At 37.7% G+C, this 49439-nt stretch carries 46 protein-coding genes, 1 tRNA gene, 2 rRNA genes and 4 pseudogenes (1 of these 53 only partly in view); 39 read left to right on the top strand and 14 right to left on the bottom strand.

Annotated elements, in window-relative coordinates; genetic code table 11:
- The 7 genes from AC1DVK_RS10655 to tsaD all read left to right on the top strand — a co-directional run.
- Positions 1-201, top strand: a 23S ribosomal RNA gene (locus AC1DVK_RS10655); the annotation flags it as partial.
- A gap of 117 nt (positions 202-318) precedes the next feature.
- Positions 319-434, top strand: a 5S ribosomal RNA gene (gene rrf / locus AC1DVK_RS10650).
- Between the two features lie 66 nt (positions 435-500).
- Positions 501-574: transfer RNA gene (locus AC1DVK_RS10645), tRNA-Met, on the top strand.
- Between the two features lie 180 nt (positions 575-754).
- A complete protein-coding gene (gene tsaE, locus AC1DVK_RS10640) occupies positions 755-1207 on the top strand; it encodes a tRNA (adenosine(37)-N6)-threonylcarbamoyltransferase complex ATPase subunit type 1 TsaE (protein WP_061461194.1) in 453 nt (150 codons plus the stop codon).
- Entirely contained in the window at positions 1207-1899 is a 693-nt protein-coding gene (gene tsaB / locus AC1DVK_RS10635; protein ID WP_061461195.1) for a tRNA (adenosine(37)-N6)-threonylcarbamoyltransferase complex dimerization subunit type 1 TsaB, read from the top strand. The genes tsaE and tsaB overlap by 1 nt, the downstream gene beginning before the upstream one ends.
- A gap of 21 nt (positions 1900-1920) precedes the next feature.
- On the top strand, positions 1921-2373 hold the full coding sequence (gene rimI / locus AC1DVK_RS10630; protein ID WP_061461196.1) for a ribosomal protein S18-alanine N-acetyltransferase: 453 nt from the start codon (positions 1921-1923) through the stop codon (positions 2371-2373).
- The gene (gene tsaD / locus AC1DVK_RS10625; protein WP_061461197.1) at positions 2370-3380 is read left to right on the top strand and encodes a tRNA (adenosine(37)-N6)-threonylcarbamoyltransferase complex transferase subunit TsaD; all 1011 of its coding nucleotides are present in this window, start codon (positions 2370-2372) and stop codon (positions 3378-3380) included. The genes rimI and tsaD overlap by 4 nt, the downstream gene beginning before the upstream one ends.
- 277 nt (positions 3381-3657) lie before the next feature.
- On the opposite strand, the gene AC1DVK_RS10620 is transcribed toward tsaD, so the two are convergent.
- A complete protein-coding gene (locus AC1DVK_RS10620) occupies positions 3658-5577 on the bottom strand; it encodes an ABC-F family ATP-binding cassette domain-containing protein (protein ID WP_410862880.1) in 1920 nt (639 codons plus the stop codon).
- Positions 5578-5708: 131 nt separating this feature from the next.
- On the opposite strand from AC1DVK_RS10620, the gene moaC reads away from it, so the two are divergent.
- Positions 5709-6215, top strand: a complete 507-nt coding sequence (moaC, locus tag AC1DVK_RS10615; RefSeq protein ID WP_061461199.1) for a cyclic pyranopterin monophosphate synthase MoaC — start codon at positions 5709-5711, stop codon at positions 6213-6215.
- Positions 6216-6245: 30 nt separating this feature from the next.
- Positions 6246-6908 (top strand): redox-sensing transcriptional repressor Rex, encoded by a 663-nt coding sequence (locus AC1DVK_RS10610; protein WP_057915804.1) that lies wholly within the window; start codon positions 6246-6248, stop codon positions 6906-6908.
- 30 nt (positions 6909-6938) lie between these two features.
- Here the strand turns inward: AC1DVK_RS10610 and AC1DVK_RS10605 are convergent, their stop codons facing one another.
- Positions 6939-7151: a YdiK family protein gene (locus AC1DVK_RS10605; protein ID WP_061461201.1), complete on the bottom strand. Its 213-nt coding sequence runs from the start codon at positions 7149-7151 to the stop codon at positions 6939-6941.
- Positions 7148-7873: a CPBP family intramembrane glutamic endopeptidase gene (locus tag AC1DVK_RS10600; protein WP_410862876.1), complete on the bottom strand. Its 726-nt coding sequence runs from the start codon at positions 7871-7873 to the stop codon at positions 7148-7150. Before AC1DVK_RS10600 ends, AC1DVK_RS10605 begins: the two co-directional genes overlap by 4 nt.
- A gap of 336 nt (positions 7874-8209) precedes the next feature.
- Here AC1DVK_RS10600 and groES point away from each other — a divergent pair, with 336 nt between their 5' ends.
- From groES to AC1DVK_RS10585, 3 genes and pseudogenes are all read left to right on the top strand, one after another.
- Positions 8210-8494 carry a co-chaperone GroES gene (gene groES, locus AC1DVK_RS10595; RefSeq protein WP_053348954.1) on the top strand — a complete coding sequence of 95 codons (285 nt, stop codon included), beginning with the start codon at positions 8210-8212 and terminating at the stop codon, positions 8492-8494.
- 59 nt (positions 8495-8553) lie between these two features.
- Positions 8554-10191, top strand: a complete 1638-nt coding sequence (gene groL / locus AC1DVK_RS10590) for a chaperonin GroEL (RefSeq protein ID WP_061461203.1) — start codon at positions 8554-8556, stop codon at positions 10189-10191.
- 221 nt (positions 10192-10412) lie between these two features.
- Positions 10413-10577, top strand: a pseudogene (locus AC1DVK_RS10585) (DUF927 domain-containing protein); the annotation flags it as partial.
- Positions 10578-10692: 115 nt separating this feature from the next.
- On the opposite strand, the gene AC1DVK_RS10580 reads toward AC1DVK_RS10585, so the two are convergent.
- The 3 genes and pseudogenes from AC1DVK_RS10580 to AC1DVK_RS10570 form a co-directional block, all read right to left on the bottom strand.
- Positions 10693-10839, bottom strand: coding sequence for a BH0509 family protein (locus tag AC1DVK_RS10580; RefSeq protein ID WP_127777491.1), 147 nt, complete (start codon positions 10837-10839; stop codon positions 10693-10695).
- Between the two features lie 445 nt (positions 10840-11284).
- A complete protein-coding gene (locus AC1DVK_RS10575) occupies positions 11285-11671 on the bottom strand; it encodes a hypothetical protein (protein WP_477626444.1) in 387 nt (128 codons plus the stop codon).
- 173 nt (positions 11672-11844) lie between these two features.
- Positions 11845-12077, bottom strand: a pseudogene (locus AC1DVK_RS10570) (tyrosine-type recombinase/integrase); the annotation flags it as partial.
- A 213-nt stretch (positions 12078-12290) separates the two neighbouring features.
- Here AC1DVK_RS10570 and AC1DVK_RS10565 point away from each other — a divergent pair.
- The 8 genes from AC1DVK_RS10565 (at position 12291) to AC1DVK_RS10530 (ending at position 22715) form a co-directional block, all read left to right on the top strand.
- A complete protein-coding gene (locus AC1DVK_RS10565) occupies positions 12291-12869 on the top strand; it encodes a hypothetical protein (protein WP_403088730.1) in 579 nt (192 codons plus the stop codon).
- Positions 12870-12887: 18 nt separating this feature from the next.
- The gene (locus AC1DVK_RS10560) at positions 12888-13262 is read left to right on the top strand and encodes a YhaI family protein (protein WP_262871071.1); all 375 of its coding nucleotides are present in this window, start codon (positions 12888-12890) and stop codon (positions 13260-13262) included.
- Positions 13263-13995: 733 nt separating this feature from the next.
- Positions 13996-16041: a CocE/NonD family hydrolase gene (locus AC1DVK_RS10555; protein WP_477626443.1), complete on the top strand. Its 2046-nt coding sequence runs from the start codon at positions 13996-13998 to the stop codon at positions 16039-16041.
- Between the two features lie 26 nt (positions 16042-16067).
- The gene (locus tag AC1DVK_RS10550) at positions 16068-17360 is read left to right on the top strand and encodes an MFS transporter (protein ID WP_477626442.1); all 1293 of its coding nucleotides are present in this window, start codon (positions 16068-16070) and stop codon (positions 17358-17360) included.
- A gap of 300 nt (positions 17361-17660) precedes the next feature.
- Positions 17661-18347, top strand: coding sequence for a TetR/AcrR family transcriptional regulator (locus AC1DVK_RS10545; protein ID WP_089364310.1), 687 nt, complete (start codon positions 17661-17663; stop codon positions 18345-18347).
- Between the two features lie 591 nt (positions 18348-18938).
- Complete coding sequence (locus tag AC1DVK_RS10540; protein WP_477626441.1) at positions 18939-20243, top strand: sensor histidine kinase; 1305 nt, start codon at positions 18939-18941, stop codon at positions 20241-20243.
- On the top strand, positions 20240-20875 hold the full coding sequence (locus AC1DVK_RS10535; RefSeq protein WP_410862864.1) for a response regulator: 636 nt from the start codon (positions 20240-20242) through the stop codon (positions 20873-20875). The genes AC1DVK_RS10540 and AC1DVK_RS10535 overlap by 4 nt, the downstream gene beginning before the upstream one ends.
- Positions 20876-21383: 508 nt before the next feature.
- A complete protein-coding gene (locus tag AC1DVK_RS10530) occupies positions 21384-22715 on the top strand; it encodes a peptide MFS transporter (RefSeq protein ID WP_061461206.1) in 1332 nt (443 codons plus the stop codon).
- Here AC1DVK_RS10530 and AC1DVK_RS10525 read toward each other — a convergent pair.
- On the bottom strand, positions 22619-22954 hold the full coding sequence (locus AC1DVK_RS10525) for a tyrosine-type recombinase/integrase (RefSeq protein ID WP_089364307.1): 336 nt from the start codon (positions 22952-22954) through the stop codon (positions 22619-22621). The genes AC1DVK_RS10530 and AC1DVK_RS10525 overlap by 97 nt on opposite strands.
- Positions 22955-23331: 377 nt before the next feature.
- Positions 23332-24567, bottom strand: a complete 1236-nt coding sequence (locus tag AC1DVK_RS10520; protein WP_477626440.1) for an IS110 family RNA-guided transposase — start codon at positions 24565-24567, stop codon at positions 23332-23334.
- Between the two features lie 358 nt (positions 24568-24925).
- Here AC1DVK_RS10520 and AC1DVK_RS10515 point away from each other — a divergent pair, with 358 nt between their 5' ends.
- The 4 genes and pseudogenes from AC1DVK_RS10515 (at position 24926) to AC1DVK_RS10500 (ending at position 28147) form a co-directional block, all read left to right on the top strand.
- Positions 24926-25363 carry a VOC family protein gene (locus AC1DVK_RS10515; protein ID WP_061461207.1) on the top strand — a complete coding sequence of 146 codons (438 nt, stop codon included), beginning with the start codon at positions 24926-24928 and terminating at the stop codon, positions 25361-25363.
- A 574-nt stretch (positions 25364-25937) separates the two neighbouring features.
- A complete protein-coding gene (locus AC1DVK_RS10510; RefSeq protein ID WP_089363944.1) occupies positions 25938-26825 on the top strand; it encodes a Vgb family protein in 888 nt (295 codons plus the stop codon).
- 29 nt (positions 26826-26854) lie between these two features.
- Positions 26855-27508 (top strand): Vat family streptogramin A O-acetyltransferase, encoded by a 654-nt coding sequence (locus tag AC1DVK_RS10505; protein ID WP_427089175.1) that lies wholly within the window; start codon positions 26855-26857, stop codon positions 27506-27508.
- Between the two features lie 94 nt (positions 27509-27602).
- Positions 27603-28147: pseudogene (locus AC1DVK_RS10500) on the top strand (DUF1697 domain-containing protein).
- 495 nt (positions 28148-28642) lie between these two features.
- On the opposite strand, the gene AC1DVK_RS10495 reads toward AC1DVK_RS10500, so the two are convergent.
- Both AC1DVK_RS10495 and AC1DVK_RS10490 read right to left on the bottom strand, forming a co-directional pair.
- Entirely contained in the window at positions 28643-29839 is a 1197-nt protein-coding gene (locus tag AC1DVK_RS10495; RefSeq protein ID WP_477626439.1) for an MFS transporter, read from the bottom strand.
- A 149-nt stretch (positions 29840-29988) separates the two neighbouring features.
- The gene (locus tag AC1DVK_RS10490) at positions 29989-30198 is read right to left on the bottom strand and encodes a hypothetical protein (RefSeq protein ID WP_477626438.1); all 210 of its coding nucleotides are present in this window, start codon (positions 30196-30198) and stop codon (positions 29989-29991) included.
- 399 nt (positions 30199-30597) lie between these two features.
- Here AC1DVK_RS10490 and AC1DVK_RS10485 point away from each other — a divergent pair, with 399 nt between their 5' ends.
- From AC1DVK_RS10485 to AC1DVK_RS10475, 3 genes are all read left to right on the top strand, one after another.
- Positions 30598-31485: a LysR family transcriptional regulator gene (locus tag AC1DVK_RS10485; RefSeq protein WP_477626437.1), complete on the top strand. Its 888-nt coding sequence runs from the start codon at positions 30598-30600 to the stop codon at positions 31483-31485.
- Between the two features lie 9 nt (positions 31486-31494).
- Entirely contained in the window at positions 31495-31710 is a 216-nt protein-coding gene (locus tag AC1DVK_RS10480; RefSeq protein ID WP_477626436.1) for a hypothetical protein, read from the top strand.
- Between the two features lie 519 nt (positions 31711-32229).
- Positions 32230-32358, top strand: coding sequence for a hypothetical protein (locus AC1DVK_RS10475; protein ID WP_477626435.1), 129 nt, complete (start codon positions 32230-32232; stop codon positions 32356-32358).
- A 47-nt stretch (positions 32359-32405) separates the two neighbouring features.
- On the opposite strand, the gene AC1DVK_RS10470 is transcribed toward AC1DVK_RS10475, so the two are convergent.
- Positions 32406-32537, bottom strand: a complete 132-nt coding sequence (locus AC1DVK_RS10470; RefSeq protein WP_286141071.1) for a hypothetical protein — start codon at positions 32535-32537, stop codon at positions 32406-32408.
- Between the two features lie 235 nt (positions 32538-32772).
- On the opposite strand from AC1DVK_RS10470, the pseudogene AC1DVK_RS10465 reads away from it, so the two are divergent.
- The 6 genes and pseudogenes from AC1DVK_RS10465 to AC1DVK_RS10440 all read left to right on the top strand — a co-directional run.
- Positions 32773-32938 (top strand): annotated as a pseudogene (locus tag AC1DVK_RS10465) (IS6 family transposase); the annotation flags it as partial.
- Between the two features lie 199 nt (positions 32939-33137).
- Positions 33138-33869: a GntR family transcriptional regulator gene (locus AC1DVK_RS10460; RefSeq protein WP_089364305.1), complete on the top strand. Its 732-nt coding sequence runs from the start codon at positions 33138-33140 to the stop codon at positions 33867-33869.
- Positions 33862-35406 carry a gluconokinase gene (gntK, locus tag AC1DVK_RS10455; RefSeq protein WP_089364304.1) on the top strand — a complete coding sequence of 515 codons (1545 nt, stop codon included), beginning with the start codon at positions 33862-33864 and terminating at the stop codon, positions 35404-35406. Before AC1DVK_RS10460 ends, gntK begins: the two co-directional genes overlap by 8 nt.
- Before the next feature lie 18 nt (positions 35407-35424).
- Complete coding sequence (locus tag AC1DVK_RS10450; protein ID WP_089364303.1) at positions 35425-36771, top strand: GntP family permease; 1347 nt, start codon at positions 35425-35427, stop codon at positions 36769-36771.
- Between the two features lie 79 nt (positions 36772-36850).
- Complete coding sequence (gene gnd / locus AC1DVK_RS10445) at positions 36851-38254, top strand: decarboxylating NADP(+)-dependent phosphogluconate dehydrogenase (RefSeq protein WP_410862860.1); 1404 nt, start codon at positions 36851-36853, stop codon at positions 38252-38254.
- Between the two features lie 129 nt (positions 38255-38383).
- Positions 38384-38629: a hypothetical protein gene (locus AC1DVK_RS10440; RefSeq protein ID WP_477626434.1), complete on the top strand. Its 246-nt coding sequence runs from the start codon at positions 38384-38386 to the stop codon at positions 38627-38629.
- Positions 38630-38826: 197 nt separating this feature from the next.
- On the opposite strand, the gene AC1DVK_RS10435 is transcribed toward AC1DVK_RS10440, so the two are convergent.
- Entirely contained in the window at positions 38827-39063 is a 237-nt protein-coding gene (locus AC1DVK_RS10435) for a hypothetical protein (protein ID WP_477626433.1), read from the bottom strand.
- Positions 39064-39319: 256 nt separating this feature from the next.
- Here AC1DVK_RS10435 and AC1DVK_RS10430 point away from each other — a divergent pair, with 256 nt between their 5' ends.
- Entirely contained in the window at positions 39320-39979 is a 660-nt protein-coding gene (locus AC1DVK_RS10430; RefSeq protein ID WP_477626432.1) for an SH3 domain-containing protein, read from the top strand.
- A 570-nt stretch (positions 39980-40549) separates the two neighbouring features.
- Positions 40550-40825, top strand: coding sequence for a hypothetical protein (locus AC1DVK_RS10425; RefSeq protein WP_477626431.1), 276 nt, complete (start codon positions 40550-40552; stop codon positions 40823-40825).
- A 1834-nt stretch (positions 40826-42659) separates the two neighbouring features.
- Here the strand turns inward: AC1DVK_RS10425 and AC1DVK_RS10420 are convergent.
- Positions 42660-43799 carry an FtsW/RodA/SpoVE family cell cycle protein gene (locus AC1DVK_RS10420; protein ID WP_089364298.1) on the bottom strand — a complete coding sequence of 380 codons (1140 nt, stop codon included), beginning with the start codon at positions 43797-43799 and terminating at the stop codon, positions 42660-42662.
- A gap of 714 nt (positions 43800-44513) precedes the next feature.
- Between AC1DVK_RS10420 and AC1DVK_RS10415 the strand changes: the two genes are divergently transcribed.
- The 4 genes from AC1DVK_RS10415 to AC1DVK_RS10400 all read left to right on the top strand — a co-directional run bounded on the left by AC1DVK_RS10415 (position 44514) and on the right by AC1DVK_RS10400 (position 48796).
- Positions 44514-44753: a hypothetical protein gene (locus AC1DVK_RS10415; protein WP_477626430.1), complete on the top strand. Its 240-nt coding sequence runs from the start codon at positions 44514-44516 to the stop codon at positions 44751-44753.
- 82 nt (positions 44754-44835) lie between these two features.
- A complete protein-coding gene (locus AC1DVK_RS10410; protein ID WP_477626429.1) occupies positions 44836-47067 on the top strand; it encodes a transglycosylase domain-containing protein in 2232 nt (743 codons plus the stop codon).
- A 424-nt stretch (positions 47068-47491) separates the two neighbouring features.
- The gene (catA, locus tag AC1DVK_RS10405) at positions 47492-48139 is read left to right on the top strand and encodes a type A chloramphenicol O-acetyltransferase (RefSeq protein ID WP_477626428.1); all 648 of its coding nucleotides are present in this window, start codon (positions 47492-47494) and stop codon (positions 48137-48139) included.
- Between the two features lie 156 nt (positions 48140-48295).
- The gene (locus AC1DVK_RS10400) at positions 48296-48796 is read left to right on the top strand and encodes an N-acetyltransferase family protein (RefSeq protein WP_477626427.1); all 501 of its coding nucleotides are present in this window, start codon (positions 48296-48298) and stop codon (positions 48794-48796) included.
- Positions 48797-48933: 137 nt separating this feature from the next.
- Here AC1DVK_RS10400 and AC1DVK_RS10395 read toward each other — a convergent pair.
- Positions 48934-49439 (bottom strand): IS3 family transposase gene (locus AC1DVK_RS10395; protein ID WP_477626426.1) (it continues 858 nt past the right edge of the window). Within the gene, positions 48934-49439 belong to an annotated coding region that runs on past the window's edge; the region does not span the whole gene.

The following is a 49439-nucleotide window of genomic DNA, read 5'->3' as shown; positions in this document are numbered from 1 at the left end:
CTTGCCAAAGGCATAGCTGGGTAGCTACGTGCGGACGGGATAAGTGCTGAAAGCATCTAAGCATGAAGCCCCCCTCAAGATGAGATTTCCCATGGCGCAAGCTAGTAAGATCCCTGAAAGATGATCAGGTTGATAGGTCAGAGGTGGAAGCGTGGCGACATGTGGAGCTGACTGATACTAATAGATCGAGGACTTAACCAACGCTTTTTAAAAAATGAAATACCTTCTTATTATCTAGTTTTGAAGGAATGAAAATTTCTTCTTGCATTTTAAACTCATACATGTTATGATTATAAATGTGTTAAAAAAGATTAAATGTTTGGTGGCGATAGCGAAGAGGTCACACCCGTTCCCATTCCGAACACGGCAGTTAAGCTCTTCAGCGCCAATGGTAGTTGGGGGTTTCCCCCTGTGAGAGTAGGACGCCGCCAAGCTATAATCTTTGTATCCTTTTTGAGAAAATGGGAATACTGAATTTATAAAAGTACCATTTATACCGTCGCGGGGTGGAGCAGTCCGGTAGCTCGTCGGGCTCATAACCCGAAGGTCGCAGGTTCAAATCCTGTCCCCGCAATCATAAAAAAAACGAAACTTAGGTTTCGTTTTTTTGTTTTATCCGAAATTCAAATAAATTGTCCCTAACTTATTTGTTTCTTCTTTTGAAACAAGGTAAACTACATATAGAATGGTTTTTGTTCCATAACGGACATGAAATATAGGACGTTTTCCTAATAATGATAAAGGTGATTGATATATGCAACATTTTGAATGGATTTCTCAGGATGAGGAAGAAACAGCGCAATTTGCGCATAAATTGGCACAAAAACTTTCGAGTGGAGATGTACTGGCTTTAGAAGGTGACCTAGGTGCAGGGAAAACGGCATTCACAAAAGGGCTAGCTAAAGGGTTAGGTGTTACTAGAGTAGTAAATAGCCCTACCTTTACGATAATAAAGGAATACATGGGGCGATTGCCTTTATATCATATGGATGTATATCGGGTAAGTGAATCAGAAGAAGATTTAGGCTTTGATGAATATTTTGATGGTGATGGTGTGACTGTCGTTGAATGGGCCCATTTAATAAAGGATCACCTTCCTGATGAAATCTTGACCATTTATATTTATCGTCTTAGTGATACAAGTCGGCGTTTTGTTTTAGCAGCCAAAGGCGAACGATATGTAACGTTATGTAAGGAGATTATTTGATGAAGGTTTTAGCTATAGATACTTCGAATTTCACATTAGGGATCGCGCTGATAAATGGGAGTCAAGTAATTGGTGAGTATACGACGAACCTAAAGAAAAACCATTCGGTGCGGGTAATGCCAGCAATTGAGACGCTGTTAAGGGATTGTGATACTAATCCGAAGGAATTGACTAAGATAGTGGTCGCTCAAGGTCCAGGCTCTTATACAGGCGTCAGGATTGGTGTGACGATTGCGAAAACCTTGGCCTGGACGCTTCAGATTCCGTTATCAGGTGTTTCCAGTTTAGAAGTTTTAGCAGCAAATGGACGTTATTTTAACGGGTTGATATCTCCCTTGTTCGATGCAAGAAGAGGGCAGATTTATACTGGATTATATGAAATGAAAAACGATCTGTTAAAAACAGTCATGGAAGATTGTAATATTCTATCCTCTGAGTGGGCGATGCGATTGAAGGAATTAAATCGTCCTGTTTTATTTGTTGGTCAAGATGTTGACATCCATCGGGATGCGATTACGGAAGCGTTAGGCAATTTAGCAGTATTTGCTCCGGTACAGTCGTTTAACTCAAGACCAAGCGAACTGGCCTTCATTGGTCTTCTCAAGACTGAAGTGGATGTTCACCAGTTTGTACCGAATTATATTCGCATGGCTGAAGCAGAAGCTAAGTGGCTTGAACAGCAGGGGAAATAAAAAGGAAAGCGACCGATTACTATGAGTAAAACATTGACGTTCCGAAAGATGAAAACGGAAGATATCGACCAAGTGCTTAACGTGGAAAAACAATCCTTTACTTTGCCTTGGAGCCGGGAAGCTTTTTTTAATGAATTGAATCATAATCAATATGCTGTATACATGGTGATAGAAGATGAGGGGAAAATAGCTGGTTATTGCGGCGCTTGGATTGTCATTGATGAATCGCACATTACCAATATTGCAATTTTACCTGAATACCGAGGGCAAAAGCTTGGAGAAGCTTTGCTCAGGAAGATGATTGAAATCTCCATTGCAATGGGTGTGGTGCGGATGACGCTTGAAGTCCGTGTCAGTAATGCAGTAGCCATTTCACTTTATGAAAAACTAGGTTTCCAAAAGGGCGGAATCCGAAAAAATTATTATACAGATAATCAAGAAGATGCTTATGTTATGTGGGTGAATTTTTCATGAAAACAAATCAACTTATATTAGGAATTGAAACGAGCTGCGATGAAACTGCGGCAGCTGTCATAAAAAACGGAACAGAGATACTAAGCAACGTCGTGGCGTCACAAATAGAAAGCCATAAACGTTTTGGCGGAGTCGTCCCCGAAATAGCTTCCCGTCACCATGTAGAGCAAATTACGATTGTTCTTGAAGAGGCGCTGCTTCAGGCGGGTGTGACATATCAAGATTTGGATGCCATTGCCGTTACAGAAGGCCCTGGACTTGTAGGGGCACTATTAATAGGCGTTAATGCGGCTAAGGCTGTAGCTTTTGCACATGGAATCCCGATTGTAGGTACGCATCATATAGCGGGCCATATCTATGCAAATAGACTTATTCAGGAGATCCAATATCCTGCCCTTTCTTTGGTCGTTTCGGGAGGTCATACTGAATTGGTTCTTTTGGAAGAACCGGGTTCTTTCAAGGTGATAGGTGAGACGCGGGATGATGCAGCAGGAGAGGCGTATGATAAAGTGGCTCGAACCTTGGGGCTCCCTTATCCTGGTGGCCCTCATATCGATAGACTTGCACAAGAAGGTTCACCTTCATTGAAACTGCCTCGGGCATGGTTGGATGGCAGCTATGACTTTTCTTTCAGCGGGTTGAAATCAGCTGTAATCAACACTTTGCATAATGCAGAACAGCGCGGGGAAAAAATTGAACCTAAAGATTTGGCGGCAAGTTTCCAAGCAAGCGTGATAGAAGTGCTTGTAATGAAAGCTGTTAAGGCTGCCAAGGAATATAATGTGAAACAGGTATTGCTCGCCGGAGGAGTTGCGGCAAATAAAGGCCTGAGGGAAGCATTAACGGAAGCTTTTAAGGATTTACCTATGGATATATCCATTCCGCCCCTCTACCTTTGTACGGACAATGCGGCCATGATCGGTGCTGCCGGCAGTGTCATGTTTGAAAAAGGTAAGCGCTCCGGATTGGATTTGAACGGAAATCCCGGATTGGATATAGAAGCATAATTGACGTGAAGACAGGACCTTAACTTCGGGATCCTGTCTTTTTATCGTGTTTAATAAAAAAAATAGAATATTCTGTGGATAAAGTTTATTTGTCAATCAAACTGCATGTGTATAAACAGGAGTTTTGTGGATAAGTGGATATGTTTCTGTGGATTATGTGTATAACTCGAATCAATGGCTAGTAAACGGCAAGTGGTTTGTTAATAATTTTGTGGATAACTTTTAAGGGCATTTTAACTGGAAAAGAAAAGACCGAGTCATTTGACTCGGTCAATTGTCATTCTCCCAGTTCAGCCCATTCTTCGAGAAGCAGGTCTAATTTTTCCTGTGCTACATCAAGCTTTGTTTGGACTTCCATTACTTTCTCGTGGTCCTGGAAAACATTTGGGTCACAAAGGTGTTCGTTGTATTCGTTTATTTCAGTTTCAAGAAGCTCCATGGCCGCCTCGATTTCCTCAATGCGCCTTTTTCGCTGGCGTTCAGCTTTTTTTGCTTCCTTATCAATTTTATAATTTGTTTTTTCTGCGGCTACATCTAAGGTTTTTGCGTGATTTTCCTGTTCAAGTTCTTTGATTTCAGCTTGCTCCTGTTTCTTCTCTACGTAGTAATCATAATCACCGAGGAATTCTTCGTTCCCGTCTTTGGAAAGCTCGATCACTTTCGTTGCTATCCGATTTATGAAATAGCGGTCATGTGAAACGAAAAGAATGGTTCCCGGATAATCGATCAATGCGTTTTCAAGCACCAATTTACTGTCGAGGTCTAAATGGTTTGTTGGCTCATCAAGAATTAAAAAATTCCCTTTTTCCATCATCATTTTGGCTAGAGCTAGCCTGGCCTTTTCGCCGCCGCTTAGTGTGGAAACGGTTTTCAAAACATCGTCCCCACTAAAAAGAAAATTACCGAGTACGGTTCGTATGTCTTTTTCCGGTTTAAGGGGATAATCATCCCATAATTCATTGAGTACCCGTTTATTGGAAATAAGGTTAGCCTGTTCCTGATCGTAGTAGCTGACTTCGACGTTCGTTCCAAAACGGAAATTCCCAGAAAGTGCAGGCAGCTTAGAGATGATCGTTTTCAATAACGTTGATTTTCCAACGCCATTTGGGCCAACAAGAGCTATACTCTCTCCTTTTGTCATCCGGGAATTTATATTTTTTGATACCGTTTCCCCTTCGTAACCGATAGCCAAATCCTGAAGGTGTAGCACTTCATTTCCGCTTTGCCGTTCAATCTGGAAAGAGAAATTAGCGGATTTTTCATCACCTTGCGGCTTGTCCAATACATCCATCTTTTCGAGCTGTTTGCGTCTGCTTTGTGCTCTTTTCGTGGTGGAAGCCCTTGTGATATTGCGTTGGACAAAGTCGCGAAGCTTTTCGATTTCCCCTTGTTGTTTCTCGAAAAGCTTCATGTCCCGCTCATAATCTTCCGCTTTTCCCTCTAGGTAAGAACTATAATTGCCATAGTACTTTTTCATGTTATTCCGGGAAATTTCATATACCTGGTTTACAACTTTATCTAGAAAATAGCGGTCATGGGAAACAATAAGAACAGCTCCTTGGTAGCCTTGTAAATATTGTTCAAGCCAAGAAAGGGTTTCGATATCCAAATGGTTCGTTGGCTCATCCAGAATCAATATATCCGGTTTCCTTAAAAGCAGCTTCCCTAAAGCAAGTCTTGTTTTTTGCCCACCGCTTAAAGTGGAAATTGGGGTAGAATAGTCAAAATCAGCAAACTGAAGTCCATGCAATACTGAACGAATATCCGCTTCATATTGATAACCGCCCTTCTCTTTGAAAGCTACCATCAAAGTGTCATATTCATTTAATACTTTTTGGTAAATTGCTTCATTTTCAAAGATGTCAGGTCTGGCCATATCAGCCTCAAGGCGACGCAGTTCTTTTTCTTGTTCTAAAAGGTCATTGAATACAGTCAGCATTTCATCCCAAATGGTCAGTTCTGATTCCAGTCCCGTGTCCTGTGCCATATATCCGATGGTGACACCTTTTGGTTTGATTATTTCACCGCCATCATGGGAAAGCTGCCCGGCTATGATTTTTAGCAGAGTAGATTTTCCAGCGCCATTTCGGCCGACAAGTGCAATTCTATCCTTATTTTGAACTTCGAGCTTCATATTTGATAAAATAAGTTCAGCTCCATAATATTTCGATAGTTGATTGATTTGTAATAAAATCATAGATTTCACCTCAATTGATTATTGTTAGTGTAACGTATTATAGTTATTATCGGCAACAGCTTGGTTCCAAGCAAAAACAAGCTATTACATAAAGTGGAATAATAGTGTATGATTTAGGAGGGGTTACTTAAATGGGAGACTTAACGCATTTTAATGAACAAGGCAGGGCTAAGATGGTTGATGTGACTGCTAAGCCTGAAACATCCCGGACGGCAATAGCTCAATCGAGCATTTTATTGAACGATGAAATATATGAGTTGGTCACGAACCAGAAAATGAAAAAAGGTGATGTACTGGCCGTTGCACAGGTTGCAGGAATCATGGCCAGCAAAAATACATCCAATATAATTCCAATGTGCCACCCTATTGCTCTGCAAGGGGTCAATATAGCCTTTGAATGGGAAAAAGAAGATGAAGGATATAGGCTTAGGATTGAAACGGAAGCTAAGACAAAAGGGAGTACAGGTGTGGAGATGGAAGCGTTAACAGCTGCATCCGTGACTGCCTTGACTATTTATGACATGTGTAAGGCCCTTGATAAGGGAATGGTAATCGGGCCTACATTCTTAGTGGAGAAAACAGGCGGAGTGTCTAGTAACGATTATAAAAGACAAGTAATTCAAACAGATAGAGATTAAGTTGAAAAGCATGTGTGAAGGCGGGGAAGAATGATGAACCATGACCCAAAGATACCGCAGGCAACAGCCAAAAGGTTGCCATTGTATTATCGATTTTTAAAGAACTTACATTCCTCAGGTAAACAAAGAGTTTCCTCGGCAGAGCTAAGCGAAGCTGTAAAGGTGGATTCTGCGACCATTCGCCGTGATTTTTCCTACTTTGGAGCGCTTGGAAAAAAAGGCTACGGCTACAATGTCAATTATTTATTATCCTTTTTTAGAAAAACACTAGATCAAGATGAACTGACAAAAGTCGCTTTAATCGGAGTGGGGAATTTAGGGACTGCTTTTTTAAATTACAATTTCATTAAAAATAATAATACGAAGATTGAAATGGCATTTGAAGTTTCTGAAGATAAGGTCGGCAAGCAAATAGCTGATGTGCCAATCTATCATATGGATCAAATCGATACACTATTGCAGGAAAATAATATTACTGCGGCTATTTTGACAGTCCCTGCTCAGGTAGCACAGACGATAACCGATCGTCTAGTCAAAGCTGATATAAAAGGAATATTGAATTTCACACCTGCACGGCTGACGGTACCCCCATCCATAAGGGTTCACCACATTGACCTGGCCGTGGAGCTTCAGTCACTCATCTACTTTCTGAAACATTATCCTGTAGTGGAAGAAGCTGCATTGGAGGAATGAAAAAAAACGCTGCATCTTCGCAGCGTTTTTTTATTTTTTCTTATTTTTTTGGGCGGCTTTAATCTTAAAGTGAAGCATGATCATGCGTAATCCCGATCCAAAGTCTAAAGTCGCAATTAGTACAAGTATGTAGGCAAAGATTCCCCATCCGGAAGAACTGACGGTTTGAATCGCGATAGCGGTAAAAAGAGCTCCTAAGCCTGCATAGATGATACCCATGAATAATGGTGATTGACGTTTCATAATAAACCTCCGATGAAGGCCTGTGCAGTATCTAGCATCTTCTCAATATCATCCCGATTTACAACTTGAAAGATGATAACAAGCGTATTCATCGCAATATGTGCGCTCATGGAAACGAGGATGCGGCCCGTTTTCGCATAAAGAAAAGCAAAGGTAAAACCCATTGCCGAATATAAAAGAAGATGTTCCAATTCACCATGCGCCAAGCCAAAAATAACTGAACTGAGTAAAGCAGAAATAAAGAAGTTAAAGCGTTTATGAAGTGATCCGAAAATGATTTTCCGAAAAATGATTTCTTCCAATATAGGTCCAATAACTGAAGTGACGAAAATGACTATGGGAACTTGGTAAATGAGTGAAATGAGCTGCTGTGTATTTTCAGATTCAGGCTCCACCCCAAGCATCTGTTCAATGTATCCAGCAATGCTTTGCGCAAAAAGAGCGAGGAACACTCCGGCAACTGCCCATAATATGGACGTGGGAATGGAAGCTGGAGTGCTTCTGTCCATTTTTTCCTTCATATCTTTTCTCATTAAAAACAGGATCAAGGATAGAGCAACGAAAAAGCTGAATACGATCCAGTATGCTGCAGACCTCACCTGGAGTTCATCAGCAGTCATTCCAGTTGAAGACCCGATCAGCATGAAAAGAGGTACCCCAACAATACTGGATAATTGCATGGAAATGTAGGTGATGATGACGAACCAATATTCTTTTTTCAAAAATGAAAACTCCTTTTATTTAGTCACCCATTCCGCTTAGAACGTTCCTGATATGGGGACAATCTATAAACGCATACTCCAAAATGGTATCAAATAATGAGACAGAACACCACTTAAAGGTACCCCTAACAAAACATTTTAGCACCTTTGTTAAAAGAATCATTATGCTAAAGTAGTATACCCGAAATTTATCAGAAATTAATAAAAAATTTTCGATAAGATACTTGCAAAAAAGGCTCGGTTTATTTAATATTATAAATGTGTTAGCACTCGATGGTGAAGAGTGCTAACAATCATGAAACAAATTATCAAGAGAATATGAGGAGGTTGTTTCACTTGTTAAAACCATTAGGTGATCGCGTTATTATTGAACTAGTTCAATCTGAAGAAAAGACTGCAAGCGGTATTGTTCTTCCTGATACTGCAAAAGAAAAGCCACAAGAAGGTAAGGTAGTAGCTGTTGGTACTGGCCGTGTCCTTGAAAATGGCGAACGTGTTGCTTTAGAGGTTGCCCAAGGCGATCTAATTATCTTCTCAAAATATGCAGGTACTGAAGTTAAATACGAAGATACAGAATACTTAATTTTACGTGAAAGCGACATTCTAGCTGTTATCGGCTAATTATACATCATACTTAACTGAACGAAAATTTTCTTAAAATTTTAGGGAGGTACTTATAAATGGCTAAAGAAATTAAATTTAGTGAAGAAGCTCGCCGCTCCATGCTTCGTGGTGTGGACGCACTTGCAGATGCAGTTAAAGTAACGCTTGGACCAAAAGGTCGTAACGTGGTTCTTGAGAAAAAATTCGGTTCACCGCTTATCACAAATGACGGTGTGACGATCGCTAAAGAAATTGAATTGGAAGATGCATTCGAAAACATGGGTGCGAAATTGGTTGCTGAAGTAGCGAGCAAAACAAACGACGTAGCTGGTGACGGTACAACTACTGCAACGGTTCTAGCGCAAGCGATGATTCGTGAAGGTCTTAAAAACGTAACAGCTGGTGCAAACCCAATGGGTATCCGTAAAGGAATCGAAAAAGCGGTTAATACTGCAATTGCAGAATTAAAAGCTATTTCTCAACCTGTTGAAAACAAAGAATCGATTGCACAAGTTGCTGCTATCTCTTCAGCTGATGAAGAAGTGGGCCAACTGATTGCTGAAGCTATGGAACGTGTTGGTAACGACGGCGTCATCACAATCGAAGAGTCTAAAGGTTTCACAACTGAATTGGACGTTGTAGAAGGTATGCAGTTCGACCGTGGATATGCTTCTCCTTATATGGTTACAGATTCAGATAAAATGGAAGCTGTTTTAGACAATCCATATATCTTAATCACGGATAAAAAAGTAACGAATATCCAAGAAATCCTTCCTGTACTTGAGCAAGTTGTTCAACAAGGGAAACCACTATTATTGATTGCTGAAGATGTAGAAGGCGAAGCGCTTGCAACTCTTGTTGTGAACAAACTTCGTGGAACATTCAATGCAGTTGCGGTTAAAGCTCCTGGATTCGGTGACCGTCGTAAAGCAATGCTTGAAGACATCGCAGCTCTTACAGGCGGCGAAGTAATCACTGAAGAAATCGGACTTGATCTTAAATCTGCAACAATCGAATCTTTAGGACGTGCTTCTAAAGTGGTTGTTACAAAAGAAAATACAACAATCGTTGAAGGTTCTGGAGATACAGCTCAAATTCAAGCTCGTGTAAACCAAATCCGTGTTCAATTAGAAGAAACAACTTCTGAATTCGACCGTGAAAAATTACAAGAGCGCCTTGCTAAATTAGCTGGCGGTGTAGCCGTGATCAAAGTCGGTGCAGCTACTGAAACGGAATTAAAAGAACGTAAACTTCGTATTGAAGATGCATTGAACTCCACTCGTGCCGCTGTTGAAGAAGGTATCGTAGCCGGTGGTGGTACAGCACTTCTTAACGTATACAATAAAATCGCTGAAATTCAAGCGGAAGGCGACGTAGCAACAGGCGTGAAAATCGTTCTTCGTGCTATCGAAGAGCCTGTTCGTCAAATCGCTCACAATGCTGGACTTGAAGGCTCTGTAATCGTAGAGCGCCTTAAAGGCGAAGCAGTTGGCACTGGCTTCAATGCAGCTACTGGACAATGGGTGAACATGATCGAATCCGGTATCGTCGATCCTACAAAAGTAACTCGTTCAGCGCTACAAAACGCTGGTTCTGTAGCAGCCATGTTCTTAACAACAGAAGCTGTTGTAGCTGACAAACCAGAACCTGCTGGTGCTGGCGGCATGGGCATGCCTGACATGGGCGGCATGGGCGGAATGGGCGGCATGATGTAATCATTCGCTAAATCCCTTAATAGAGGGGTTTAACGAGGATTCAGAATGAGCTCACCTAACATGTGAATATCAATTTTAAAGAAAAGGCCTCTCACAGTTTACTGTGGGAGGCCTTTTCTTCGATGTTGAAAGGGAAACTTCATACATCCAATTTCAACGAAAGACATACATATAGTTCTTGGCGATGGGGGAACAACAAATACTAGAGTCAGTCCTTTAGAGTAAAAGGAACTGTTGAAAGTTGGATTGAAAATGTTTTTAACTTAGTGAAGTATCATCCAAAGGCTGTTTTCCCTTTACTAGCATCTTTTGCTTCGGTTATTTTGCATGAGTATGATATGAAGCCCATAGTTGTTGATGTATCAGGAGAATCCAGTAGTGGCTAAAGTGGTTTACTTCTACTCTGTTCATCGGTATGGGGGAGTCCTAAAGAATAAAAGTAAAAGCGGGAAACCATGAATTATCAATGTTTTTCCCGCTTTTTATCATTTTATATTTGAGTTACATATAATCATAAACAGAGTCATCAAAATAGAGCCAGTGATAATATTCAATCTGTGAATCTGTCATCTTGGAAATGTCTTTCTCATTGAATTTTTGTTGCTCAATTAATTTCTGCACTTTGGACTTTCTTTCTACTTGGCTCATCTTAAATCCTCCTTATAGTATGAGAAGTAACGAAGTACTTAAATATTGAAAACGCTTTCTTTTTCTCTTGTTTTTATTATATATCTCAATGTGAGATTAAACAAATATCAAATATAGATGATTTTTAAGGAAATAATATAGAAATGTTATTTATCTATTTACTTTGAAGCAGTTAAAGAGGCAAGGTCGAATTCCCAAAGCCTGAGTTTTGTTAAAATATCAAGCCAAAGTTTCTAGAAAAGGGAGTTACTTCCTTTTGCAGGAAATAACTCCGATGATTTTTGGTTTTCACTTTTAAATAAGGAAAAGCTAAATTTCACTTGTAGTTTACACATCAAAAAACTATTTTTGTCTGTAAGTTATTGGTTCACTAGTGAACATGGCCATTCTTCTTTAGGATTAGCTTTCTTCTCATTTGCTATATAATCTCCCGCAGGACCTTATGTCAAAGAACCAAATCCAGGTAATGCAGCCAATACTGCCTGAAAACACATCTCGGGCTTACTATCTGAATATCATCTTCTGAGAGATCGATAAAATCTAGCTTCTTTTTTACTTCACCATCTTGATAAAAAGCAAGTGTTAACGAATTTTGTTTTAGGCCAAGTTTTGAAGTATCTTCTTTAGCATGATAAATATTTAAATCAATGTTTTTTGCTTTAGCTATACGTTCAATTTCCTTAGTAATGAAATCTTCTTCTTCTTTTCTACTCTCAAATGGTGACCTTACATATAAAAAGCCTGTTTCATACTTTTCAGCTTCCTCTAGACTCAATTCAGTTGTTTTACCATTTCCTTTTACACCATCACACCCACAAGCTGAAACATTCAATGTTACTATTAAATTATTAATTGAATGGGCGGGCATGATGCATCGCTTAAATCCCTTAATATAGGGGGTAACGGGAGATTCAGTCATGAATGCTCACACCAAACATGTGAATATTTTTAAAGTTGAAGGCCTCCCACAGTTTACTGTGGGAGGCCTTTTCTTTGATAGTTAAATTCGTTATGTCCTAATCGTTGTTGGATTTTTTAATTCCTACTACAGCTTCAATCAATAGGGAAGTGTAGGTATGCCTAAATAAGTGTGGAGTAATGTTCTTTTCCATTCCTGCTTTTTTCGGAAGCCGTTTTAAGCTGGGTGTCAAATATTCGGAGCTTCTATGACATGTTAATAGCATTTCATCTATCTTAATCGTACGTAAAGAACCCTTTGTTTTTGGTGTTAAAAGTTGCCCATTTTAAGGGAATTGATCACCGATTCTTAAACCGGTATAGGGAATACACGATTTCTACTAGGGAAGCATCGCTGGAAAATAAGGGAATTATGAAATGTGAATTATATCGTTTCATTTTTGGAACGAGGGGATTTACTAAATATATTAGTATAAAGATAGAAGTGCGGAAACACTTACCTAAACCCCATTGTTAAAAGGAGTTTGACCAATATGAAAATTATTAGAGTTAGAGAAATTGGTGTTAAGAGAATTATAGTTCCAGCTGTTGCAAGTGCTTTTCTATTTTCAGCTTTTGCTCCATTTTCAAAAGCTTCTGCTTCTGAACTAAATGAATCAACAATTCGAACAAATACTGAAATTGGTTCTATAATAGTAACCGAGCAAACCAAAATTAGCCTAGAAGAAATAGAAAGTGTCATTGCTGACCAATCGACTCCCTCAAGTTTGTTAATGCAACAGGCCAACCCCGTCAACCCTTATGATGGTACTCAAATGTCATCTGAAATTATTCAACAATTAGAAAATGAGTCCAAAAAAAGGGGATTTAAAAAGACAGTTGTAGTGTATGCACTAAAGTATGGTGGTACAGCAATGGGCAAAATTGTTGGTAGTTTATCACCTGCCAATGGTAAGCTTTTGAAAAAACATGCTTTTGAAATTGGTGATGCATTAGACAGAATGTCTAATAAAATTGAAGCAAGATTAGTTGATTTCATGATACATGAATTAGGCTTTGCACCAAGTGCTGCTAGATCTATTGCTTGGGCAATTGCACTTTGGGTATTATAATAGTAGGAGTTGAATTTAATGGATGAGTTAATAGATGAATTTAAAAAGATGAAATATCATCAAAAGTTATTACTTACAATTGCTTTGGATAAAAATCCTGAACAATATACTTTTTTTCATTTCATTTTGAATAATGACCTGAGTGAAAAGGATTCAAAGGTAATTTTTGATATACTTCATGCTTTAGAAGATAAAAAAGAAGGTACTTACCAAAAGGGTAAATATGAAGCAGCCATTGCATCATTATTAGGAGATAATCCTTTAGTGTCCATGGATACCTTTGAAAAGGCATTGTTACATGTAAATATTGATGTGAACCCTATTTATCTAATTAAATCCTTGAGAAATCAATATTTTCAAGTTGATTTATGTAATTACCTCTTGGAACAATAAAGTATAATCTCAAAAAGCATCAGTATATTTATATTATTTCGGCAAACTAACTAAATATGCAAAAGCGAGACACCCCTTTTTCTATAGTTGCACTGACCTGAAAAATGAGAAAAGTAAAAACACCTTTTCGTTGAAAAGTAGGTATTGAATATCAGCCAATCAATGTAGAGGTTTTTTTTCTATTTCATGATAATCTCTCCTTTTGAAATTAATAGGGGTTTGAATGATTTAAAAATTCACCATCTAGGGTTGCAAACTTTTCTGCTAACCCAATTTTTATTTTTCATTCCAACGTATAGAATCTCGATTCTTAAAATTCAGGTTACACCAAGAATTTTCCAGTCCATCTAAGAGTAAAAAACCACTTTTAGATGGGCGGGCATGATGTAATCATCGCTTAAATCCCTTAATATAGGGGTTTAACGACGATTTAGAATGAGTGACCACCTAACATGCGATTATTTTTAAAGTTGATGGCCTCCCACAGTTTACTGTGGGAGGCCTTTTCTTTTTATGTAAAGTAAAAATTGAATATAATAATTCTGAAAATTTTAAGTTGTTTAACATTTATTCGGGTGATATACTAATTTCACAAATATAATCATGATTATAAAATCACTTTGATTGTTTTGTAATTACGATTAATAATTTATAGAAAGCGTTAATAGTAAGTTAAAAATAATGATAATGACTACTTTACGGCGGATGAAAATGAGTAAGAGGAGGATGAAAAGTGTCAACAGAATATAAAGAAAAAGAAATTATCACTAATTTTCCTTATGCATTTCAAACCATTGAAAACACTTGGATTGTTTTAAAAGATGGAACTAGACTTTCAAGTCGTATCTGGTTGCCTGAGATTAGGGAAGGGCAAAAAGTACCTGCCATTTTAGAGTATATTCCTTACAGGAAAACAGACGGTACAAGGGCAAGAGATGAACCGATGCATGGTTATTTTGCCGGGCATGGATATGCAGTTGTCAGAGTGGATATGAGAGGCTCGGGAGAATCCGATGGTCTGCTAAGGGATGAATATTTAAAGCAAGAACAAGATGATGCTCTGGAAGTTATTGATTGGATCTCAAAGCAAAATTGGTGTGATGGAAATATCGGTATGATGGGTAAATCATGGGGGGGCTTTAATTCCCTTCAAGTTGCAGCCAGAAGACCCCAAAATTTAAAAGCAATTATTACACTCGGGTTTACCGATGACCGGTATAACAATGATATCCACTATAAAGGCGGCTGCCTCTTAAATGATAATTTCTGGTGGGGGGCCATTATGCTGGCCTATCAGGCGCGTCCGCTTGACCCTCATATAGTTGGGGATAGCTGGCGTGAAAAATGGCTGGAAAGATTAGAGGAAATGCCTTTATGGATGGCGCAATGGATGGAGCACCAAACGAGAGATGTTTATTGGAAGCATGGATCAGTTTGTGAAAATTACGATGACATTGAAGTCCCAGTTCTAGCAATCGATGGTTGGGAAGATTCTTATACGAATACCGTATTAAGTTTAATGAAAGGGCTTTCAGTTCCCAGAAAGGGGATTATTGGCCCTTGGGCACACGTATACCCTCATGATGGAGTTCCAGGACCAGCAATGGGCTTTTTGCAAGAAGCTGTTAAATGGTGGGACCATTGGCTAAAAGGAAAAGAGAACGATGCGATGGATGGACCAATGGTGAATGTATGGCTTGAGGAAAGTATGCCTCCTTCATCCATTAAACCAGTAAGTAAAGGAGAGTGGGTGGGACTCGATTCCTGGCCATCAAATGAAGTGCTAACGCAAACTTATCAATTGACTCATGGTAAATTGCTAGAAGAAAGAGATGAAACAGAAGAGCGAGCGTTATTAAAAACACCTTTAAATCACGGCCTTTTATCAGGTGAATGGATGGGTGCCGGAGTACCGGGGGAAAGTCCGTCAGACCAACGATTGGATGATGGTATGGCGATGGTATTTGAAGGGGATGTCTTAGAAGACCCATTAGAAATAGTTGGTTATCCAAGATTTGAAGTACAAATCACAAGTGACAGGCCAAAGGCAATGCTCTTTGCACAACTATCAGATGTGGCACCAGATGGAGCCGTTACCCGTGTTTCTTATGGAGTAATGAATTTAACCCATTTAAATGGACATGATCAAGTAGACTTGTTAACCCCTGGTGAAAAGGTAAATGCATTTGTTAATTTAGACTGTTGCGGGCATAAGTTTAAAGCCGGGCACCGGATACGTTTGTCTATTGCAACAACTTTTTGGCCAATGTTTTGGCCAATGCCTGAGGATGCAACACTTACTCTGAATCTTGAAACCGCAAAGTTTTCATTACCAATCTTTAAAGGAAGCCGGGTATCTGGACCGAATATGAGTCCTCAAAGCGCGCCATTAACTCCGACAACTATACTTTCAGAGGGAAAGGTTGATCGTTCCATTTCATACGATATTTTAACGGACACATGGACTTGCATAACCGATGGTGTAGGAGGGGTATTTGGTGAAGGGGTCTATCGCTTTGATGACATCGATGTTACGGTTGAACACAATTTGAGACGAGAGTTGACATTAAGCAATGCTAATCCTCTTTCGGCGAAATATACCATTTGTCAAAAAATGAGGATTGGACGTGAGGGTTGGTGGATTGAAGCTGACATTACCGTTACGCAAACTTCTGATGCAGAAAGCTTTATGATTGTTGGGGAAATGAATGTTAAAGAAAACGGCCGACCGGCATTCCATAAGAAGTGGGATCAAAAGATTAAGCGTTCAGGACTTTAAAAAGCCAGGGATTGGAGAGAAAAGAGATGAAAGGTAAACTAAGGAAAAATGTACCTACTCTAGTCATATTAATCATTGCAGGTGAAATGATTTATACATTGCCTTATTTTCGAAACTATTATTATGATGTATTCTTAAATGCCTTTCACTTAACCAATACACAAATGGGTACGCTTGGCAGTGCTTATGGAGTTTGCTGTTTGATTTCCTATATCTTTGGAGGGTATGTGGCAGATCGATGGAGAACGAAGCACTTGTTGTCCATATCTTTATTTGCGACAGGGATTCTAGGCTTTACTTTACTATTGTATCCCCCTTACCCTGTGTTGCTGCTAATCTATGCAGCTTGGGGAATAACATCCATCATGACCTTTTGGGTAGCGTTAATAAAAGCCGTCCGTTCGTTAGCATCTGAAAATGAACAAGGAAAGGCATTCGGCTTTTTTGAAGGCGGACGCGGAGCTGCCAAAGTTATCGAATCTGCTTTGGTATTAGGACTCTTCGCCATTTTAGCAAAGCAACTGAGTGACAAGCTGGCATTGTCTTCTGTGATTATTTTTTATTCCGTGATGTGTATTCTTTTAGGGTTTATGATTATGTTACTTTATAAGGAACCAGATGGTAACAACAGTAGTGATGAAATAAAAGAAAAGGAGGATAAAAAATTTGATTGGGCAATACTTTTGAGGATTCTTAAAATGCCAACAACCTGGTTGGCAGCCATTCTTATTTTAACGTCTTATGCGATGATTAATAGTTTCTATTATATTACGCCTTATGCAACGGCCGCCTTTGGTGCTTCAACAATAATTGCCGCTGCTTTGGGTTACTTTTCACAATATTGTCGCCCAATCGGAAGTTTCGGCTCTGGGATTATCGGGGATCGAATTGGTATTTCGAATATGGTCATAATTGGCTACTGTGTTCTGGCAATCGGTTTAGCTGCTCTCATCGTATTACCCGGAAAGCCTTCTTTCATCTTATTACTGTTAGTTTTTATAGCGATTATTTATATATCAATGTATGCATTACAGGCAACGCACTTCGCTATTTTGGTGGAAGGAGACTATCCTGTCGAAACAACAGGAACAGTTGCCATGCCCTTGATGATTATTGGGTATAGCGGAGAAATCTTTATGCCAATTGTTGCAGGTGCTTGTTTGGACCACTGGAGTGGTACAGACGGTTATAAGGTATTATTTACAATTTTATTAGGCTTGACGATTGTTGGGTTGATTACGGCTATAATTTGGCAAAGAGTAACGAAAGAAAAACGAAAAGAGATTTCGCTCCTTAAGAGAGAAATGAAAGCTAGTTAGCAAAAGGCAAGGGGGTACCCAAGTGATAGAATAATTGGGTTTTCTTAAAGATCCCCCAAAATGTAAAAAGGCTGGCGATAAACGTTTTGTTTTTTGCCAGCTTTCTATTTTTATACGTTTCCATGGTGGGCTAATGTTCTTTCGGCTTCCATGCCATAGTTTGGTATAATTTAACCTTAAGCACTTTATTGATTAGCACGCCCCAATAATATATAGATAAGAATACTGAAAGCTATGTTTTATAGGGTTCAGTGATTGAAATGGACCTATATCTTTTTTAAAAATGTGAGGGGAATAGATATGAAAAAAAAAGAAATACAAATGGGCCGCATGTGGAAATACTTTGTGGACGCAACTGCCGAAATTATCGAAGAGGAAGGTTTAGAGAATGTAACAATAAGGAAAGTTGCGGATAAAGCGGGCTATAATAGCGCTACCATTTATAACTACTTTTCTGAGGTCTCCCATTTGATTTTTTTCGCTTCAATGAAATTCTTGAAATGCTACACAGATGAGGTAGCTGTTTATATTGAAAAAGGAAAAGACCCAATTGAAAAGTACTTATTAGCATGGGAATGTTTTTGTAATCACTCTTTTCAGCAACCACAAATTTTCCATGCTGTTTTTATTATGGACCTAGCTGATCAACCTGAAAAGCTGCTCGAAGACTATTATAAAATCTATCCGTCTGATTTGATTAACATTCCTGAAGAATTAAAGACTATCCTATTCGAACGTAATGTGTCAAAAAGAGGGCGATCCTTTTTAGAAATTGCACTAAGAGAGGGCTACATTAAAGAGGAAAACGTTGATGCGATTAATGAATTGACCATTTTAGTATGGCAGGGAATGTTTACGAATGTTCTAAATAATCGCAAAAGCTACGATCTTCAAACGGCTGCAAAAATCACCATGAACTATATAACAGAGATTGTACACAACGCAAATCTCTTTCATTTTAAAAAAGATCATGCCAATCAGCAGTAGCATTCTCTACCATTTGACAAATAAAAATTACTTTATATTTGTTTTCCTAGCGACATCGAAAAAGCCTTAACCCTATTGATCGAGAAGGCTTGGGATAATATTTTATTATTTCTTGTTTACCTTCAATAATCTTCCTAATGCAAAGGCACTCGCCCTTAGAGCGCATTTCTTGCCCCAGAAACGTGCCCTTTCCTTGAATAACTTAGGTCGTTGAAACGGGGACATACCTATTGAATATTTGCCATCCGTGAATGAAATAAAACCTCAGTTAAAAATGACGTTAGAAAACAGTTCAAGACAAAATTACTATAACAAACATCAATAATCCAAATTTTTGTGTCCAATATCCTTTCTAAGGGTGTTTTTTATACAGCCAATCTGAAGCCCTTTTTATGTACAAAGATGTTCGAATCTTTGCGCCATAACCCATTTTTTGTAATTTTCATAAGTACGATGAATTGCGTATAATGGAAGGGTATATATGAACTTAAAATAAATTCGAAATGAAAGAATGGTCATCATTCTATTCTATAAGCAATTAAAGGTGAAATGATTATGATATCTAGTCTTATGAAGTCTTGGACAATATGGATGAAAATTGGTGTAATGTTATTCGGGGTATTCTTATTATCGTGGTTGGGCCCTGACGAAATTGGTCTTACTGATTTGCTTATTTCATTAAGAGAAGGTGAAGAAACGGGAAATAAGTTAATGCTTGCCGTTTTTTTGTTAGTGTCTTTAAATACAGTTTTAGCTTTGTTTCATTATATTGGTGCACTGCTGTTGGGAGACGAAATCGCTGCTCGTTTAAACCGTCCATGGTTAAAAATCATCATTCCTCTTATTGTTATTCCTCTCGACTATATCGTGATAAATGCTTATTATTCATTAACATACTCATTTAGCGCCTATGCGTTGTTATTGTTGTTCGCAATCTTATTATTGCAAGCCTTTGAAAAGGATAGGCTAAAGCCAATTATTAAATCAATTATTTGTTCTCAATTAATCTTTGGGATTGAATGGCTGAATGAGATTCCTTCTTTATCCCAATATGGATTTGGCCAAGGGTCGCTTTCAATGGAATTAAAAGATATTGCAGTTCAAGTTGGATTTGAGCAATCTTTAACATTGTACAGTTTAACTTTGTGTTTAATTTTTGTTATTAATGCTGTTATTTTAGCTGTGTATTTTTCATTAGCTGAACAAAAGTGGCGGATAAAGCAAGAACTTCATTATGCGCAATTAGAAGCGATGCAGTCAAGGTCAGGACGGGAAGCGCTCTATCTGGTCCATGATTTAAAAACGCCTCTCACAGCAATTGAGGGGCTAAATTCTTTAATTAGTTTGAAGGTGGACGATTCTAAAATTAAAGAGTATTGTCAAAAGATTTCAGCATCGATTCATTCCGTTAGCGACATGATTTCTGAGATTTTATATGATGATAAAAAACATTGGTGCCGTATAAAAGATTTAGTTGAATATGTCGAAGCAAGCAGACTGAGCGGGACAAATCTTAATCTGAAGGTAGACTTTCAAACAGATCCTGAAATTAAAATTTTCATTAATAAAATCCGAATGACAAGGGCATTAGTGAATTTAATTGACAATGCTTACGATGCAGTGAATGGAGTGGAAGATGGCAAGATTTTGCTTAATGTGAAAAACTATGAAAATGAACTTTGGTTGGGCGTATCAGATAATGGGATAGGGATTTTACCTAAAGAGCAGGAGAAAATATGGAAAGCTGGGTTCAGTACGAAATCGCATCCAGGGATGGGATTAGCTTTCGTACGACAAGTTGCTAAAGGGCATGGTGCATCTTTAGAAATTGACAGCAAGCTTGGACACGGGACAACAATTTGGATTAAACTAGCCGAGAGGAGTGTGTCAAGATGAACATTTTAGTCATTGATGATGATGCATCAATTCAATATATGCTAAGTGAAATTTGTGAATTTGCCGGCTGGAATGTAGATACGGCTAACAACGGAAAAGAAGGGTTAAATGTGTTTGCAGAAAAAGGAGCAGATGTTGTTTTAGTTGATTATCATATGCCGGAAATGGACGGAATAAAAACGGTGGGTGAGCTCCGTACCCTTAATGCTGATGTTCCGATTCTTGTATTGACAGTCGATGAACGACAGGAAATTGCTGATCGCTTTCTTGAAGCAGGCGCAACGGATTTTGCCTTAAAGCCCGTAAAAGCGCCTGATTTGATTTCAAGAATTCAACTGCATGCCCGCCTTGCAAAATTAACTCAATCAGCTACGCAGCAAAAATTCAGTGAAGAAAAGGATGTATTTGTTACAAAGGGAATTAGTAAGAGAACACTTCGTCACATTAGTGATTTTTTACATTCTAATCGTGAACCTTTTTCTGTTGATACAATTTCTAAAGAAGTTGGTTTGGCTTATCCGACCGTCTATCGCTATATTATGCATTTACTTGATGAAGGAAAAGTGGAAATTATTGTGAGTTATCAAAAAATAGGAAGACCGAAAAATTTATATCAATGGATTGTTGACTAAGAAACTGCCTTAATACAAGGCAGTTTTTTTATTATGATGGGGGCCTCTGTTGCTGCACAGACCGCTAATCCAGCAAGACTTTTTTTCTTTTTTTTCTGTATTTTTATATTTTCTGATAATATAAAATTATTTTACAACACTAAATATTCTTGAAAGTTTACATACTTTCATTGAACCTCCTTTTTCAAGCAATAAGAATTTTTTCATTTAGAGAGATTGATTACACAGAGGGGTGACATTGTTAGTGGACTAAGAACGTTGACTCGGTACTGGTGTAGCCTTAAATGTTATCAAAATAAACACGAAAATATAGTGTAAACACCGAACATTCTGGAAGTTTGCTATCTGATTCATTTTGCACCGGAGACAAGATCGGAAATGAAAACGCTTACTGAAGATGGGTTGGGTGACCTTCATCGTTAGATCTAATAAAAAAATACAATTATATTGTGAATGTAAACGATTGGTGGATGGTTTAATATTCAACCATATTGAGGAGGACTTTATTATGCAAGCACTATTAAAAGAAGAAGTTCAGCAGCCAAACCCGTCCAGGAAAAAGCATCCTCTTGGATTGTATATGCTGTTCGCGACTGAGGCATGGGAGCGCTTCAGTTATTACGGAATGAGGGCAATCCTTGTTCTTTACTTAACGGCAACTGTTGTAAACGGCGGGCTTGGAGTCGACAAATCTACGGCTATGGGCATATACGGATTCTTTACTGGTGCCGTTTATATTACGCCAATGATTGGCGGATACTTAACTGACCGTTTCATAGGCAGAAGATTGGCGATTACGATTGGTGGCATTTTAATGGCGCTTGGTAACTTTTCGCTATTCGCAAGTCAGAGTTTGACGGCGCTTTACATTGGTCTTGGTTTATTGATTATCGGTAATGGTTTCTTCAAGCCAAACATCTCGACAATTGTTGGTGATCTTTATGAAGACAACGATCCGCGTCGTGATGGAGCTTTCACCATCTTCTATATGGGTATTAACGTTGGGGCTTTCTTCGCACCATTAATAGTTGGACTTATGAGCTATAAATATGGGTTCCTGACAGCAGCAATTGGCATGATTGTAGGGCAGTTAGTTTTCAACTTATTAGGCAATCGTTATTTAGGCGATATCGGTAAAGAACCTACTGGTAAACCGGAAGTTACAGCTGGTCAAAAGTCAGCTGCACCGTTAACGAAAAGAGAACAAAAACGTACAGCGGCAATCGTGATTTTGGCAGTCTTCGTTATTGCGTTCTGGGCCGCTTTCGAGCAGGCAGGAAGTTCATTGACATTGTACGCTAATGACCAAATTGATCGGACTGTATTTGGTTTTGAGGTTCCGACTGCTTGGTTCCAATCATTGAACCCATTATTCATCGTGATTTTAGCGCCAATCATGTCTGCTTTATGGTACAAGCTTGGCAGCTCAAAACGCGGTGACTTAAAAACTCCAACGAAGATGGCTCTTGGTTTGGTCACTGTTGGTTTAGGTTTCTTAGTACTGCTTCCTGCTGTTATGTATACAGGAAACGATACAGCGCTGAAAGTAAATATCCTGTTCATGATTGTAACGTATTTCCTTCATACATTAGCCGAATTAATGATTTCACCAGTTGGCTTATCAATGGTAAGCAAAATTGCTCCAATCAAGCTTGCCTCTCTTCTAATGGGAGTATGGCTGGCAAGTTCCGCGGTAGCTAATATGGTAGCCGGCCAATTAGCTGCATATACGCAGTCTTTAGGTTACCTGGAAATCTTCAGTGTAATTGGTTTTGTAACAATTGGTTTAGGTATTGTACTATTGCTTCTTTCGAAGCCAGTAGCAAAGCTGATGAAATAATGAGAAAAGGAGCTGACCCAAAAGGCATATAATGTGCCTTTTGGGTCGAGCTTTTTTGTATATGGCCGTGCTTTGTGGAATATCATTGGTGTATTTATGTCTGAATGCCCTAATCTTTCTTGAATCTCATTTACGCCTGCCCCAGCTTCAATGAGAAGGGATGTGTGGGTATGTCTAAGCTGTGTGGAGTGATGTGCTTGTCTACATCCAAATGCTTCATTAAACGCTGTAAACGCAATACCACTTGCTTCATAACCCTTGGATGCCCGATGTTTTCAGCAAAAATGAAATCTTGATCCTCATATACTAACCGTTGTTTCATTTTCAATTCCATCTGCTCACGCTTGTGTCCTCTGCTTTAGAACATTATCTAAAAGTACACACTGTGATATAAATTGAAACGCCGTATACGCGAACCGTACGTACGGTGTTGTGAGAGGGGCGAAAATAAACTTATTTTCTCCCTACTCGATTATGCAACTAAACCAGCTAATAGTTTGTCAACATTTTTCAATGAACTTAAAATATTTCATGCTATACTAAATTTGCGCATGCCAAATAACCTTCCAATGAACTGTATTTGGAAAGTTTTGTACTATTTAGTTATACTTTTAAACTAGGCTAGATCTTGGAAAATCGAGTTGTTTTGTAATAGTGCACAAATCCAATGTAGAAGCTTATTGGCACATGCTATCACAGCTACTTTAAAGGGCTTTCCTTCTTCACGTTTCTTATCATAGAACCCTCGTAATCTCTTGTTCCGAGGGATGATTTCATCTGTCGTTTTCTTTTTGCGACAATCACGAATGGCACAACGAACGGCCATATATAAGGCATGTCGTAGTCTACCAGAACCTCTTTTGGTAATCCGATTTACTGTGCCTTTAAATTTACCTGATTCAAAGATTCTTGGATCGATTCCGGCAAATGCCACTAGTTTTTTAGGGTGATTAAACCGATCAATCTCTCCAATTTCAGAAATAATCGTTGCCGCGATTTTTTTACCGATTCCAGGGATGGATTGGATAATCTTATATTCTTCAATTTCTTTTGCCAAAGCATTTATCTCGTCTTCAAATTTTGATAGGTGCTTTTGGTATTCTAGAAGCATTTTTATATACATCTCTAGGCTTAAAATGTGACTCTGATATAAGGTTCTCTGAAAAGGATTTCGAGCTGAGGCAGCCATAAGTTTCTCTGCCTGTGTATTCGCCCACTTTCTAGAACGACTTGGACAAAGTTCATTAATCCTATTTGCTACAGTTTCTTCATCGACTGCTGTTATGTCTTCAGAAGTAGGGAATTCTAATAGAGTAAGCAAAGAAACAACCGAATACAAATCTCCAAAAACCCCTCTATATTCAGGAAATACTTGATCAAGAACAGCCTGGAACTGTAGTTTTGTTTGTACATAGATACTTGTTATATTTGCGTGTTGTCTTGAAAGATTACGAAGATTTAAGAGTTGTATCCCTCGTTTTTTATAAGGCTCTAAATCCTCTTTATAGTACAGCTCGCAGAGGTGACGTGCATCGATTATATCTGTCTTTACTTTTCGTAAACTAGAGCTCTTCGCACGATAAGAAATGAGTGGGTTAACGATAATTAATAAGTAACCTCTCTCCTCAAAATACTGTACAACGGGCGTATGATAATGCCCCGTAGATTCCAATACAATCGGAGGTTTGATCCCCGATATATTTTCTATTTCTCTCAGAAAGTGAAAGAGTGTTTCTAGTCCCTCAATGGTATGCGTAACTTTAAAACTGCCTTGATAAGGATTCTTCTTCTCCAAGAATGCTTGAACCTGACTTTCACCTTTCGCTACATCCAGACCAACAACTGGATTCATTTATTATCTCCTCCTAAAGAATATTGCCGGTACCCCTTAATCCTTCTAGTAGTATCATAGCTTCGCTTGTTATACGAGATCATAGTCCCAACCAGCCTAATCATGTTTCTACAAGTAGGGGGTGAACTGTTTAGTTGACGGGTTCCAAGCCCCAAGGGCAGGTACGTTCTACCCCGGCTACCGTTATCATATATCGATATAAAAATTGTTCAACCAGAAATAACTGGCTGACCTTTATAATACGAAGGGGCAGGTTTGTTGAAGAAGGATATTTTCTGTTTTAAGCGAATTAGAATTTCAAACAAACTTTACACGAATACAGGTATTGAAAATAACAGGAATATAGGAGGTATGAGATATGAAGATCAATAGAATAGATCATGTGAGTATAAACGTAAATGATCTTTCAGAGGCTAAAGCGTTTTTTCTTGATTTAGGACTTGAAGTACAAGCGGAATGGGAATTGGATGGAGAACAGTTGGACAGAATAGTTGGGCTTAATGATGTTAAAACGGCATGTGTAGGATTGGGGATGCCAGATGGTCAGGCATGGATAGAGCTAGTCAAATTTTATACGCCGTCAGATGAAAAAGATATTCAGCAACCTTTGGCAAATACGCTGGGTATCCGACATATTTGCTTTGCTGTTGAAGATATTGAAGCTATTGTTGCAAAATTGAAAAAGAAAGGCACGGAAATCTTTAGTGAGATACAGCAATATGAAGAAAGTTATAAGTTATGCTACGTTCGTGGTCCAGAGGGAATTATTTTAGAGTTGGCGGAGAAAATCAGATAAATATTGAATGGGACTTTAAATGATTTAGACCTCCAACTTTAAAGATTTCTTCTTAAACTATCGGGTGCTTTACTTGAAGAAGTCAAATAAAAAAGTCGGTTCCTTAACGTACAGGGAATTCGACTTTTTTATGTTTGAATTTGCTTAGCGTACAAAATTTCCGAAATGTTGGCGATACTCCTTTATACAACTAACGGGGCAGGATAGTTCCATAAGGAATACTGTTAAGTGACATTAAATTTAAAACATAATAAAGTTGTTTAAAAACGTCAGTCATGTTATCCCATTAAAGGGCCATTTTCTTGAATAAGAAGTTGCATAAAATCCCACTTTTTTATACGGCTACCAGGTGCGCGAGTGTGCACAAACGTTGATTTAACAATGATAAGATCCTGAAAAAATAATAGATTGTGACAGGTTCTTGGCGCCCAAGGGGGTTTGTGAGGGGAAACTTCTGTTAGATTAATTATGTTAACTTAATATGAATAGAGTATGCAAGACCTTTTTCGCAGGAATTCAATCATTTTATAACGAATTACTAGAAGAACTTTATACAAGAGGAAGGAGGATTATAGTGGGGATAAAAATTGACGAATACGAACTTCTTGATATAGATTCAGGCCCTTATGGAATAACTGCTGGAAAAGATGGTGCGCTATGGTTTACACAACATAAAGCAAATCAAATTGGTCGAATGACTGTTAACGGTGAAGTCACTCATTTCGTTGTTCCTACACCCAATGCAGGTGTGCTATCTATAATCTCCACAACTCAGGGTGATGTATGGTTTACGGAAAATAGGGCGAATAAAATTGGAAAACTGAAAGTAACAGGTGAAATCATCGAATATACTCTCCCGAGTCCAAATTCAGCACCTTTTGGAATAACTGAAGGACACAATGGAGACATTTGGTTTACCGAAATGAATGGAAATAGAATAGGGCGTATATTACCATCAGGTGAAATTATTCAGTATGATTTACTGAATGCTGGCTCCTATCCCTCTTTTATTGTTGCTGGACCTGACGGTGCCATCTGGTTTACTGAGAATCAGAGTAATCAAATTGGTCGGATTACGATGCTCGGAGAAGTGACTAATTACATTTTGCCAACAAAACATGCTGGTCCTGTAGGTATTACAAGTGGACCGGACGATGCACTTTGGTTTGTGGAAATTAACGAAAATAAAATCGGTAGAATTACTACCTCTGGAACAATAAGTGAATATACCATCCCTACTGCACATGCTCGTCCACACGCAATAGTAACAGGGCCTGACCGTGCTTTATGGTTCACTGAATGGGGAAGTAATCAAATTGGCCGAATTACAATGCAAGGTAAAATCACGGAGTATCTAATTCCTACACAAAATGCGGAGCCACATGGAATTGTATTAGGACCTGATGGTGCCATTTGGTTCGCTGAGGAGTGTAATAAAATAGGTCGGCTAAGTTTATTATAAAAATCCTGAAAGAAAGGCAGTGGATATCCATGGAATCAAATAAGCAACATGGACCGAATCCTACAGATAAATATCCGATTAAAGGAAATAATATTTTACAATTTATTAAAAATACAATTATTAGACCAAATATTATTGCAGGTGAATATTCTTATTACGATGCAAAAAATGGAGAATCCTTTGAAGATCAAGTCTTGTATCATTACGAATTTTTTGGTGATCGGCTTGTTATAGGGAAATTTTGTGCCATAGCACCCGGTGTGACGTTTATTATGAATGGAGCTAATCATAGGATGGATGGCTTCTCCACTTATCCGTTCAATATTTTTGGACAAGGTTGGGAGAAATACACACCAACGCTAGATCAATTGCCGTTTAAAGGGGATACGATAATTGGAAATGACGTCTGGATTGGGATGGATACGGTCATTATGCCTGGAATCAATATAGGTGATGGTGCTATTATAGCAGCCAAATCAGTTATTACTAAAGATGTGGAACCATATACAATTGTCGGAGGAAATCCTGCAAAGAAAATTAATACCCGTTTCTCAGAAGAAATCATTAGCAAATTGCTAGAAATAAAATGGTGGGATTTAGATATTGAAGTTATTTCCGATCATATTGGTTTGATAGTAAATGGAGATATAGACAATTTAGAAAACCTGAAAAATAAAATATGACAAAATAAAAACTGTCTATAAGGCCCAGTGACAGTGTTCTTGCTCTAATCCGTCAAATGTTTTATATAAAATGCAAACTAATAGGAGGATTATCATGGTCTATGTCGCACTGCTTAGGGGAATCAATGTTGGTGGGAAAAATAAAATTAACATGAAGTTGCTTAAACAAGCTTTTGAACGAGTGGGTATGAGCTCTGTAGCTACATATATCAATTCAGGTAATATTATTTTCACAGTGAATGGCCAATCAAAAACAACAATATCCCATATTTTAGAAGAGGCTATACATACAAACTTCGGATTACAAATCAAAGTTTTAGTCCGTAGTTTTGATGATTTTAAAAAAGTCATACACTCCCTTCCAGAGTCATGGACGAACGACCAACAGATGAGAAGCGATGTGCTGTTTTTATGGGACGAAATTGATGATGAGTCAGTGCTTAATAAGCTGGTCATCAAACCAGAAATTGATACGGTGAAATACGTTCATGGAGCCATTCTATGGTCGGTTGAAAAAAAAACATTACCAAATCCGGTATGACTAAACTCGTTGGTTCAAAGCCATACCAACAAATAACAATCAGAAATGTAAATACAACTCGCAAAATATACGAACTTATGCAAGCTGCAGAGGTGTGAATTACATGATACTAGCAAGAATTATTTTCTAGTAATTGGAAACTATCTGACGGATAACTATCAGAACCCTGTCACTGGGCCTATAACACTCGTTATGGTAACAAAAAAGGTTAGGTGCTTTTTTAGATATCCAACCTTTTTTTGCCGATAAGACACTTTATGAAAGTTCTGCAATAAACACCAGTTGAATTAAATTAATCGATCTTCAACAATAGGGCGCGATTCTTTAATAAGGTTCGCTTTTCTTAATGAACTAACGGGTGCTTTAGTTTAATAACTGAGGGATTGTGAAGCACCACAAGTAGAAATAATCAAACTTTTTTATAATAGTCTCATCCTTAGGAATATGGAAAACTCTATTTTGATAAATCTTTTTTCAAAATAGAGTTTTTTGCATTTGTTTTTAAATATGGATTGACTAGACTTTTTTAATTTAACTTTATTCCAAAACAATAGAACAAGAAAAACTGGGGAAATTTCAAGTTTTTCATACGTTTAAGCTACCTGGTTCTCTTCTTTCCGATCATTTGGTAAAAAGACAGCAATAAGGGAGCCGGCAAGCGGAAGAACCGAGAGTATCGTGTACACAGTTGTCACTCCAAAGATGTCCGATATTCCTCCCATAAAAACAGAACCAATCCCTCCAGCTCCCACGCCGAATCCAATCGAAAGTCCGGAGGCAAGAGCAATGTTCTTGGGAAGCATGAGCTGCATAAAAACCACGCTGATCGAGAAAGTAGAAAGAACACTAAATCCAAATAAGAGCAAAACAAGAACCGACAACACCCCATGTACATAAGGAAAAATAAGGGCAAACGGTGTTGCAATCAACATGGAGCTGACAAGTAAACGTTTCATTCCTAGTTTATCTGCAAGAACTCCGCCAAAGAATGTCCCGAGTGCACCTGCTCCGACAAAAACGAAACTGAGGATTTGAGACTGCTGGATCGATAAGTTGTGCAGGTAAAATGGCAAAAAGACCACAACCCCAACCTGGCACCATGAACGCAGGATGATGACACAGGAAAGCAGAGTTGCTCCTAGATAATTGTTGTTACCTGTTAATTGTTTATTATTATCAACTTTAACAAACTCTAATTTTTGACTTAACCAAGGCAAAATCTGTCCGGTTAATCCAAGGGATAAGAACGCTAAGGGAATGAACCATAATAGTCCGTGAATCCCTGAGTGAATTATATAGAGCGCAACTAATAAGGGTCCCAAGGCTTGTCCGGAATTACCGCCTACCTGAAAAATAGCTTGGGCAAGACCTTTTTTCGTACCAGACGCGAGGTGGACTGCCCGTGAGGCTTCCGGATGGAACACGCCGGAACCAAGACCGGAAATGGAAATAAACAGCAGCAACCAAGGAAGGGAAGGTGCCAGTGCTGTCAAAGCAATCCCCATAATGGAGCAAAACAATCCAACTGGGAACAGCCAGGCACGAGGCTTCCGATCTGCCAACATGCCCAAAAACGGTTGAGAAACGGATGACGTTAAATAGCACATCAACACTATTAAAGTGGATTGGGTAAAGTTAAGGTGAAACTCGTTTTTATAAAGTACAACTAATGCCGGGACCATCCCTGTGGTCACTAAATCATTTAAAAAATGAGCAGAACTGAAGGTAAATATTCCCCTTCTGTATAGGGGTTCTTTTCCTTTAACGATTACTTTCGAGACATTTTCCAAGACTTGCACTCCTCTCATTGCGATATCATTTAATTTGTCGATGCCTCACCCGCGTTTTTTCAATTGAGGTAGGGATAATCTTAGGGTATAAATGGATATTATTTTGCTCCATGAATGACACTTTTCAAATCTGGATACTTGTGTTTATTCTACATAGTGTGTACGATGTTTGGAAAATACACAGGTAATAAAACCATAATTGAATGTGTTTCACAAAATGTAGTAACAATAATAACTTCAAATTCCTGCCCTGCTTTTGTGACGATTATTGGATCGCTATATACCGTACGTAATTTTAGAGCATATTCTATTGCGTCTTGCCAAAACTGCACCTCTTTTGTATAACATTTACAATTCATCTTTTTTCCTCCTCGATTGAAAAGAGAATCATAATTATAGGATAGCTCCTTTGATTAACTTATTGAGAACAAAACAAACAAGAGTAATGTCATACATAAACAACTCTAATAAAATTAATAAAGAGAATGTTGACGTTGTAGACACGCCCGTTGCAAATTTATTCACTGCAACTGTCGCATAAATCGGTATACCAACTAATAACGAATCCTTCAGTTGCAAACATGACACCAATAATGGAAGCAAGAACGCCAATTCCAAATACTAAGAGACCATCGATTAATAGCTATTACAAAACAAGTTTTCCAATCCCCCTACACTTAAATTACTGCTATACTATTCATAAGACAAATACAAAATTTTTGTTTATTCATAAATTTAAATTATGAGTGGGTGAAGAAATGAATTTACATACGTTACGAATTTTTACAAATGTCGCTAAACTAGGGAGCATAACCGAAGCGGCGAATTTACTACATATTAGTCAGCCTGCTGTCACAGCTCAGGTTCGAAAACTAGAGCGGGAAATCGGGGTCAAATTAATCACTGGCAAGGGAAGAGGAATTCAGCTCACATCTGAAGGTGAGTTCCTTTTTGAGCAAGGATTACGTTTGTTTCATTTAGAAGAACAGATTGATGAAAAATTTAAAACATTTTTGGAAAAGAAGCAGAAAGTGCAAATTGCTTCCGCCATTATTGCAATGAATTATATTTTACCGCCTATAATTGCTGGTTATAAACTAGAAAATCCAGATGTCGATGTATATGTATCCTTAGGGAATGTACAATCTGTTGAGCGTCGACTCCTAAATTACGAAAACGATATTGGCTTTGTTGTGCAAAGTAACATCGGTCATGAAGATTTACACTTCGAGAAAATACTAGATGTCCCATTTTGGTTTGTTGTACATCCATCGCATCCTTTAGCGAATAAAGAGGTGACGATTTTTGATTTAAGTGAGCATGATTTTATTTATAGGGAACGAGGTAGTTCAACGCGTGATTTGTTAGAGGCGATTTTTTATAACCATAATTGCCCGTTACCGAAATTAGGCTTACAAATGCAAGGCTTACCCGAATCGATCAAAGTTGTGGAGGCAGGTTTCGGAATGTTACTCGCGCCAGCCTGCAGCGTAATTGAAGCATTAGCACAAGGAAGACTTGCCCGAGTATTTGTGGAGCAGGCGGAAGTCAATCAAAGTTTGTTTATTTGTACGAGGAAAATGGATGAGAACGAGCATCCATTCGTTCACTATTTAAAAAAGAATATAATCAAGTCAGTGACATAACGCTCTGACTTGATTTTTAGTAAAGGGCTTGTTGCACTAACGGTTGACGAGTCAGGTGCTAAAACCCTTTTAATGATTACTGCCTCTTATGTAGAAATGGTACATGGTGGAAACGGAGGCTTTACAAATGATAAATGTGTAGATGCACTAATAAAAATGTTCAATAGCATCCCTGAACCAGATGTATTATTAAGGCTGAAAAAGGAAAAGGAACATGAGAATTAAACAAAAGTTCTTATTCAGCTAACGGGTGCTTTACTTCAATAAGAGAGTTGCTTTGGCAGCTCTTTTTGTTATGGAACTATCGGGGCAGTTTAGTTGAAGAGTGCTGTCTGATCTTTATTCAACAATTGGGCCATATTCTGGAATAACGGGTAACCCCAAGACACCTGTAACTTTTACATTTAAACTTTAGCGGAAATAATAAAATTCTTTTTGGTTAAGCATTAGAGGACATTAGAATCTTTAATTCCTGGTGTTAATGTCCTCTATCCTTTATCCATCTCTACCATGCTTCCAGAACCACAAAATAAAAAATAGTCCTTGATAAGAGAAAGGCATCTTACAAAAAAGTCCCGCAGAATGAAGTCTTGCGGGACTTTTTGAATACCAGTGGTTAGCGGTTATTATCAGAATAACTAGGATTGAATTTCTTCTCCGATCGATACGAAAAGCCTTTCTCTTCATTCAAAAGCACAATTCCATCTAAAAGAACTAGCCACCATTGCTCAATGCGAACACTGGATGGCCTCGAATGATAAAAACAGGGAGTTTTTGGAAGGGGCATTAGGAGATGGTTGTTTACGGGAACTGCCTGATTTCGATATCGATGGTGAAGTAAAGAAAAACTTTGGCTATATTTCACCGCCTTAAAGGCGTTTCCAGTGTGTCTTGAGCCACTATATCTCTAAACTTGGATATTAAGAGTTAGATTTTTTATTACGCTTTTTTCTTTTTACCAAATAGACAATGAAAGAAATTAAAGCAACCATGAATATGAATATAGTAATTTGATATCCTACATCAAACCAATTCACATGTGTTTCATTCATGTTATTATGCCTCCTTTAGAAATTAACAGTGTATGTAACTGATTTACTATAACCCAGAGGTTGACGCCCAGTATGATGAAGGCGACATAGATATGTAATCATCGCTTAAATCCCTTAATATAGGGGTTTAACGAGGATTCAGAAATGAATGCTCACCTAACATGTGAATATCTTTAAAGTAGAAGGCCTCCCACAGTCTACTGACGGGAGGCCTTTTCTTATTTGTTGTCAGTGAAGACAAAATTCCATGTTGGGAATGAAATCGTTTCGAACAGCCACCTATATTTTGAGTGGTATCGAAGTAAGCGTATGGTTTAAAAAAATCAATCTCATCAACAGGCAAAGTCTGCACAAAATGAGGTTGATTTGGGATTCATAAGTTGTTCGGAGTAGGTGCTTAATCCTAAAGTTAACAGGATATTACCATTCTATGTTTCTATTTCATTATTTTTGCACTAGAACCTTCCAAACTCCCCAATAAACTTTGACTTTTATTAACGAGAATCTAGTTAAATTCAAAAAAAAGCGCTTGCATTATTAATTTTTTTGATTATAATACTTGTATACAAGTGTACTTGAACTCTATTAGAAGGTGAATTTATGGTCGAATCAAAGGAATTTCTTTATCCTGTAAAATGGCTTTCAAAAGCTTCAGCTGGTGATCGTGTAACATCCGAACTTAGAATGCGTATTATTTCGGGTATGATTGAAAGCGGTACCATCCTATCCGAAAATAAATTAGCTGCTGATTTCGGTGTTAGCCGCTCACCCATTCGTGAAGCGTTAAAAATACTGGCATCTGAAAATATCATCCGATTAGAAAGAATGGGTGCGGTTGTCATTGGTTTAACAGAAAAAGAATATGCAGAAATTTATGATGTGCGTTTACTGATCGAGACGTTTGTATTTGAACGGCTAGTAAGAATGGACACGAATGAATTAGTAATGGAACTTAGTAAAATATTAGAAATGATGAAAATTTCCATAAAATACCGAGATGCTGATGAGTTTTCCAATCAGGATGTCATATTCCATGAAACAATTATTCGGTCCATCAATCATTCCTACATCCTGATGATCTGGGATAATTTAAAATCTGTGATGGAAAGTTTGATTCTTCTATCCATGCGGAGTCGTTTTAAAGAAAAGTATGAAGACTTTACACGGATCATAAATAATCATCAACTTTATATTGATGCGATCAAAACAAAAGATCGAGACCTTATGATTAAGTCGTTACATAAAAATTTTGATGATGTTCAAGAGAAAGTTGAAGACTTATGGATGTCCCAACAGATGCTTTCAAAAGGGGTCGAACAAGAAAATGACTAGCTATATGTTAGGTGTAGATATCGGTACAACAAGTACAAAAGCTATTTTATTTACGAAAAAAGGCGATGTCATTCAGCAAGAGAATATTGGTTATCCTCTTTACACACCTGATATGACAACGGCGGAACAAGACCCTGAGGAGATTTTTCAGGCTGTTTTGAAAGCCTTTTCAAATATAACGAAACAGCATTCAGATAAAAAACTATCATTTATTTCATTTAGCAGTGCGATGCATAGTGTTATAGCTATGGATGAAAATGACCAGCCGCTAACCCCTTGTATCACTTGGGCAGATAATCGCAGTGAAGCTTGGGCCCATAAAATAAAAGATGAATTAGATGGGCATGAAGTTTACAAACGAACCGGAACACCTATACACCCGATGTCACCATTATCCAAGATCACCTGGATTGTAAATGAATGCCCAGAGATTGCAACAAATGTTAAAAAGTACATCGGGATTAAAGAATATATCTTTAAAAAGTTCTTTGATCAATATGTTGTCGATTATTCCCTTGCGTCATCCATGGGCATGCTGAATCTTAAAAATTTGGATTGGGATGAGGAAGCCCTAAGAATTGCTGGAATAACGCGTGATCAATTATCTGAGCTCGTACCAACAACAAAGATTTTTAACAACTGTGATCCGGATTTAGCCAAACAAATTGGGATTGACCCAGAAACCTCTTTCGTCATTGGGGCAAGTGATGGTGTTCTTTCAAATCTAGGTGTAAACGCTATCCGGAAAGGTGAAATCGCTGTCACGATTGGGACAAGCGGTGCGATTCGTACGATTATTGACGAGCCGAAAACAGACGAAAAAGGAAGAATCTTTTGCTATGCTTTAACGGAAAAGCATTGGGTGATTGGCGGGCCGGTAAATAATGGCGGGATGGTCCTCCGCTGGATTCGCGATGAATTTGCTTCATCCGAGGTAGAAACAGCTAAAAGACTCGGAATCGACGCTTATGAAGTTTTAACCAAGATTGCCGAACGTGTAAGACCAGGGGCTGATGGATTGTTATTCCATCCATATCTTGCAGGTGAACGTGCACCATTATGGAATCCGGACGTACGGGGTTCATTTTTCGGATTAACACTGTCGCATAAGAAAGAACATATGATTCGAGCGGCTCTAGAGGGAGTCATTTACAATTTATACACAGTATTTTTAGCCTTAACCGAATGCATGGACGGTCCCGTGACCCGAATTCAAGCGACGGGTGGCTTCGCTAGGTCGGCTGTTTGGCGGCAAATGATGTCCGATATCTTCGAATCGGAAGTCGTGGTTCCGGAAAGCTACGAAAGTTCCTGCCTGGGTGCTTGTATATTGGGGTTATATGCCACCGGGGAAATTGAGTCCTTCGAAGTAGTTTCAGAAATGATAGGCAATACCCACAAGCACACACCGATAGCTGATTCTGTAAAAGAATATAGGCAACTACTGCCGATTTTTATTAACCTATCAAGGGTATTGGAAAACGAATATACACAGGTTGCGAATTATCAAAGAAACTTAATAAATGCTGCAAAGTAAAGACATGGAGGAATTACGATGCCATTAGTTATTGTCGCTTTAGGAATTGTCGCTTTATTAATTTTAATAATGGGCTTAAAATTAAACACCTTTATTTCCTTAATCATTGTGTCGTTTGGAGTGGCTTTAGCACTTGGGATGCCACTTGATGGAATTGTCAAAACCATTGAAGCAGGATTAGGCGGAACACTTGGTCACTTAGCGTTAATCTTTGGACTTGGAGCGATGTTGGGTAAGTTAATCGCAGATTCAGGGGGCGCGCAGCGCATTGCCATGACCCTTGTTAAAAAATTCGGTGAAAAGAATATTCAATGGGCAGTCGTAGCAGCATCATTTATTATCGGTATCGCGTTATTTTTTGAAGTGGGATTAGTATTATTAATTCCAATCGTATTTGCGATTTCAAGAGAATTAAAAGTTTCGATATTATATCTTGGTATTCCAATGGTAGCGGCATTATCCGTGACTCACGGTTTCTTACCGCCGCACCCGGGGCCAACCGTTATCGCTGGTGAATATGGTGCAGACATTGGTCAGGTTTTATTGTACGGCTTCATCATTGCGGTACCAACCGTTATTTTAGCTGGACCAGTATTTACAAAGATAGCTAAAAGATTAGTACCTGACTCATTTACGAAAACAGGCAGCATTGCCTCTTTAGGAGAACAAAAATCTTTTAAACTTGAAGACACACCTGGATTTGGAATCAGTGTATTTACCGCTTTACTTCCGGTTATATTAATGTCAATTGCTACGATTATCACTTTGATGCAAAAAACAATGGGATTTGAGGATAATGGTTTACTGGCAGCTATCCGTTTTATTGGCGAAGCCGGTACTTCAATGTTGCTTTCCTTATTATTTGCGGTCTATTCAATGGGATTAGCAAGAAAGATTCCAATGAAAGATATTATGGATTCTTGTACCTCAGCAATCTTGCATATCGGAATGATGCTCTTAATCATAGGGGGCGGGGGAGCCTTCAAGCAAGTATTGATCGATGGCGGTGTAGGTGACTATGTAGCTGAATTATTCAAAGGAACATCATTATCACCAATCCTGCTTGCCTGGATCATCGCGGCAATCCTGCGTATTTCCTTAGGATCTGCTACCGTTGCTGCCTTAACGACAGCTGGTTTAGTAATTCCGATGTTAGGTCAGACTGACGTTAACCTTGCTCTAGTTGTACTTGCTACAGGAGCGGGAAGTTTAATCGCTTCACACGTTAACGATGCTGGCTTCTGGATGTTTAAAGAGTATTTTGGTTTAAGCATGAAAGAAACATTTGCAACATGGACCTTGCTTGAGACGATTATTTCAGTAGCCGGATTAGGGTTTATTCTATTACTAAGCTTATTTGTATAGGCCTTTCCCGGCAGTAAATCCCCACTTATAGTAGGGATTTACTGCCTATTATTCTTACATAGAAGGAGCAGAAAATTAAATGTACAATTCAATTGGTGTCATTGGTTTAGGGGTAATGGGCAGTAATATCGCTTTAAATATGGCTAGTAAGGGGGAAAAAGTAGCTGTCTATAACTACACAAGAGATTTAACGGATCAACTTGTTGCTGAATTGGACAGTCAGTCGCTCCATCCGTATTACGAAATCCAGGACTTTGTTCAGTCACTGGAAACGCCAAGAAAGATTTTTCTAATGGTGACTGCGGGCAAGCCGATCGACTCGGTGATCAATTCATTGCTTCCTCATCTTGAATCAGGCGATATTATCATGGACGGCGGCAACTCCCATTACGAAGATACTGAACGCAGATATGATGAATTGAAATCTAAAGGAATCAGTTATTTGGGAATTGGTATTTCTGGTGGAGAAGTCGGGGCGTTAAAAGGACCTTCAATCATGCCGGGTGGAGATAAAGACGCCTATGAAAAAGTAGCTCCAATTCTGACAAAAATCGCAGCACAAGTAAATGATGACCCTTGCTGTACCTATATCGGTCCAAAAGGAGCAGGTCATTTTGTAAAAATGGTACATAACGGGATTGAGTATGCAGATATGCAATTAATCGCCGAAGCCTATACATTTTTAAGAGAAAAGCTGCATTTTGAAGTTAATGAAATTGCTGGCATCTTTGAAACATGGAATCAAGGCGAACTGAAAAGTTATTTAATCGAAATCACTGCTGAAATTTTAAGGAAAAAAGATGAAGTAACGGGCTTACCCTTGATCGATGTGATTCTTGATAAAGCAGGACAAAAGGGTACAGGCAAATGGACCAGCATGCAAGCTATTGATAACGGAATACCAGCATCGATTATTACAGAGTCTTTGTTTGCTCGTTACATTTCCGCTTTAAAAGAAGAACGGGTCAATGCAGAACATATTCTAACAGGCCCTGAGAACGATCAGCAAAAATTAGATAAAAATGAGTGGATTGACTATATTAGACAAGCATTATATATGGGAAAAGTTTGTGCATACGCGCAAGGTTTTACTCAATATAAAATGACTTCTGAACTTTACGGCTGGGATTTGCCTTTAAAGGATATTGCGCTGATTTTCCGCGGTGGCTGCATCATTCGTGCAGAATTTTTAAACGTCATTAGCGAAGCCTATCAAGAGCAGCCGAATCTGGCTAATTTATTAATCTCACCATATTTTGCCGAAAAGGTTACGGATTACCAGGTAGGATTGCGAAAGGTTGTCTGTGAGGGAATAAACTCCGGTATCTCGTTTCCATGTTTAAGCGCTTCACTCACTTATTACGATAGTTATCGAAAAGGCATCTCAAATGCTAACCTTTTGCAAGCACAACGTGATTATTTTGGTGCACATACCTATGAACGACGTGATTTAGCAGGAGTCTTTCACACAAACTGGCAGTGATAGAAAGTGACAAAAGAAACAGCCATCTCTCAATAAGCGTTCATGAATTTGAAATGAATAAATTTGATAAACTTGTGAAAAATCTGTCATTGATTGACAATGTTATGTTTCCTGCTCTTGTATCAAAAGATGCGGATAAAAATGCGGTATATCGGAATTGAAAAGCTTGCAGATAATACGATCACTCAAGGCTCTGGCGGCCATCTGCAGAGAGTCGCCATCTGTAGAGCATGCATAATGATATTAAGACAAGAGAGAAAGCATTATGAAATGGTTAGTAGAAAATGGATTCTAATTTTTAAATGGCATTCGCATAAAGTTCATACGGAAACTTTATTTGGTAAGTTCGAAAGGAAAAATGAAGAATGTTTGTAAGGAAAGACACGCTAACAATTTGTTAACGCAATCAAGCGGAAAACGAACGATACAATCTCGTTAAAGATGTTACACCACTGATTAGCAAAAACCTTGCTATAACACATTTTTAGCACATATCGTTAAAAATATTACACACTCTCACCATACGGGCGGCATAATGTAATAATTGCTTAAATCCCTTGAAATATAGGGGTTTAACGAGGATTTAGAAATGGATGCTCACCTAACATGTAAATATTTTTAAAGTGAAGGTCTTCCATCAGTTTATTGAACTGCTGGGAGGCCTTTTCTTTCATGTAGTCAGTCGTATGGGCATAGAAGTTTATCGTTGTTTGAATATCTGTATGTCCTAATCGCTGTTGAATTTCTATCAACCCCACCCATGCTTGGCACGGGGCAAGGCGCCAAGACCAACCAGATGTAACACCCACAATGGCTAAGGCTAGATAGGAAATAGCGGCTATGCAAGGGAAGTAAGGAAAGCGAATAGATGATCTAATCGTATAGGGAAACAGAAGAAAGGAAAAGGAAATCTTATCGGTATCCCTAACAACTTCTGGATAGGCTAAACTTATCTAGACAGAAAATTTAAGGTCAGGTAGACTACAGATACAACTAGTTATAGAAAAGAGGTCCGATATGCGACGTGATATACAACCGAATGAACGAGCTTTCTCTTCCAAGGAAGTGGCAGAAGAAGTGGGGATTGCAACTCCCACTGTTCGAAAGTATGGTCAAATCTTAGAAAGAAATGGATATGAGTTTTTGAAAGATGGAGATCGACGTATCTTTGTTCAATCTGACATCGGGGTGCTTATAGCGCTACGCGATACGGACAAGCCCCTAGACGATACAGCTAAAGACCTTGTATTTCAACAAAAAGAAAGATTAGAAGGATCCAATGAAACTGAGATAGCGATACCCGATACATATGAAAATTTACCCCACGACCCCAATCAATTAAAAGAGGTCTTAATGTTTTTAGTCAATGAACTCGCAGCCACACGCGAAATGAATGTCCAACTGACAAGCGATATGTCAGAGCTTAAAACAAAGGTTTCCCGGCTCCAGCAAGATCATCATGTTATAAGTTCTAGTATTGGAAATTCAGCGCAAAGAACTAATACTAAAATTGAACAATTAACTGAACAACAAAATATCCATTACGAAACATTGCTGCAGCAAGAAAAACAAAAAAGTGAAATCTTACAAAAAGAAATACAAAATATGCGGGACGAACAGAAAAAAGACTGGAGTTCACAAAATGAATTTAATAAACGTTTAGAAGAAGCGATACAAAAACGTTCAGAAAAATGGTGGGGGCTTTTCTCCATATTCAGAAAATAAGGTGACTGTCATGTTTTTTTTGCCTAACTGATTAATGATTTGTGGAAGCAATTTATTGATGTAGAAACATTTGATAAATCTTTTTTTATATATAATGATGGATAAAAGCATAGTGACATATATGATTCGCATAGCTGAAACACAGAATTAAGAAAGAGTATTTCAACTTTACAGGATTTGGTGCCTACTATGTAATCGCTCGGCGATACCAATGTTTCGCAAGTTCTACCAGAGGCAAACATAGGCTCAATTGAAATTCATTGGAGATTTGTTTAAGCGATATGCATCTAAAACAAAATCACAATTTGAGGCAAGCAAAAAAACATGTTTGATAAAATGGAGTTGAGGCGGTTGAAAACTGCATTCAAAAAAAGAGTCATCCTTAATAGAGTTGCTCCAGACAGTGGGTGATCGGTTCTTTTTTTGTGTGTTTCGTATCGCTGGGCGATATAACTTGGTGTTCGATATCAAAAACATGATATACATCCGAATGAACGAGTATCTCTTCTAAGGTAGTGGAAGAAGAAATGGGGATGCAACACCCACTGTCAAAAGTATGGTCAAAACTTAATGAAACGGATATGGGTTTTTAAGATGGTGATTGCCTATCTTTATTCAATCCGACATCGAAGCGGTCATAGCGTTACGCGATACGGACATTCCCATAGAGGATACGGCCAGGACCTTGTGTACCTACAAAAAGATAGATTAGAAGAAACTAATGAAACAGAGATAACGATACCCGATACATATGATAATTTAACCCATAATCCCAAACGATTAAAAGAGATTTTAATTGTTTTAACCAATGAACTCGTAGCTACGCGTGAAATGAACATCCACTGACAAACGATATGTCTCAGCTTAAAACAACGGTTTCCAGCTCCAGAAAGATCCATGTCCTTAATAGTGTTCCTCAAGAAAGGGGCTGATCGGTTCTTTTGTGTGTTTCGTATCGCTGGGCGATATAACATACAAATAAATCCACAGAACCTTCATCTTAAGGGRGGTCCAATATACGATAGGATATACATCCGAATGAATGAGCAGCCTTTTCCAAGGAAGTGGCATAAGAAATAGAGAGGCAAAATCCACTGAGCGAAATGGATAGGAGCTGTTAAGATGGCGATTGGCATATCTTCGTTCAATCCGACATCGAAGCGCTTATAGCGTTATGCGATACGGGCAGCCCTCTAAACGATAGAGCTAAAGACTCTTGGATCAAGAAATAGAAAGATTAGAAGGAACCAATGAAACAGAGATAGCGATACCCGATACATATGACAATATATTTGACCCATGTTCTCATTCAATTAAAAGGGATCTTAATGTTTTTAACCAATGAACTCACTCGCAGCTACGCGTGAAATGAACCTCTAACTGACAAACGATTTGTCACAGCATAAATCTGAACAACAAAAAAACATTATGCAACCAAATCAAAAGTGGAAATTCCTTTGTTCCAACTATTCGGGATCACCATTTTCAAATTTCAACAATTTCCCGAGAAATATCTACAAATTCTGAGTAGATATCGACAAAATTAGGCTTTTAAAAGAGATAGCGATACCCGATACATATGACAATATATTTAACCCATATTCTCATTCAATTAAAAGAGATCTTATTGTTATTAACCAATGAACTCGCAGCTATGCGTGAAATGAACCTCTAACTGACAAACGATAACGATATGTCACAACTTAAAACTGAACAACAAAAAACCCATTACGAAACATTACTGCAATAAGAAAAAGGTTTCACTCCCTTTTTTTAGTCTCCTATACGATCTTCAGGTGTTAATTTTCGTTAATAACTATTTAAACCTAAGGGAACCAAATCAAAAGTGGAAATTCCTTTGTTCCAACTTTTCGGAATAACCATTTTCAAATTTCAACAATTTCCCGAGAAATATCTACAAATTCTGAGTTGATATCTATCGACAAAATTAGAAACTTCTAAAGGCGATTTGTTTTTGCTGATAAAAAAGTAGAATTTGCATAACCGTTACTTACCAGAGAGTTTGTAATTGCTCCATTATGGAACACAAAAAATGATCAACTTATATAAAAAATCCAATTAAATAGTATAAGGGCATGTTTTGATTAATCTTTTTTCAAAACATGCCCTTTCTATTTATTCATTTATCAGGTTTCTTGGATTAATTTGATAAAACTTTGTTTCAAAGCTACACTTTTATAAATTAGCAAAAAATTTCCTTGCCTTAATTATAATAGATGGAAATAGAAAAAAGGTGGATATTATATGAAATTATCAATACTTGTAGCCCCTTTTTGCATAAAAAAGAGCTGCCTTAAAGACAGCTCCGATCATCAGCTAATGCACCCGTTTAGTTGATTAAGAATGTTTTACTCTCGCCTAACGGCAGTTAAATAAGACTCCAGAGTTCGCTGGCGTAGAGCATGTCAGCAATCATACCTTACCGAAAACGTGTGGTAATTGGTTTTACAAGTTCATGAAGGCTATTGCCATGTTGCAACGAATCCTTCATCATTCGCATCTATCCGTTACCCTGCGCTATATTGGGATTACAGAAGAAGAAACCGACAATGTATTAAAGTCATTTAGTGTCTTTAATAATTCATAACAAATAAATGGCCTCTTTTTAGTAGGTTTCTTTTGATAACTTCACTTTTTAAAAAATTATTGTTATTTCAAATTAGCCAAACATAAATGCTCTTTTTCGATAGCTTATTGAAAAAATTAATCCTATTGCTAACATATTCCCCATTAATGAGCTGCCTCCGTAACTTATAAAAGGTAAGGGTATCCCTGTTATAGGTAGTAAACCTATGTTCATTCCAATATTCTCGAAAATATGGAAAAAAATCATTGAAACCACACCTACACATAGGTAAGATTCAAAACTATTTTTGACATCTAACGCTAATTTCACCATGCCCGAAATAAGGAAGAAATAAATTGTTATTAAAATACTAGATCCTAGGAAACCATATTTAGAAGCAATAACGCTAAATATAAAATCTGTGTGTGCTTCAGGAACATATACCCCGCTTCCTTTATAACCAGAAACTCCACCTGATCCTATGGCAAGCAAGGCTTTGATTAAGTTAAAGCCCTCTCCTGATTTATAAGACTCTGGATCAATCCAAGCATAAATCCTTCCTAATTGAAATATTTTTATCCCCATTAAACGGAGAATTTCAGGGTGAAGAAAAACTAAGTACAAAATTCCACTTACAATTGATCCTCCAATAATAAAAATACCACCAATTATTCTCCATGATATTCCTGAAACAAATAATATCCCTATAAAAATACACATTAATACTAAAGATGTACCTAAATCTGGTTGTTTCATAATTAAAAGTATTGGAAGAAGTGTTGCAGCCCCCATCTTAATTAATAGAAAAAAATCCGTTTTCAAAGTTTTGTCTTCATATTTATTATGATGTTTTTGTATTAAGTAACTTAAACAAATTATTAAAGATATTTTAGTAAACTCAGCTGGCTGAAGAGACCCAATCCCAGGAATTTGAAACCAACTTTTGGCTCCATTTATTTCTCGTGCTATTGACTCAGGCGACAAAATTAATGCAATTAATAGAAATAAACTAAGCGAGTAAAAAAACCAATTCAAGCGAAATATTTGTTCAGAATCCAAATACATAACTCCTAAAATCATACCGAAACCTATAAAATACCAAGTTACTTGTCTAAATAAAAAATCCCCTTCGTATTGACCAAATTCTTGAGCAGTGTGAATAGCTATACAACTAGTTATAAATAGCAAAAGTAAAAGTGTAACTAGGTTGTAATCAAACTTTGAATTTTTCATATTTTTCCCCTTGTAAAATATTTACTCATGTTATAATTTAACTCTATTTTACTAAAAATGTAAATTCATTAGTGCCATAAGACGGGTTGAAAATCGAGCTCTCTTTTAAGTCGCTCTTGAGAAATATTATTTAGCTAAGAAAAGTAAAAAAATAAAAATCCAACCCTGAAAAGCTTCAAGGATGGATTCAGACAAGCACCAAGATCCTTAGGGTGTCTCTTGGATAATTCCTATTATGGTCTATAGATGGGGATGTTATCCAGGTTATTACGAGAATGTGCTTATAAATGGGAAAAATCCAGCTGCCATAATTGGTGGCTTTTTTTATGACTAAAGTGCAGATTTGGTCTTTATATAGAGGGGGGAATCGAGGATTAAATGTCTTTGCCCCCTTATTACTAAGGTTCCTTTCGAATTAATATAAATGGACTGAAAAAAATGAAATTTGCACGCTTTGATCTTTTTAGGCTGTATCTATGGTATTCATGAAATATTTATAGATGGTGCACAAAGGTATTTTTCAAAAATAGTAGGAATGTTATCCATCATTTTATCAACATGGGTATTTGCATGTATAACGTCTTTGAAAGACAAAGCTGGTCGATAATTGCATTCTTATTCAGTATATAAATTTTAAGACTATTCGCTTCAAATAAGTAGACGTGTTTCCCTACTTAAGACAATCAGAAGTGGTTCTCGAAAGGGGGATTTAATTTGAAGAAATTTATTGTTTGTTATACCTTGGAAAATGATATTAAACGAGAAAAAATAATAAAAGGGCCAGATGTAAAGAAGGAAGACGTTCTACAAGATGTATTAGATAAGATAGTACGAAGTAATTACTTTATTGCGAAAACCGACCAAGGAGATTATAGGATAAATTCTTCCTTAATACGTTATATACAGGTTTTCCATGAAATGCATTGTTTTAAATACCATACTGATCATCAATGACTAGTGAGTAAATAAAAGGTTATTTCTTTGCATAGTTTTCTTCAATTTTGTTGAGTAACCTTGAATATGGGAGAGAAGATTAATGTCAGAAACGTATCGTTCTCGTCAGGAACGAAAACAAGTGGAAAAAACAAAACAAGATCAAAAAAAAGGTAAGAACTACCCTAAAAGAAGGTCTTTCTTGAAAAAAGTTTTACTTGGGTGCTTACTGTTAGGTGTTGTTTCAATTGGAATAGGGGCAGTTACGGTTGCAGCAATGATTAAGGATGCACCTAAAATAGATGCTTCAAAACTAGTCGATCCACTTTCTACCAAATTATACGATAAAAACGGGAATTTCCTTTACGAATATGGTAAAGAAAAACGGACAAAAATTACGTATTCTCAAGTTCCAAAAATGTTGGAACATGCTTTCATTGCCACGGAGGATGCACATTTTTATGAACACAATGGCATTGATATAAAAGGAACTGCGAGAGCAATCTTCAAGAACCTAAAAGGGGATTTCGGATCTCAAGGCGGAAGTACGATTACACAGCAGGTCATTAAAAACTCCTTTTTGTCACCTCAGAAAACAATAAAGCGAAAGGTACAGGAATGGAGCTTGGCCTATCAGCTTGAGCAAAAGTATTCCAAACATCAAATCTTAATGATGTATTTTAATAAGATCTACCTTGGAGACGGGGCATATGGTGTAGCAGCCGCCGCCGAAAATTACTACGGAATCGATGCCGATCATCTAAATAAACTAACGCTACCAGAGGTCGCTATGCTGGCGGGGCTCCCACAGAGTCCAAGTTATTATGATCCCACTGAACCCGAACATGTGAAAGCTGCAACAGATCGTCGTAATATTGTTTTAGAAGCTATGTATAAACAAGGGTATATTACGAAAAAGCAATTGGAGGATGCAAAGAAGGTTCCAGTTACATCAGGACTTGTTCCAAAAACGAAAAAGCAGGGAATGCCGTACGAGGCGTTTTTGGACGCTGTTGTAAAAGAAGTTGAAGGAAAGCTAAAAAATGTAGATATCAGTTCGGATGGATTATCTATTTATACGACGCTAGATCCAAAAGCTCAGACCTTTGCGGACAAAATGATGAACACCGATACGATTATTTCTTATCCAAATGAAAATTTTCAAGGAGCCTTCGTATTTTTAGATACAAAAACAGGAGAAGTACGAGCTATTGGAAGCGGTCGAAACCAATATAAAGCTTCCTTCCGAGGCAACAACTTTGCGGTTGATATTAAACGTCAACCAGGATCTACTTTCAAGCCAGTCTTTGATTATGGTCCGGCTATTGAAAATTCAAAATGGTCTACAGCACACCAAATTAATGATCATGAGATAACCTACTCAAATGGTCAATCTATTTCTAACTGGGATCATCAATATCACGGAAAGTTGTCGATTAGAACAGCACTTCAATGGTCATACAATATTCCAGCACTCCTTACCCTTCAAGAAGTAGGGATGGATAAAGCACAAAACTTTGCAGAAAATCTGGGTATTACTTTTAATAATAATAAGGTGTACGAATCATATGCGATTGGAAGTAATACGGTTAATCCATTAGAGTTGGCAGGGGCATATAGTGCTTTTGGAAATAACGGTGAATACAATACACCACATTTTGTTCGTAAAGTTGTTTATCCTGATGGCAGAGTTGTTAATTTAACTCAAAAGCCAAAACGTGTTATGCATGATCACACAGCTTATTTGGTGACGGATATGTTACGGACAGTCGTAAAATCTGGTACAGGAAAAACAGCAAATGTCCTTGGACTAGATGTGGCTGGAAAAACTGGCACAACCAATTTTGACAGTAAAACCAGAGCACAATATGGATATCCAGCCGGTTCGGTAAATGATAGTTGGTTCGCTGGTTATACACCGCAATACACTATGGCGGTTTGGACTGGATATACTAAAAATGGTCCAGGTAATTATATGGATGGAAATACAACTAAAATCTCGCACCAAATGTTTAAGGCCATGCTGGAAGCGTTTGGAACAGACAAAAGTAGCTTCCAGCAGCCTAGTGATGTATACCGGGTGAATAATGAACTGTTCATTAAAGGTGCAAATCCTGAAGAAGCTCCACAAGTTATAAAAAATAATAAAAATAAACAATTTGATATTGGTGGAAATAAAGAGGATAAAAAACATAAACAAGAGGAAGGAAAGCATAAACAACAAGAGGAAAAGAAACACAAACAAGAGGAAGAGAAGCATAAACACCAAGAGGAGAAACACAAACAAGGGGAAGAGAAGCATAAACACCAAGAGGAAAAGGAACACAAGCAATAAAGATTTTTAGGATGGGATCGCATTGGTTCCATCCTTTTTTATGATACAAATAAGAGAATGTGATGGTTTCTACTTAAACTATAAGGTGCTTTACTTCAATAAGGGAGCTGCTTTGAAGTGACCCAAAAAGTTAGACACTTTATTTAATTAGGCAGCCTTGAGGGCATGAACCCGGTAATCTACCGGGCTCATGCCTCAGTGTTTGTCGACAAAAGGGGTTCGGAATGTRTTAAATCCGAGCCCCTTTTGATATTCTGTGAGGGGCGAGGCAGTTAGTGGAAGAAAGTAATATCTGTAAATTGATTTTAGTCGGAATACTTGATAATGTGGTGGTGTAAATTAGTTTACAAAAGGATGATTGTCATGAAAAAAGCAGAGGAAATAGCCTCCTAAATCAAATAAAACATATTAGGAGGCGTTGTATATGAAATTCAATATAATTGATCGTGAAAATTGGTATCGAAAAGAGTACTTCGAACACTATTTACAACAACAAACAACGTTCAGTATAACGAATGAAATTAATATTACTGTTCTTATGAAGAACTTAAAGAAGAAGAATTATAAGTTATATCCTGCGTTTATTTTTATGGTTACAAATATAGTTAATTCCCATCGAGAATTTAAAACCAGTTTTAACCCAGAAGGGAATTTAGGTTATTGGTCAGAAATTTTGCCTTCTTATACAATTTTTGATAATAAGACATACACATTTTCTAGCATATGGTCACCAAATGTAAGTAGGTTTTCTGAATTTCATTCTCAGTATGAAAAAGATGTAGAAGAATACAATGGTACGGGTAGTTTATTTCCAAAGACTCCTGTACCAGATAATAATATTCCGATATCTATGATCCCTTGGAGTTCTTTTACAGCATTTAATTTAAATATTAATAATGGTGGAGATTTTCTCTTACCCATTATAACTGGGGGTAAATATTCACAAATAAAAGATGAATGGTTCATACCTGTCTCGTTACAAATTCATCATGCTGTTTGTGATGGTTATCATGCAAGTGTTTTTATGAATGACTTACAAAGGTTTGCTGATGAAAGTGCAGACTGGCTCTAATTGTTCATTGGGAAAATATCTAAAAGGGGAACTGTGAAAGCAGTTCCTTTTTTTATAGAATTACAACCAAAGTTTGTTAATAAATGTACTTAAACTATCGGGGAAGGATAGTTCATTAAGATGTATAATATTGGATATATTTAAGGGGGGATTCTGATGTTAATCAGAGAGGTAAAACCTGAGGATGCTGAAAGTTTCGATTGGCTAATGAAGCAAGTTGAAACTGAGGCTGATTTTATGCTTATGGAACCAGGAGAAAGAAAAGGTTCTCCTGAACAACAACGTAAATGGTTGGAACGAATGGACAAAGAGAATAATTCAACTGTACTTGTTGCAGAACAAGAAGGTGGACAGTTAGTAGGATATTTAGCAGTGATTGGCGGAGAAACAAGAAGAACCAAACACTCAGCCTATCTTGTTATAGGTATTTTAAAAGAATACACAGGGCGTGGTATAGGAACAAAACTATTTCAAAGGTTAGAAGAATGGGCAATAATTCATAATATCTTACGGTTAGAGCTTACAGTCGTCACTCAAAATGAAACAGGAGTATCTCTATATAAGAAAATGGGGTTTGAGGTAGAAGGAATAAAAAGAAACTCACTAGTGATAGATGGCAATCTTTTTAACCAGTATTTTATGTCCAAGTTATCATAAGGTCTTGTTAAAATAACAGGTGCGTTAGTTGTTTAAGAATTAAGTGAAATTATGAGTGAGGTCAGATTTTAGTTATTCAATTAAAGGGCGCTATTCTGAAACTGAAGTGACCCCAAAAAGTTAGACATTTTATTAAGTTAAGCAGCTATGGAGGATTGAATTCGGTATTGTACCGGACTCAATCCTTTTAATTTCCCTTTAATACGTTTGTGGTTGTAGTATTCGATATACAGTTCAAGCTCACGCTTGAACTGAACCATACTCTCAAATTCTTGCAAATATAATAGCTCAGATTTTAATAGACCAAAAAAATTTTCAATTACTGCATTATCTAAACAGTTACCCTTACGAGACATACTTTGGGTAATACCATTTTGTTTTAATGCATAAGAGTATTGTTTCATTTGATAATGCCAACCTTGATCCGAATGTAAGACAGGGGCATCTCCTTCGGATAAGTAGATAAAAGCTTTGTTTAACATTTTTGAAACAAGTTCATATGTAGGACGGCTTTGAATATTATAGGCGATAATCTCACCATTAAATAAATCTAGTATAGGGGAAAGATATAACTTCTCACCAAATAAATGAAATTCAGTTACGTCCGTTACCCACTTTTCATTTGGTTTTGTCGCAACGAAAT

The organism is Peribacillus sp. P4_B1 (assembly GCF_056402395.1).
Note: the sequence above shows the minus strand (reverse complement) of the source record. Positions and strands in the feature narration are given on the sequence as shown.

Excerpts from the sequence above, each read along its gene's own strand:
- tsaE (WP_061461194.1), top strand. The coding sequence starts at position 755 with ATGCAACATTTTGAATGGATTTCTCAGGATGAGGAAGAAACAGCGCAA.
- tsaB (WP_061461195.1), top strand. The coding sequence starts at position 1,207 with ATGAAGGTTTTAGCTATAGATACTTCGAATTTCACATTAGGGATCGCG.
- rimI (WP_061461196.1), top strand. The coding sequence starts at position 1,921 with ATGAGTAAAACATTGACGTTCCGAAAGATGAAAACGGAAGATATCGAC.
- tsaD (WP_061461197.1), top strand. The coding sequence starts at position 2,370 with ATGAAAACAAATCAACTTATATTAGGAATTGAAACGAGCTGCGATGAA.
- AC1DVK_RS10620 (WP_410862880.1), bottom strand. The coding sequence starts at position 5,577 with ATGATTTTATTACAAATCAATCAACTATCGAAATATTATGGAGCTGAA.
- moaC (WP_061461199.1), top strand. The coding sequence starts at position 5,709 with ATGGGAGACTTAACGCATTTTAATGAACAAGGCAGGGCTAAGATGGTT.
- AC1DVK_RS10610 (WP_057915804.1), top strand. The coding sequence starts at position 6,246 with ATGATGAACCATGACCCAAAGATACCGCAGGCAACAGCCAAAAGGTTG.
- AC1DVK_RS10605 (WP_061461201.1), bottom strand. The coding sequence starts at position 7,151 with ATGAAACGTCAATCACCATTATTCATGGGTATCATCTATGCAGGCTTA.
- groL (WP_061461203.1), top strand. The coding sequence starts at position 8,554 with ATGGCTAAAGAAATTAAATTTAGTGAAGAAGCTCGCCGCTCCATGCTT.
- AC1DVK_RS10580 (WP_127777491.1), bottom strand. The coding sequence starts at position 10,839 with ATGAGCCAAGTAGAAAGAAAGTCCAAAGTGCAGAAATTAATTGAGCAA.
- AC1DVK_RS10565 (WP_403088730.1), top strand. The coding sequence starts at position 12,291 with ATGAAAATTATTAGAGTTAGAGAAATTGGTGTTAAGAGAATTATAGTT.
- AC1DVK_RS10560 (WP_262871071.1), top strand. The coding sequence starts at position 12,888 with ATGGATGAGTTAATAGATGAATTTAAAAAGATGAAATATCATCAAAAG.
- AC1DVK_RS10550 (WP_477626442.1), top strand. The coding sequence starts at position 16,068 with ATGAAAGGTAAACTAAGGAAAAATGTACCTACTCTAGTCATATTAATC.
- AC1DVK_RS10545 (WP_089364310.1), top strand. The coding sequence starts at position 17,661 with ATGAAAAAAAAAGAAATACAAATGGGCCGCATGTGGAAATACTTTGTG.
- AC1DVK_RS10540 (WP_477626441.1), top strand. The coding sequence starts at position 18,939 with ATGAAAATTGGTGTAATGTTATTCGGGGTATTCTTATTATCGTGGTTG.
- AC1DVK_RS10535 (WP_410862864.1), top strand. The coding sequence starts at position 20,240 with ATGAACATTTTAGTCATTGATGATGATGCATCAATTCAATATATGCTA.
- AC1DVK_RS10530 (WP_061461206.1), top strand. The coding sequence starts at position 21,384 with ATGCAAGCACTATTAAAAGAAGAAGTTCAGCAGCCAAACCCGTCCAGG.
- AC1DVK_RS10520 (WP_477626440.1), bottom strand. The coding sequence starts at position 24,567 with ATGAATCCAGTTGTTGGTCTGGATGTAGCGAAAGGTGAAAGTCAGGTT.
- AC1DVK_RS10515 (WP_061461207.1), top strand. The coding sequence starts at position 24,926 with ATGAAGATCAATAGAATAGATCATGTGAGTATAAACGTAAATGATCTT.
- AC1DVK_RS10505 (WP_427089175.1), top strand. The coding sequence starts at position 26,855 with ATGGAATCAAATAAGCAACATGGACCGAATCCTACAGATAAATATCCG.
- AC1DVK_RS10490 (WP_477626438.1), bottom strand. The coding sequence starts at position 30,198 with ATGAATTGTAAATGTTATACAAAAGAGGTGCAGTTTTGGCAAGACGCA.
- AC1DVK_RS10485 (WP_477626437.1), top strand. The coding sequence starts at position 30,598 with ATGAATTTACATACGTTACGAATTTTTACAAATGTCGCTAAACTAGGG.
- AC1DVK_RS10475 (WP_477626435.1), top strand. The coding sequence starts at position 32,230 with ATGGCCTCGAATGATAAAAACAGGGAGTTTTTGGAAGGGGCATTAGGA.
- AC1DVK_RS10470 (WP_286141071.1), bottom strand. The coding sequence starts at position 32,537 with ATGAATGAAACACATGTGAATTGGTTTGATGTAGGATATCAAATTACT.
- AC1DVK_RS10460 (WP_089364305.1), top strand. The coding sequence starts at position 33,138 with ATGGTCGAATCAAAGGAATTTCTTTATCCTGTAAAATGGCTTTCAAAA.
- gntK (WP_089364304.1), top strand. The coding sequence starts at position 33,862 with ATGACTAGCTATATGTTAGGTGTAGATATCGGTACAACAAGTACAAAA.
- AC1DVK_RS10450 (WP_089364303.1), top strand. The coding sequence starts at position 35,425 with ATGCCATTAGTTATTGTCGCTTTAGGAATTGTCGCTTTATTAATTTTA.
- gnd (WP_410862860.1), top strand. The coding sequence starts at position 36,851 with ATGTACAATTCAATTGGTGTCATTGGTTTAGGGGTAATGGGCAGTAAT.
- AC1DVK_RS10440 (WP_477626434.1), top strand. The coding sequence starts at position 38,384 with ATGCGGATAAAAATGCGGTATATCGGAATTGAAAAGCTTGCAGATAAT.
- AC1DVK_RS10425 (WP_477626431.1), top strand. The coding sequence starts at position 40,550 with ATGAAACGGATATGGGTTTTTAAGATGGTGATTGCCTATCTTTATTCA.
- AC1DVK_RS10420 (WP_089364298.1), bottom strand. The coding sequence starts at position 43,799 with ATGAAAAATTCAAAGTTTGATTACAACCTAGTTACACTTTTACTTTTG.
- AC1DVK_RS10410 (WP_477626429.1), top strand. The coding sequence starts at position 44,836 with ATGTCAGAAACGTATCGTTCTCGTCAGGAACGAAAACAAGTGGAAAAA.
- catA (WP_477626428.1), top strand. The coding sequence starts at position 47,492 with ATGAAATTCAATATAATTGATCGTGAAAATTGGTATCGAAAAGAGTAC.
- AC1DVK_RS10400 (WP_477626427.1), top strand. The coding sequence starts at position 48,296 with ATGTTAATCAGAGAGGTAAAACCTGAGGATGCTGAAAGTTTCGATTGG.